This window comes from Nocardia sp. NPDC057455, assembly GCF_042802775.1.
Classification (GTDB): domain Bacteria; phylum Actinomycetota; class Actinomycetes; order Mycobacteriales; family Mycobacteriaceae; genus Nocardia.
In genome coordinates this window covers 1-55,056 of the sequence record NZ_JBHVDM010000039.1, presented here as the reverse complement: position 1 = coordinate 55,056, position 55,056 = coordinate 1, and the positions used below count along the sequence as shown (strand labels likewise).

Genomic DNA, 55,056 nt, shown 5'->3' with positions numbered 1-55,056 from the left:
AAAGCCGTTCCAGCAAGAACACACCACCGGGCGAACACCACCGACGACCTCCCCTGGAATCGACCGCAGATGCAAAGCATTTCGCGCCGATCGACCACCCCGGCAGTGGCATCGTAGCGAAACTCTCCACGCGCGAGCGCCGCAACGGGAGATCGGCGGAACTCAGTTCGGCGCGGCGATTTTGATGATGGCGGCTTTGCCGTCGGTAGTCGCCACGGTGACGAATTGGCGATAGGTGCGATTGGCGGAATCGGGGCGCAGCTCGGTGATGACCACGTCGTAGCGACCGTCGAGCATGGGGGTGATCATGACGCAGTGCTGTGTTCCGGTGGGCACGGAGGCGATGCCCGCGTCGATCACGGCGACCGGCGGCACCGCGGCGTCCGGCACTGTCAGCGATCGTGCGACCGCTCCCGAACGGGTCACGTAATAGGCGTGCTGGAATGCCAGGATCACGTCCGGTCCGGATGCGAACGAGCCGGTGCCGTTGCCGCGCACCAACTGTCCGCCGCGAGTCGGCTCACAGCCGGGGCCGCCACCCAGCACCGGGTCCGCAACCGTGGCCGATTGCCGTGGCGCGGAGGCCGCGTCGGTGTAGACCAAGACCAGCGCGGCGGCGGCGAGCGAGCCTGCCAGCCCGACACCGCCGACCAGCCAAGCGCGGCGTGGGCCGCGACGAGCGCGGCGCCGATCGCGCGACGCCCGATGCCGGTCCCTGCGGGGCGGCGGCTCCTGGCCGGAGATCATCCCCGGCCACGTGGGGACGCGTCCGGTCCGGATCCGGCCTGGGCGGGCGCGTCGGCCGCCGGGCTCGGACGTGTTCGACGACATGATCTCGCCGCACCCCCTTTTACCGGTGCCTACTCGGCCACCGTGGGTTCCCTCTCAATGCCGTTGCGCAATAACAACATTGCATATATCTCCAGATTCTGTCGGTCGAATGCTCAACAGAAAAGCCCGAATTCCGGCGTGGCGGTCCCGGAAGCGCGATTTACCGGCTGATCAGGACCGGGCGGTCGGTGCGGTTCCGGACCGGCGCGCACACCTCGGCCCGGCGGGATTCGCCGCCGCCCGTAGCATCCCGCACATGAGCCAGCCGCCGCAGCCGTACCCGCAATATCCCGCGCACCAGCAGCCACCCCAGCCGTATCCACCGCCCCCGCCGCCCGGACCGCAGTTCCCGATCCTGGTCTCCACCATGAACGACGTGCCCGGCCAGGAGGTCATCCGGGTGTTCGGCGAGGTCGCCGGACTCACCGTGCGCAGCCGCAGCTTCGGCTCGAACTTCAGCGCCGGTTTCCGTTCGCTGGGCGGCGGCGAGATCCCCGAGTACACCCAACTGCTCTACCAGTCCCGGCACGAGGCGATCATGCGGATGTGCCAGCACGCGATGTCGTTCGGCGCGAACGCGGTCATCGCGATGCGCTTCGACTGCAACGAGATCGCGGGCACCATGAGCGAGGTAGCGGCCTACGGCACCGCCGTGCTGATCAAACCCGTGGCGTGACCGCGGTCATCCCCAGGTGAGCGGATCCAGGTGGAGGAAGAACCGCTGCCGTTCGGCATCCAGATCGATGCCGTAGCGATCGGCGAAGGCACGGTCGGCGTTTCCGGCGCGCTGCTCGTCCTGCCATGACTCCCTGGCGTTGGCCAGTAGCAGAGCGATATCGGCGTACGGATCGGCGATGCCGAGACGCCCGAGGTCGACGAATCCGGCGACCGTGTGCGTTTCCGGATCGAGGATGATGTTCGGCAGGCACAGATCCCCGTGGCAGACCACCGCTTCGGCGGACTCCTGCGTCATCCTCGGCTCCAACTGGGTGGCCAGCCTGGTGAGCAGGACCGTAGGCGGAGTGTCCTGCTGCTCCTCCGGCAGGAATTCGGGGTGCACCGCACCCCGGACCACCACGTCCTGGGCGATCGCGAACATGCGGGCCAGGCCGCGGTCGAACGGGCACTCCTCGGTGGGCACTTCGTGCAGGCGACGCACCGCGTCCGCGATGGAATCCCAGGCGAGCGCGAGGTTCTGCGGAGAAACGGCGTTCGCGGGCACACCGGGCACGGCGCCGGTGACCAAGCAGGCGCCCCCGTCATCGGTCCGCCAGTCCAGCACCGGCGGGCCGGGTATATCGTGGCCGTCGAGCCAGGTGAGCTTGTCCCGCTCCAGCGCGAGGGCGGCGGCCTCGCCCGGTTCGACGCACTTGGCGTAGCGGGAACCATCGGCGGACCGGAACACCTGGGCGCCGGACTCCCCGCCGTCGACCGGCTCCCATCGGCAATCGGACGGCAGGGCGGCGCGGAAGCGAACAAGCGACTCGGACACGCCATCGACGGTAGCAACGCCGCCGGCGCGCGACCCACCGCGCAGACCTCTGGCAACCCAGATGTATAGTTGCCTAAAGCAACTAGTTGTGGTGGCTAATCAAATCTGCTGGTGGGGAACATCGAGGTGGTGTCATGTCCGCAACCGCTCGCGAGCGCCGGGTCACGCCGGACGAACTCGCGGCCGCCGACGAACTCGGTCAGCGACTGGTCCGGTTCATGCGCGCGGTCAACCGGGCGAAGTGGCTGCCCGCGCGGCCCGGTCCGGATGGGTTGGAACGACTCGCCTACTCCGTGCTCTTCTGCCTGGTGCACGAGGGACCACAGCGCGCGGGCAGGCTCGCCGAATTGCTGCACGCCGAAGCATCCACCATCAGCAGACAGAGCAGATCGCTCGTGGCGCACGGTCTGGTGGAGCGCCGAGCCGACCCGGTCGACGGCCGCGCGTGCGTGCTGGCGGCTACCACCGAAGGCGTGCGCGTCTTCGAGGAGAACCGCGCGCTGCGCAACCGGTGGCTGGCCGACATCCTGGCCGACTGGCCCGCACCGGACCGCGACACCTTGACCGCACTGCTCGACCGGCTCACCGCAGGAATAGAGACCACTCCCCGACACCAAGCCGATCCGAAATAGGGCTCATAAATGACGAAATCCACCACCCGGGCTCCGCGGAACCTGGACGCAGGCGCGGACACGTCACTGTCGCACCGGCAGATCCTGACCATCCTGTCCGGCCTGCTGCTCGGCATGTTCCTGGCCGCTCTCGACCAGAACATCGTCAGCGTCGCGATCGTCAAGATCGCCAACGACCTGCACGGTTTCGATCAGCAGGCGTGGGCGACCACCGCTTACCTGATCACCGCGACGATCACCACGCCGCTGTACGGCAAATTGGCCGACATCTACGGCCGTAAACCGTTCTATCTCACGGCGATCGGCCTGTTCGTCATCGGCTCGGTGGCGTGCACCTTCGCCGGCTCGATGTACCAACTCGCCGCGTTCCGCGCGTTCCAGGGCCTGGGCGCGGGTGGACTGATGTCACTGGCTTTCACCATCATCGGCGATATCGTCCCGGTGCGGGAAAGGGTGCGCTACCAGGGTTATTTCATGATGGTCTTCGGCACTGCGACGGTGCTCGGCCCGGTGCTCGGCGGCTTCTTCTCCGACTACGAAGAACTCGGCGGCATCGAAGGATGGCGGTGGGTGTTCCTGGTGAACGTCCCGGTCGGCCTGCTCGCCCTGCTGGTGGTGGCCAAGGTGCTCAACGTGCCGCACCAGCGCCAGCACCACCGGATCGACTGGTTGGGCGCGCTGACGCTGACCATCGGCGTGGTGCCGCTGCTGGTCGTCGCCGAACAGGGGCGTCACTGGGGATGGTCGTCGGAGAAGTCGCTGCTCTGCTACGGCATCGGGGCGGCAGGGCTGGCGCTGTTCGTCCTGGTGGAGTTCCTGATGAAGGACTCGGCGCTGATCCCCTTGCGGCTGTTCGAGAACTCGACCTTCAGCGTCACCATCGCCGGTGGGTTCATCGTCGGTGTGGCGATGTTCGGCGCGATCACCATGGTTCCGCAGTACTTCCAGGTCGTGCGCGGCTACTCGCCGACCAAGGCAGGCCTGCTCATGCTGCCGCTGGTGCTCGGCATCACCGTCGGCTCGCAGGTGGCGGGGCGGATCACCAAGCAGACGGGGCGCTACAAGATCCTGCCGGTGGCGGGCACGTTCATCGTCGCGGTCGGCGCGGCCCTGTACGCGCAGGTGCAGTACGACAGCCCGCTGTGGCAGCCGCTGGCGATCGGCGCGGTGATCGGGCTCGGGCTCGGCTGCTGCATGCAGACGCTGATCATCGCCGCGCAGAACGCCGGACCGCGTTCGGACATGGGTGTTTCCACCGCGTCGGCCACATTCTTCCGGCAGATGGGCGGCACGCTCGGCGTCGCGGTGTTCCTGACCATCCTGTTCAACCTGCTGCCGAACCGGATCATCGACGCGTTCGGCGGCGCGCTGCCGCCCGGGTTCGGCGCCGAGCAGCTCAGCGGCATGCAGTCCAACACCAGCGGCATCGCGGCGCTGCCCGACGCGCTGAAGGTGCCGATCCTCACCGGCTTCACCGACTCCATGCACGGCGTGTTCTACGCCGCGGCCGGGGTCGCGCTGCTGGCCTGCGTGGTGCTGATGTTCATGAAAGAGATTCCGCTGCAAGACTCTCCGGCGCCCACCGCGCAGACGCCGATCGAGGAGGCGGACGCCGCCGAGTCGCACTGGGACGCGGATCAGGTCTGGGAGGGCGCCGCGCAGGCGCTGTCGGAGCCGGAACCGGTGCTCGCCGCGGCCGCGGGCGGCTACGCCGCGGGCGATCTCGCCGGCAACGGCGCATACCGGCGCGAACCGCGGGCGAGCTTCGACGGCGCGGAGTACGAAGGCCGTTCAGTCGGCGGCTACGTCCATCGCGAGGACGGCCGCCCGGTGCCCGCCGCCGCGCTCACCTTGATCGACCAGCACGGGCGGCAGGCCGCGCGCACGGGCGGCGGCGCCGACGGCAGTTACCTCCTCGGCGCGCCCGACACGGGCAGTTACGTGCTGATCGTGTCGGCCCCAGGGCATCAACCCGCCGCGGTGAACGTCACCGTCGGTGACCGTCCGCAACAACTCGACGTCACTCTGCTCGGCTCCGGCGAGCTGTCCGGAGTGGTCCGGTCCGGCACGCACCACGAGCCGCTGCCCGGCGCGACCATCACGCTGACCGACCTGGACGGCGAGGTGGTCGGATCGGCGACCGCGGCGGCCGACGGCGCTTACCTGTGCCATGGCGTGGTACCCGGCACGTACACGCTGGTCGCGGTCGCCGAACACATGCGTCCCAGCGCGACCGCGCTGACCGTGCCGGACAGTGGGCTGCTGCACCACGACATCGATCTCACGCCGATGGCGGTGCTGGCAGGCGCGGCATGGTCCGACCGCGAACGGGCGGTCTCGGACGTGCAGATCAGCGTGCTCGACGCGGCGGGCGTGCTGACCGCGACGACGCGTACCGACGAGAACGGCCGTTATATCGTCACGGATCTCGCCGAAGGCGACTACACGGTCGTTGCGCGCGGCTATCCGCCGGTGACCAGCCAGGTCACGGTGAGCGGCGGCGAAGTCGCGCACGATGTGCGGCTCGGCTACGACAACGAGGACGCGGCGACCGGAAACGTTCCGCCCGCCCGCTGACGATCCGGCGGAGCATGCGAAAGGGGCGGTGGCGATGCGGCCACCGCCCCTTGCCGTTTCCCGCTCGCGCGGATCGAGGGGCGTCGCAGCTCGCACTCGATCCGCGATCTGGATTCGATGCCGGTTTCGCTCCTGCGCGGACCCGATGCGTCGGCCGCTGGCCGGATTCCCGCACGGCTCGACAGTGGTTCACTCCCGCGCCCGGGGCCACTTGTGATCGCCGAACGGCTCGTCGCGTTCCCGGACCGCCTCGCGGAAACCCGCTGTGGCGGCACGTGCCTGAAAGGCGTAACCCTCGCTGGTGTGCCGGGAGATGCCGTCGAAGACGGTGCTGATCATGCCGGAGTTGGCCACCCCCTGCGCGTACAGCGCCGAGTTGAGCGCCAGTTTGGCCATCATCAGCTGGTTGACCGGCATGCGCGCGATCCGGGCGACGAATTCCTCGGTGCGCGCGTCGAGTTCGTCGGCGGGCCAGGATTCGATCGCCAGGCCCCATTCCACCGCCCGCTTCCCGGTGAGGCAGTCGCCGGTGAACAGCAGGCGCTTGGCGCGCTGGTCACCGAGGCGATGCGCCCACATGCCCGCCGCGGGCACCCCCCAGACCCGGGTGGGCGGATAGCCGATCTTCGTATCGTCGGCGCAGATGATCTGGTCGGCGAACAGGGCGATGTCGCTGCCGCCCGCCACGGCGAAGCCGTGCAGTTTGGCCACCGTCGGCTTGTTCGCCTGCATCAGGCTCGCGAAACCGCGGTTGAACCGGCTCATCATCGCGTAGTCGATCATCGGATCCCAGGTCCGCGCCGGATCGTGATTGCGGCCCTGCACCACCGGATCGACGACCGTCCCCGCCACCTCATCGGGCCCGCTCGCCACCGCGAAACCCTGCTCGGCGAACATGCTCAGGTCGTAGCCACCGCAGAATCCCTTGCCGCGCCCGGACAACAGGATCACGTGCACCCTCGGGTCCAGATCCGCGCGTTCGACCGCGTGCGCCAGATCGTGCGGGGTGTCGGGTGTGATCGCGTTGCCCTTCTCCGGCCGGTCGAAGGTGATGCGGGCGATGCGGCCGTCCCGCTCGTAGGTCAGCGTGCGGTACTCGCGGGCGTCGTCCGGGTCGGGGCGTCCGGCCCACGGAGCGTCCGGGGTCTCGGTCCAATTGCGATACCACGCCCCCGCCCCGCTGTCGGCCTGGATGTCACTGTCGGTCATCGCTTTCCCTTCGACGCTGGCGCGAACCGGTCTCCGCAGTCTGGCGCACCCCCAGTTGACAGTCAACCTTGACTGTGAAAATGTCGCGGCGACAGGAGGAGCGGACATGGCCGGACTACGCGAGGAACAGAAGCGAGCGACCCGCGTCCGCATTCTCGACGCGGCTGCCGACTTGCTGGCCGAGCAGGGCTACCGGGCGCTGTCCACCTTGTCCGTGCAGCGGGCCGCGGGCGTCAGCCGCGGGGCGCTGCTGCATCACTTCCCGACCCTGGGCGCGTTGATCGGTGAACTGGTCGGGCATTTGGTGGCGCGCAATGAGTCGGCCGTGCGAGAGGTCGCGGCCCGGTCGGGGCCGGGGACCGATCCGCTGCGGCGGGCATTGACCGCCCTGTACGAGTCGATGGCACGCCCGGCGGCGCAAGCCGAGTTCGAACTGTGGGCGGCCGCGCGGACCGACCCGGCGCTTGCCGAGGCGTTGCGCGCGGCCGAACGACAAGCCGGTCGCGACTTGCGGCGCGTGGTCGACGCGCTGTTCGGCCCGGACATGGTCGCCCATCCGCGCTATCCGGCCGTCCGCGACCTCACGATCGCGATACTGCGCGGCACCGCGATGTCCCGGCCGCTGCGCACCTCCGAGCGCGCCGCCACGGCAACCATCGATCGATGGGCGGAGGCCATGACAGTTCTTCTCGCGCAAAGCTCCTAGCAATCCACGGGCGTCGACGTGGCCGAATCGGCTGTGATACGCGTCACTTCCGCCTGCGATTGTGCACTCTCCCACACTCTCGCTATCCTGGCTGCACTTTGAGACCATCGAGTCTCAATGCAGCCTTCGACGGGGCCGGGTTCGACCACCGCACGGCGCCGGCGGAGGCCGATTCCTGCCGGGGAGCGCCTGCGGCGCCTGTACTACCAGGAGCAAACGCCATGCGATCGAAGTTGATCTCGGCGGCCATCGGTTTCGCGATGATGGCGCTGTCGTGTGTGGGACCGGGCAGCGGACCCGCCGTCGCGGCACCGGATTGCCCCAGCCTGTACGTAGTGGCGATCCCGGGAACATGGGAGACCACCGCGGACGGCGAGCGCCCAGGGCCCGGAATGCTGGCCGGGGTCACCCGCGGCCTGCCGCCCTCGACGCGAGTGGACTACGTGAGCTACGCCGCGACCGCGTTCCCTTGGGAGAGCGAGGTATACGGCGCCTCCAAACGCGAGGCCGTCGACAACGCGCGTGGCATGATCGCGGCGATGGGCCGGGCGTGCGGCGCGACCAGGATCGCGCTGCTCGGCTACAGCCAGGGCGCGGACGCCGCCGGTGATCTCGCCGCCGAGATCGGCACCGGGCTCAGCGTCGTACCGCCGCACCGGATCGCCGCGGTCGGGCTCATTTCCGACCCGCGCCGCTCTCCCACCGACGCGCTGGTCGGTCCACCGGTCGGCGGCGCGGGCGCGGGCGGCCCCCGCATCGGCGGGTTCGGTCTCGTCACACCGCAGACCCGCACCATCTGCGCGATCGGCGATCTGTACTGCACCACGGCTTCGGACGATTTCGTGACCCGCTTCGCGGGCTTCTTGGCCCAGACTTCCCATCCCGATCCGGCCAACCTCTGGCGCTACCAGCTCGAGATGGGCGCCATCGTCGGCGACCTGATGTCCAACGGCGGAATCCCCTTGCTGCAGAGCCAACTCTCGGAGTCGGCCAACCAGGAACGGGCTCGGCTGCTGGACGAGTTCTACCGCTCCGAAGCGCACACCGCCTACGGCAGCTATCCCGTCGGGGGCGGAGTGACCGCGCTGTCGTGGATGCACGACTGGCTGGCGTCGCTGGCCTGAGTCAGGGAGCGAGCCGCCGCGCGACTTCGTCCAGGCTCTCCGCGAGCGCGCCTTGCTGGGCGTCGGTGAGCACGTCGACGAGGACGCGGCGGACGGTCGCGACATGGCCCGGCGCCACCTCGGCCAGCCTGTCCCGGCCCGCCTCGGTGAGCACGGCGATGACACCGCGCACGTCGGTCGGGCAGGCCTCGCGTACCAGCAGCCCGGCCTTCTCCAACTGCGTCACCTGGTAGGTCAGACCGCTTTTGGAGGTGTAGAGCGCGTCGGCGAGTTCGGTCATCCGCAGGCGGCCCTCCGGCGCGTCCGCGAGCCGCACGAGCACCTCGTACTGGGTGTGGGACAATCCTTCCCGCTTGAGCTGCCGTTCCACCTCGCGACCCACCAGCGCACCGGCCGCCAGGAAGCTCTGCCACACCGCCATCTCGCGGGAGTTCAGCCACGTGGTCTCCACGGCTCCACCCTAACCCCATTGTTCAAATTTGAATAACAATGCTAGAGTTGATTCGAATTTGAACTACTGGCAGGCTGCCGCCGAACGCGGCGTCCGCGTCCGACCACCGGACGCCGGCGATCCAGCCGCAAGGAGCGCTATGACCGTGGCCGATCGAATGCCGGTGCTGTATCTCTCGCATGGTGCTCCGCCGCTGGCCGATCACGAGTACTGGCCCGCCGAACTGGCGGCGTGGTCGCGCGCGTTGCCGCGCCCGCGCGCAGTCCTGATCATCTCCGCGCACTGGGAGGCCGCGCCGATCGCGCTCGGCGCTACCGAGACGGTGCCGCTGGTCTACGACTTCTGGGGCTTTCCCGAGCGGTACTACCAGGTGCGTTATGCCGCGCCGGGCGCGCCCGAGTTGGCCGGCAAAGTGCGGAACCTGTTGCGCGGACCCGGTGCCGCCGTGGCGGACGTCCCGGATCGCGGGCTCGATCACGGCGCCTACGTGCCGTTGCGGGAGATGTATCCGGACGCGGGCGTCCCGGTGTTGCAGCTGTCCATGCCGACGCTGGACCCGCAGGACTTGCTCGGCATCGGCCAGAAGCTGGCGCCGCTGCGCGACGAAGGCGTGCTGATCATCGGCAGCGGATTCTTCACCCACAACTTGCGCGCGATGACCGCCGACGACGAGCACGTGCACTCCTTCACGGCGGAATTCGACGCGTGGGGCCGCGAGGCGCTGGCCGCCCGCGACCTGGACGCACTGCTCGACTTCGAGCACGCAGCGCCCGCGGCTCGCCTGGCCCACCCCCGCGCCGATCACTTCGCACCGCTGTTTGTCGCACTCGGCGCGGGCGAGGAGGACTTCGGCACGCTGCGCACCGTCATCGACGGCTACTGGTTCGGCATGGCACGCCGATCCATTCAGCTCGGCTGAGCGCCGTTGCCACCGTCGGTGCGGCCCCGCCGCCACATCCGGCCTCCGCCGATGCCCCGAGTGATCGTGAATCCGGCCCGGCCTGCATCGCAAAACGCAACCACGGGCAGCGCTGCGCCGGAGTCGACCGCTCGCTCGGCGCCGACCCGCGCGCCGCGGTCACCGGCGGCTGAAGCCTTCGGAGTCGCGGTCGCCCACCGGCATCTCGCCCTGCGCCGGACCCGCGGCCGGATGGCAGCAGCAGAATCGTGATGGTCCCCGGCAGGACGGTGAACGGTCCGCGAGGCGGCGGCACTTCCACCACGACCGAGGTCGCGAGCCCCCTGACGCCGACCGCTCATCGGATGCGCAGCGCCGTCAGCCGCCAGCCCGCCGAACGGGTGCGAACGACACGTGCCGCCAAGGCGAAATGCCGACCGCTCCTGGCGTACGCGGCGAACACCTCGGCGGTCTTGGCGTCTACCAAGACCACGCTCACCCGCGTCGGCACCGCGACGCCGAGGTCGCGTCCCGGCACGAGACCGGCGCCGATCAACGTGCGCACCGCGGCGACAACCGTAGCGTCGGCGACCACGGCCAATTGCGGCACGGGTCGCCTGCGGTCGAGCACCTCGAGGACGACCCGCACCGCCGACTCGGCGAACCGGCGTGCCGCCGACCGCGTCTCGTCCTCGGACGGCGGCGTGGACGCATGGCTCCGACGCACCGCGCTGCGTATCCCGGCACTCGAGCGACTCGCGGCCGCATGCGGCCGCGGCCGGCACGGTAGCGCACGAGCGGATGCCGGATCACGCACCATCCGCTCCGCCTCGCCGCGGCGGCGACTGTCCAAAGGCGGCTCCGGATTCGGAGCAGGCGCCAACCAATCCTGATAACCAGCCATGCATATCCCTTCGAAACTCGATGGCCGAAACCTCGTGGGGACCGATTCTGCGGACGAGGCAACGGAAGTCGCGCGTAGTCGGCTACCCGAATCCGCCCCGGCCTGCCACCACCGGAAACCGGCCGCCACGAAGACCGACCTATGTTGGAGCCGGCAAGCCCCGACCCGGAACCGGAGATCTGGAATGACCGACGAGCGAGGAGCGGACGTGACCGTGCCCGGAAAGTCCGCGACCCCGCGTCGCCTGGTCCGCATCGGTCTGCTCACGCTCGCCGGAGCACTCGCCGGGTATCTCGCGCTCGCTCAACTGCTCGCGGTACTGCCGGTTTCCTGGGTGATGCCGTTGCTGCGCAACGCGGTCGTGCAGTCGGCCGTGCTCTTGCTCGGCGCGGTCCGGGACGCACTGGGCTCGTGGAACGTGGTGCTGGCGGTGGTCGCGACGGCCCTCGCGACGGCGGTGTTTCGCTCGGGCGGGCGCGGGCGGCGCCTCGCGGGCACGGTGACCGGCGTGGCCGCCGTCGGCTTGGCACTGTCCGTGGTGACCAGCGCGACGCTGGTCTTCGCGGCGCGCGACGCGGCGGGCGTCTGGATTCCGTTCGCCCCGGCCGTGCCGTTGCGCACCGTCGGCGACGCGCCCGACGAGACCGTCACCTACGCGACCGTCGACGGACAGCCGATCCAGGCGGACCTGTACCTGCCCGCTGCGGGGCCGCGACCTGCCCCGCTGGTGGTGAGCATCCACGGCGGGGCATTCGTCACGGGCAGCCGTGGCACCGACGCCTACACCAACTGGCTGGCCGACAACGGATACGCCGTCCTCGACGTGGACTACCGCCTGTCCGACGAGAGCGATCACCGCTGGGATACCGGGGACGCCGACGTCGCCTGCGCGCTGACCTGGGCTGCGGCGAACGCGCAGCGGTACAACTGGGACATGCGACGGGTCGCCGCGTTCGGCGAATCGGCGGGCGGCAATCTGGCCGTCAACGTCGCGAACAAGATCAACGCGGGCACCCTGCGCCCCAGCTGCGGCAGCGCCGCCGATCTGCCGAAGGTGCGCGCGGCGGTGGCGCTGTACCCGGTGGTCGACCTCGCCGCTTCGGGCACCGAGACAGCGCTGGGCGTCGACGCGGCCCGGCAGTACCTCGGCGGATCGCCCGAGCAGTACCCCGACCGCTACACCGCGACCGGCTCCGCCGCGCATATCACCGGCGACTCCCCGCCCACGCTGCTGATCCAGGGCGCCAACGATCACCTCGTGCTCGCCGAACACACCGCCGCCTACGCCACCGCACTCGAGACCGCGCACGTCCCGCACCGCTATGTCGAGCTCCCGTTCCTCGACCACGCTTTCGGCACCACCGAACTCGATGCGGGCGCGCAGGTCACCCGCGAACTCACCCGCACCTGGCTGGCGGAATACCTGCCGTAACCGACGCCACACGACCAGGACGGGAATACCAACGCACCCCGCCCCGTTCCTTTGGTTGCCATATCCACCAAATTGGGTAAGACTGAGAACGAAGGAGGCGTCGTGCAGTTCGGAATTTTCACGGTCGGTGATGTGACGACCGATCCCACGACCGGCCGGACGCCGAGTGAACACGAGCGCATCACGGCCATGGTGACGATCGCGCGCAAGGCCGAAGAGGTCGGACTGGACGTGTTCGCCACCGGCGAGCACCACAACCGGCCGTTCGTGCCGTCGTCGCCGACCACCATGCTCGGCTACATCGCGGCGCGGACCGAGCGGCTCCAGCTCTCCACCGCGACGACGCTGATCACCACGAACGACCCGGTGAAGATCGCCGAGGACTTCGCCATGTTGCAGCACCTGGCCGCAGGGCGGGTGGACCTGATGCTCGGTCGCGGCAACACCGGGCCGGTCTACCCCTGGTTCGGCAAGGACATCCGCGACGGCATCCCGCTGGCGATCGAGAACTACCACCTGCTGCACCGGCTCTGGCGCGAAGACGTGGTCGACTGGGAGGGCAAGTTCCGCACGCCGCTACAGTCGTTCACCTCGACGCCGCGCCCGCTCGACGACGTACCGCCGTTCGTCTGGCACGGCTCGATCCGCAGCCCCGAGATCGCCGAGCAGGCGGCCTACTACGGCGACGGATTCTTCGCCAACAACATCTTCTGGCCGAAGGAGCACTTCCAGCGGCTGATCGCGCTGTACCGGCAGCGCTACGAGCACTACGGCCACGGCTCCGCCGACCAGGCGATCGTCGGCCTGGGCGGACAGGTGTTCATGCGCAAGAATTCCCAGGACGCGGTGCGCGAGTTCCGGCCCTACTTCGACAACGCGCCGGTCTACGGGCACGGCCCGTCGCTGGAAGAGTTCACCGAGCAGACCCCGCTCACCGTGGGCAGCCCGCAGGAGGTCATCGACAAGACGCTCACCTTCCGCGAGACGTTCGGCGACTACCAGCGCCAGCTGTTCTTGATGGATCACGCGGGCCTTCCGCTGCAGACCGTGCTGGAGCAACTCGACCTGCTCGGCGAAGAAGTGGTCCCGGTGCTGCGCAAGGAATTCGCGGCCCTGCGCCCGGCGCACGTGCCGGACGCGCCGACGCACGCGAGCCTGGTCGCCGCCCGCGACGCCGCACTGGAGGCGACACGATGACCCGCATCGCCGTCGTCTCCGCGGGCCTGTCGCAGCCCTCGTCGACCCGGCTGCTCGCCGATCGGCTCGCCGCCGCCACCGGCGCGGCGGCGACCGCGTCCGGTGCGGACGTGACCTTCGACGTAATCGAGGTACGCGAGCACGCCCGCGATCTGGCCGATAACCTGCTGACCGGATTCGCGCCAAGCAGGCTGCGCGCGACCATCGATACCGTGACCGGCGCCGACGGCTTGATCGCCGTCACGCCGATCTTCAACGCCTCCTACAGCGGACTGTTCAAGACGTTCTTCGACGTCCTGGAACCGGATTCGCTGGCCGGGATGCCGGTGCTGCTGGGCGCGACCGGCGGCTCGGCGCGTCATTCGCTGGCGTTGGAGCACGCACTGCGGCCGATGTTCAGCTACCTGCGCGCGGTGGTCGCGCCCACCGCCGTCTACGCCGCCTCCGAGGACTGGGCGTCCGCGGCGGCAAACGGATTGAGCGGCAGGATCGACCGCGCGGCAACGGAATTCGCCGCGATGCCGGCCGCCACACCGCGCGAGCGCGCCGCCGATCCGTACGACGACCCGGTACCTTTCGCACAGCTGCTCGGCACCCACTGATCCTTCCTCCAACCGACCCTGTCCGATCCACGCCCAACTAGTTCAATCCTCAATCACCAAGGAGAACGTCATGTCGACCGGAACCACCAACGCTCTGACCGCGGGCACCTGGGCCATCGACCCCGCCCACTCCACCCTCGGCTTCTCGGTGCGCCACCTGATGGTCAGCAAGGTGCGCGGCCGCTTCACCGACTTCTCGGGCAAGCTCGTCATCGGCGAGGACGGCAGTGCCTCGGCCGAGGCCGAGATCCGGGTCGACTCGGTCACCACCGACAACCCGCAGCGCGACGCGCACCTGCGCACCGCGGACTTCTTCCAGGCCGAACAGTTCCCGGTGGCCACGTTCAAGTCCACCGGTTTCCGGGTGAACGGCGACGACTTCGTAGTGGACGGCGAATTCACCATCCGCGGCGTCACCAAGCCGGTCTCGCTGGACGTGGAGTTCCTCGGCGTCAACCCCGGCATGGGCCAGGGGCCGGTCGCAGGCTTCGAGGCCGAGACCGTGATCAACCGCCGCGACTTCGGCATCACCATCGACATGCCACTGCCCGACGGCGGCGCGGTGATCGGCGACAAGATCACGCTCACCCTCGAGGTCGAGGCCGGTCTGCGGTCCTGAGCGCTTCCACCGGTCCCGCAGGAGTTCGATAGCTCCTGCGGGACCGTCCTCTTCCGTCAGAAAAGGGTCATCGGCTCGGCCTGCGTGGGCTCGGGCAACGGGTCGAGCTCGGGCAGCAGGGCGCGGACCTCGGCATGGAAGCGGCGGGCCAGCTCGAGCGAGCCGGCGTTGTCCGGCGTGTGCAGGAACACCGTCGGCGACCGGCCTTCCCGCAACCACTCGGCGACCGTGCCGACCCACGGCTGCCAGCCCTCGACGGTCCGCTCGACATCGTCGCGGCCGTGGTACCGCACGATCGGATACTCGGTGAGGGCGCGCATTCTGCGCCGCACCCGAGGCTTCTTCGACGCCGCCTCCTGTTCCGCCGCGCTGGTGGGTGGACCGTCGAAAAGCACGGTGGTGTCGAACGGAACCCATTCGGCGCCCACCCTGGACAGGACGTACTCGAGCCCGCGCGCCGCCTGCTCGTCGGCGAAGAACGCGGGATGCCGCACCTCGACGGCGGCCCGATAGGTGTTCGGCAATTGCCGCAGGAATCCGGCCAGCGCACCGAGATCGGTGGGGCCGAACGAGCCGGGCAGCTGTACCCACAGCGCGTGAATGCGTTCCCCGAGCGGCCGCATCGCTGCGAGGAACGAGCGCAGATCCTCCTCGACGCCGGTCAGCCTGCGTTCGTGGGTGATCGGCTTGGGTAGCTTGAGCACGAACCGGAAGCCGGGATCACATTGACTCGCCCAGGATTCCACCGTGCGCCGCGACGGCGTCGCGTAGAACGTCGTATTGCCTTCGACCGCGTTGCACCACGTGGCGTACCAGCGCAGCCGCTCCCCCGGCGCGAGCTGCCTCTCCTGCCAAGCCGCGTGCGTCCACATCGCACATCCCACGTACAGCCGCATGCTTCCGACGCTAACCCACCGTCCCGACACGCTCGTCCCGGTGGCACGCGACCACGACCGTGACTCACCGTCGCGCCCGCTTCGGCGACCGGACCCAGCCGAAGGTCAGCTCCACGGCGCGCTTCCAGTTGTCGTACTCATCCGCTCGCAGCTCGGGGTCCATCCGTGGAATCCATTGCGCGGCAAGGCGCCAATTGTTCCGCAATCCTTCCAGATCCGGCCAGTAACCGACGGCCAAGCCCGCGGCGTACGCGGCGCCGAGCGAGACCGTCTCGGCGACGAACGGACGCGACACCGGAACGTCCAGGACATCGGCCACGATCTGCATGAGCAGGTTGTTCGAGGTCATGCCGCCGTCCACGCGCAAGGCCGCGGCTTGCAGGCCGGAATCGGCGTTCATCGCCTCCACTACGTCGCGGGTCTGCCAAGCGGTGGCCTCGAGCACGGCGCGGGCGATGTGGCCCTTGGTGATGTAGGAGGTCAATCCGGCGATGAGACCGCGTGCGTCGCTGCGCCAATGCGGCGCGTACAGGCCGGAGAAGGCGGGCACGACGTAGCAGCCGCCGTTGTCTTCGACGGTGCGCGCCAGGGTTTCGATCTCCGGCGCGCTGGTGACGAGCCCGACGCTGTCACGCACCCACTGCACCAGCGAGCCGGTGACCGCGATCGGGCCCTCCAGCGCGTAGACCGGCTCCGGGCCGATCTGGTAACCGATCGTGGTGAGCAGGCCGTGCCCGGAGCGCACCAGTTCCCGTCCGGTGTTCATCATGAGGAAGCCGCCGGTGCCGTAGGTGCACTTGGTCTCCCCACGCAAGAAACAGGTTTGGCCGAACAACGCGGCGTGCTGGTCGCCGAGCGCGGCGGCGATCGGGATGCCCGGCACCACCCGGCGCGTGCTGCCGTAGGACGCGGTGGACGCTTGGATGCGCGGCAGCATGCGGGCGGGGATGCCGAAGAACTCCAGCAGCTCGTCGTCCCAGGTGAGGGTCCGCAAGTTCATCAGGAGGGTGCGGCTGGCATTGGTGACGTCGGTGAAATGCAGGCCGCCGTCGGGACCTCCGGTGAGGTTCCAGATCAACCAGGTCTCCATGGTGCCGAACAGCACCTCACCCCGCTCCGCCCGCTCCCGCAGACCGGGCACCGAATCCAGCATCCAGCGCAGCCTCGGCGCGGCGAAATAGCTGGCCAGCGGTAGGCCACACAGCTCACGGATGCGGTCGGCGCCGGGCTTGCCCTCCAATTCCCGGACCAGTTCTTCGGTCCGCACGTCCTGCCAGACGATCGCCCGGCCGATCGGCGTTCCGGTGCGGCGGTCCCACACCACGGTGGTCTCGCGCTGGTTGGCGATGCCGAGCGCGGCGATCCGGTCGGCGGCCACGCCGGAATCGCGCATTGCCTGGGGCACGATCCGCTCGACATTGCGCCAGATCTCCAGCGCGTCCTGCTCGGCCCATCCCGGCCGCGGATAGTGCTGCCGGTGCGGCCGCTGGGCGACGCCGACGAGCCGGGCACGCTGGTCGAACAGGATGCACCGCGTGGAGGTGGTGCCCTGATCGATGGCCAGCACGTATCGCTGCTTCATGCTCGGCTGCTCCTGGTCGACGTCGGCTGGTCACCGGTCGGACGAGAGTCGATGTCCGGCGCCGAGGTCGCGCGATACCGCCCGTGCCGCGTCGAGCACCTGGCCGACCAGCGCGGGCCGGTGCCGCAACTGGGCGTCACAGAGCCGGTCCACGGCGCCGGTGATGCCGATGGCGCCGACCACGAGCCCACCGGGCGCCCGGATCGGCGCCGCGATACCCGCCTCGCCCGTCCGGACTTCCTCGATGTCACCCGCCCATCCGGCCTGCCGGACGCCGCCCAGCGCCCTGGCGAGCGCGGAGCGGTCGACGAGGGTGCGGTGGGTGAGCGGGGCGAGCTCGGTGCGGCGCATCGCGGCGGCCAGGTCGGCGTCGTAGGCGAGCAGGACCTTGCCCAGCGCGGTGGCGTGCGGCGGCAGTAGTTCGCCGAGTTCGAGTGCCTGCTGGGTGTTGTCCGGCCGGAACACGTGATGCACCACGACGACCGCACCGTCCATCGGCGTGCCGATCCGCACCGACTCGCCCGTGCGAGCAGCCAGCGCGTCGGCCCAGTTGATCGCGCGGGAGCGCAACTCGTTCGCGTCGAGGTAGCTCGTGCCCAGATGCAGCAGTGCCGCACCCAGCTGGTACTTGCCGGTGCCCGGGTCCTGTTCGACGAAGCCGACCCCTTGCAGCGTGCGCAGGATGCCGTGCGCGGTCGGTTTGGGCAGGTCGAGCGCGCCCGCGATGTCGCCGACGCCGAGCCGGCCGGAACCACGGGCCAGCAACCGCAAAACGGCCGCCGCCCGCTCGATCGACTGGATCGCACCCGGCATGTCGGAGAACCTACCCGTGTCGTGATTCGACATTGTCGAACGGTTGGTAATACCTGGGCTACATCATTGAAACCCAGTGTGAGCTGCGCCATACATCCTCCTCGCGAGTCGGACGGTAGTGGCGTCGGCTTCCGGCAACCAGTCGAACCGTTCGACATTGTCGAACGACGGCTGTATCCGGGTTGCGCGTCCCGCCGTAACTTCCGTTTCACGCAGGGTCGCGTCCGCGACCTGCGGGGCGAACGGAGGCTCAACGATGAACTTCGGCTCGATCTTCCTCAGCGAAGCACTCGGCACAGGCGTGCTGGTGCTGCTCGGGGTCGGTGTGGTCGCGAACGTATTGCTGGCGAAGTCCAAAGGGCTGGACGGGGGCTGGCTGCTGATCAATGTCGGATGGGGGTTCGCCGTCCTGGCAGGCGTTTACGTCGCCTACAAGACCGGCGGCCATCTGAATCCCGCGGTCACCGTCGGCATCCTGTTCAGTGGCGCCGACGAGTTCGCCCCCGGCATCGCCATCTCCGGCTCGGCGACGCTCGCGTATCTGAGCGGCCAATTCGCCGGCGCGTTCTTCGGCGCGACCGCCGCCTACATGGCCTACAAGCGCCACTTCGACGCCGAGACCGACGAGGAGAAGAAGCTGGCGGTGTTCGCCACCGGCCCCGCGATTCGCGCGCTGCGCTGGAACTTCGTCACCGAAGTGATCGGCACTTTCACCCTCGTCCTGGTGATTCTCACCTTCGGCCACACACCGAGCGGGCTCGGCCCGGCCGCCGCCGCGCTGCTGGTCGTCGGCATCGGCGCCTCGCTGGGCGGGCCTACCGGCTACGCCATCAACCCCGCTCGTGATCTCGGCCCGCGCATCGCGCACGCCCTGTTGCCGGTGCGCAAGTCCGCCCCCGCCGACGCGGTGCTGGCCCCGGTGGGCGCGGGCGCACCCGTACCGGCCGGATCGCCCGACGCCGACGCCGCACCGCACGGCAAGGACTCCGACTGGGGTTACGCCTGGGTGCCGGTACTCGGTCCGCTGCTCGGCGGCGCGCTGGCCGGACTCGCCGCGCAGTTCCTGTTCTGAATCCTTCTTCCTTGCAATCGAAGTTTCCCGAAAGGACCGCGATGAGCCAGTACGTCGGCGCCATCGACCAGGGCACCACGAGCACCCGTTTCATGGTGTTCGACCACGGCGGCAACGAGGTGGCCCGCCACCAGCTCGAGCACGAGCAGATCCTGCCGCGCCCGGGGTGGGTGGAGCACAATCCGACCGAGATCTGGGAACGCACCCGCGCGGTCGTCCAGACCACGCTGACCAAGGCCGATCTCGTCGCGAGCGACCTCGCCGCGGTCGGCGTCACCAATCAGCGGGAAACCACGGTGGTGTGGAACCGCAAGACCGGACGGCCGTACTGCAACGCGATCGTCTGGCAGGACACCCGCACCGATCGCATCGCCGCCGAACTGGAGCGGGCTGGGCACGGCGATACCATCCGGCGTAAGGCGGGCCTGCCGCCTGCCACCTATTTCTCCGGCGGCAAACTGCGCTGGATCCTCGACAACGTCCCCGGGGTAGCCGAGGACGCCGAGCGCGGCGACGCGCTGTTCGGCACCACCGACACGTGGCTGCTGTGGCAGCTGACCGGCGGAGTCGACGGCGGTGTGCACGTGACGGACCCGACCAACGCCAGTCGCACCATGCTGATGAACTTGGAGACGCTGGACTGGGACGACGAACTGCTGGCGCTGTTCGGGGTCCCGCGCGCGATGCTGCCCAGGATCGCGCCCTCGGCGAACGCGGAACTTTTCGGCACCACCCGCCCCGACGGACCGTTCGGCGGCGTAGTCCCGCTCTCCGGCGTGCTCGGCGACCAGCAGGCCGCCACCGTGGGGCAGGTCTGCTTCCGTCCGGGTGAGGCGAAGAACACCTACGGCACCGGAAACTTCCTGCTGCTCAACACCGGTACCGAGATCGTGCGTTCGCAGCACGGACTGCTCACCACGGTGGCCTACCAGTTCGGCTCGGAGAAGCCGGTGTACGCGCTGGAAGGTTCGATCGCGGTGACGGGCTCGGCGGTGCAGTGGCTGCGCGACCAGCTGGGCATCATCTCCGGTGCGGCACAGAGCGAATCGCTGGCCCGGCAGGCCGAGGACAACGGCGGGGTGTATTTCGTCCCCGCGTTCTCCGGGCTGTTCGCACCGTATTGGCGCTCGGACGCGCGGGGCGCGATCGTCGGCTTGTCCCGCTACAGCACCAACGCCCATCTCGCGCGGGCGACGCTGGAATCGATCTGCTACCAGACCCGTGACGTCGTCGAGGCGATGCAGGCCGACTCCGGCGTGCGGCTGGACGTGTTGCGAGTGGACGGCGGCGTCACCGCCAACGAGCTGTGCATGCAGTTGCAGGCCGACTTCCTCGGGGTGCCGGTGTCGCGTCCGGTGGTCGCGGAGACCACCGCGCTCGGCGCCGCCTACGCGGCGGGGCTGGCGGTCGGGTTCTGGAGCGGCACCGACGAGCTGGAACAGAACTGGAACGAAGCGAAGCGCTGGAGCCCGACCTGGTCGGCCGAGCAGCGCGAGCGCGGTTACGCGCGCTGGCAGAAGGCCGTCGCCCGCACCCTCGATTGGATCGACGTCGACGAATGAGGGGCGACGCCGACCTATCCGAATAACACCGAAACAAGGAGAGATACCGCTGTGTCCGCACGATTGGACGCCCAGTACCGCGCTCGCGCGGTGAACGCACTCGGCGACACCGAGATCGACGTACTCGTCATCGGCGGCGGCGTCGTCGGCGCGGGCGCCGCGCTCGACGCCGCCTCCCGCGGCCTGACCGTGACCCTGGTGGAGGCCAGGGACTTCGCGGCGGGCACCTCCAGCCGCTCCAGCAAACTCATCCACGGTGGGCTGCGCTATCTGGAGCAGCTGGACTTCTGGCTGGTGCGGGAGGCGCTGAAGGAACGCGGCCTGCTGCTGCACCGGCTGGCACCGCACCTGGTACGGCCCGTGTCATTCCTGCTGCCGTTGCGGCATCGGGTGTGGGAGCGCGCCTACATCGGCGCGGGTGTCGCCCTGTACGACACCCTCGGCGGCGCCCGTGCGCTGCCGATGCACCGGCATCTGTCGCGCACAGGCGCGCTGGAACTCGCGCCCGCGCTGCGCGAGGACGCGCTGACCGGGGCCATCCGGTACTTCGACGGCCAGGTCGACGATGCCCGGCACACGATGATGATCGCGCGCACGGCGGCCCGGCACGGCGCGACCGTGCTGACCCGCACCAAGGTGACGGCCCTGCTGCGCGACGGAGAACGCGTCGTCGGCGCGGAGGTCACCGACCTGGAGACCGGCCGCGTGCACGCGATCCGCGCGCGCCGGGTGGTCAGCGCCACCGGCGTGTGGACCGACGAGATGAACCGGATGACCGGCGTCGAGTTCCCGTTCCACGTCCGGATGTCCAAGGGCGTGCACATCCTGGTGCCACGCCATCGTCTGCACCTGGACACCGGCCTGATCATGCGCACCGAGAAGAGCGTGCTGTTCGTGATCCCGTGGCACGGGCACTGGATCATCGGCACCACCGACACGGACTGGTCGCTGGACAAGGACCACCCGGCTGCCAGCGACGCCGACGTGCGGTACCTGCTCGATCACGTCAATCGGGTGTTGCGCGAGCCGCTCACCCGCGACGACATCGTCGGGACCTACGCGGGTCTGCGCCCGCTGCTGTCCGGCGCGTCGGCCGACACCGCGACGCTGTCCCGGGAGCACGCGGTCGCCGAACCCGCTCCCGGCCTGTTCGTGATCGCGGGTGGCAAGTACACCACCTACCGGGTGATGGCCGCCGACGTCGTGGACGCGGCGGTGGCCGGACTCGGCCGCGCGGTGGCCCCGTCGGTGACCGAGCACCTGCCGATCCTCGGCGCGGTGGGTTATCAGGAACTCGCCGCCGACCTCGACAGCCTGGCGCAGCGCTCGGGTCTGCCGCGGGCGACGGTGGAGCGTCTGCTCGGCCGTTACGGCTCGATGATCACCGATCTGTTCGACCTGATCGCCCGCGAGCCCGCGTTGGGCGAACCGCTGACCGGCGCACCCGGGTACCTGCGCGCGGAGGTGGTGTACGCGGTGACGCATGAGGGCGCACTGCACCTGGACGACGTGCTCACCCGCCGCATCCGCGTATCGATCGAAACGGCCGACCGCGGCCTGGCCGCCGCTCCCGAGGTGGCCTGGCTGATCGGCGCGCAGCTCGGCTGGGACGCCGCCGCCACCGAGCGGGAGATCACCCGCTATCGCGACCGGGTGCACGCCGAACTGGCCGCCAACCAGGCGGCCGACGACCGATCCGCCAACGCGGCCAGGCTGATCGCCGTTGCCTGAGCACGTGGCACGGTTCCCACGCGGAACCGTGCCCGGCTCACTGATCCATGCCGCTGTGCCCGCTCGGCGTCGACTCGTCGGTCTCGAGTTCGGCGCCGGCCGGGTGTTCGTCGGCGTGCGTCGGCTTGGTGTGCTCGTCGGCGAAATCCGCGTCCTGCTGCATCGACTCCGCCGTCGTCGGATCGATATTCGGTGTGCTCATAACCCGCGCGTACCCAGTCGTGCGGCCCTGACGCACACCTTCGACCGCTGCGAAAAGGCAGGCTCGGTACCTCGGCGAGTGTGGCGGGTTGACCTCGAGCGCGGTTGAGGATGAAGCATGGTGGCATGACTCGTCCAGCTGATTTCTGGAACACCGTCTACGACAACGACACCGCGCCCTGGGTGATCGGCGAGCCGCAACCGGCCATCGTCGCGCTCGAGCGGGAGGGCGGCATCACCGGACGCGTGCTCGACCCGGGCTGCGGCGCCGGTGAGCACACGATCCTGCTGACCAGGCTCGGGTACGACGTGCGCGGCATAGACATGTCGCCGAGCGCGGTGGCATACGCGCGCGCCAACGCGACCGAACAGGGTGTGCCGTCGGCCGCCTTCGAGGTGGCCGACGCGCTCGCGCTCGGCGACCGGCCGGACCTCGCCGGTGACCCGCCCGGCTCCGCGCCCGCGTTCGACACCATCGTCGACAGCGCGTTGTTCCACGTCTTCGGAACCGAGGACGAGCCGCGCGCCGCCTATGTCCGCAGCCTGCACGCGATCTGCAAACCGGGCGGCACGGTTCATGTTCTCGCGCTCTCCGATGTCGAGCCGGGGTTCGGCCCCCGGATCAGCGACACCCTGATCCGGGAGTCGTTCGGCGACGGCTGGGCGGTGGAAGACTTGCGGCCGACGCGGTACCGAGGGCGCGTCACCGACCCGGTCGCCCAGGACGCGGCGAACCTGGAGGTATCCGCGTCCGGCCACGTCGATCTCGCCGCGTGGCTGGCCCGGATCCGCCGCCTCTGAGCCGCCGCGTCACACGCCCTTCGGCGCCTTGCTTCCCATGAAGCCGAACAGGTAGCCCGCGACCCGCCGCATCTGGATCTCCTCGGCGCCCTCGGTGATCCGGTAGCGGCGGTGGTGGCGGTAGATGTGCTCGAACGGCTTGTGCCGGGAGTAGCCGAGGCCGCCGTGCACCTGCATGGCGCGGTCGGCGGCCTCGCAGCACAACCGGTTGGCCCAGTAGTTGCACATCGAGACCTGCTCGGAGACGGCGAACGTGCCGTAGGTATCCATCGACCACGCGGTCTTGTGGATGAGGGCGCGCAACATCTCGCACTGGGTGTGCAGCTCCACCAGAGGGAACTGGATCGCCTGGTTGGCGGCCAGCGGCTTGCCGAAGGGCTTGCGCTGTTTGGCGTAGGCCACCGACTCGTCGATGCAGTATTGCGCCGCCCCCAGACTGGACGCGGCCTGGCGGATCCGGTTCTCGTTGAAGAAGTGCTGCACCACCGCGAGGCCGCGACCTTCACCGCCGAAGACGGCGCTGTCCGGCACCCGGACGCCGTTCAGCGAGACACGAGCGTGGTCGGTGGGCATGTTGAAGGTCCAGAGGTACTCCTCGACGACGAATCCCGGCGCGTCGGTGGGCACCAGGAAGGCGGTGATGCCCGCCGCGTCGCCGGGACCGCCCGAGGTGCGCGCGAAGATCAGGTCGGCGTCGGCGATGTGCACGCCGGTGTTCCAGGTCTTCTGCCCGGTGATCACCCAGCCGTCGCCGTCGCGGACCGCCGCGGTCTCCATGTGGGTGGCGTCGGAGCCGTGCTCGGGCTCGGTGATGCCGAAGGCGAAGAACCTCGTCCCCGAGGCCAGCCCGTCCACCCACTCCGCCTGCTGCGCGGGTGTGCCGTGCTCGAGCATGAGCAGCAAGCCGACGTTGTTGGCCACGATGGCGTGCTCGTTCTGCAGATCGCAGTGCAAACCGAGGCCGCGCCGGGCCAGGTGCTCGCGGATCACGGCCATGCCCAGATTGGTGCCGTCCCGGCCGCCGTACTGCGCGGGGAACGCGTACCGCAGGTGCCCGGCGGCGTCGGCGCGCCTGCGCACCTCGGCCAGCAGCTCCTCCCATCGCGCGTTCGGCAGGCCGCCGCGATCCCAGTCGGTGCGGGCGTCCTCACGGCGGTGGTCGAAGAAGCGGATGTTGTCGTCGGCCTGCTCGAGCGGCGAGATCTCCCGCTCGATGAACGCGTCGAGTTCGGCCAGGTAGTCGACCAGTTCCGCAGGTAGCTCGAAATCCATGAGGCGATCAGCCTTTCGCAGTGGGTCGGATCTGCATCAGCAGGTCCCATTCGATTTCCGACACGCGGCGCCCGCTGGCCGCCATCACGATGTCGCGCACGCTGCCGTCCGAATGGGCCGCGGCCTGCCCGGCCAGTCCGACGCCCCAGGCGAGCGTGCACATCACCTTCCACCAGCGGAACCGGTCTTCGTCGAAACTGCCGCCTGCGCGCTGGTACCCGCGCACGAAAGCGGCGCGGCCCGCGAGCCCGCCGAACTCCCGGTCGTCCGCGCGGAAACGCCACATGCGCAGCGCGGGCCAGGCCACATCGCGCATCGGATCGCCGTGGCGCTGCGCGCCTTCCCAGTCGAGCACGGCCCGCAGGCCCTCGGGCCCGACCACGATGTTGCCGTTGCGCATGTCGGTGTGCAGTAGCGCCGTACGGGGCGGCGCGGACGGGCAGTGGCGTTCCAGCCAGCGCAGCGCGAGGGCGAACACCGGCCGATCCGGCAAGAGCGCGCGCACGTGCTCGCCGGCCTCGGTCAGCTGACGTTCCGGATCGGCGGCCGCTTCGGGCAGGCGAGCGGGTGCGGTCGCCGGGTCGATGGCATGCAGACGGCCCATGGCCGCACCGAGTTGTTCGGCGACTCGTTCGCCGAGACCTGCCGCCTCCGCCAGCCGTAACACCTTGCGCGGCACGGTTTCCCCGTCCACCCGTTCGGAGACTACGAACGGCCCGCCGACATAGGCGCCATCGGCGCAGATCGCCACCACGGGGGGCACCGGCACACCGTGCGTCCGCGCCAGCTCCCGGACGGCGGCCTCCACGTCGACCGGGACCAGCTCGATCGCGCTCGGCACGATGGTCGCGACCAGCCGTCGCGTCCCGCCGCCCAGGTCGGCCTCGAAGGCGACGTTACGGCGGCGGGCGCCCGCGGAGAGGTATTCGACGTTCGACACCGTCACCGCGCGGCCGCTCCCCGACTCGAGGAACCGGGCCAAACCGCGTGCCAGCTCGGCGCTCACTCGCCGGCCCAGGTGTCGTACCCCGGTTTGGCGATCGCCAGATCGGCCCGCACGACTGCAACCAGCGCTTCCCAGAGTCGCTCGTCATCCTCGGCTACCGCATCGAGCAACTCGCGCTCCCGCTCGGCCGCGGCGGGGCCCGCTTCGATCTCCCTGCGCACGATCCTGGCGAGATTGGCGCCCACCCGCGCCTTGTGCTGCAACCCCGCGGGCAGGGCGGGCAGCAGCGTCTGCTCCAGCAATTCGGCGAGCGATTCCAGCAGCTCCGCTGCCGATGGGCGATTCTGCATTCGTTCCCCTCGGTCGGTTCGGCCCTCAGCATGGCACGCACCGACACCCTCCCGATCGGTACTTTCGGCCGTCACCCCTGGCCGCGCAACCGCAGCACCCCAGTGGTTCCCGGCCGGTCGTTCCTGTGCGGTGGCTGGGAATTTGCCGTGGGTCCTGCTTCGCGCGGGGTCGTGCAGGAGGACGGTCGGTAAAATCCGGGGTAGTAGGCGCGGATGCGCCATTCTTGCGCTGGGCGAAACACAGGAGAATGAATTGGGGACCAGACGCGTCCGATCCGGAGTCGTCGCCGGGATCATCCTGGTCATGGCGGTGATCGTGGCGGCGTGCTCGTCCTCGTCCGGGCCGGGTGGAGCGCCGGGTGCGGTCGGCCCGACGCCCGCGCCGATCGCCATCACCCCCGCGTCGGGCGCGGGCAACGTCGATCCGCTCGCACCGATCCAGGTGAGCGCCACCGAGGGGCAGCTCACCTCGGTCACCATGACCAACGAGCAGGGCAACACGGTCGACGGGATCATGACGCCGGACCAGACGGCATGGAAGCCCACCGAGCCGCTCGGCTACGGCCGCACCTACACGGTGACCGCGCAAGGGTTGACCGTCACCGGCAGGACCGGCCCGACCACCTCGACCTTCTCCACGCTGACCCCGAACAATCAGACGAAGGTGTCGCTGACCACCACGGGCGGCACACCGCTGTCCGACGGCGGCACGTTCGGGGTGGGCACCGTCGTGGTGGCCCACTTCGACGAGGACGTCCCCGATCGCGCCACCGCCGAGAAGCACTTGTCGGTCACCACCGATCCGCCGGTGGAGGGTGCCTGGTACTGGCTGGACGATCGCAACGCGCATTGGCGCCCACGGGAGTACTACGCGCCGGGCACCAAGGTCAGGGTGGCGGCGAACATCTACGGCCAGGAGCTCGGCCGCGGGCTCTACGGCCAAGAGGACACCGAGACCACGTTCACCATCGGCGCGTCGCACGTCTCGATCGCCGACGACGACACCAAGCAGATCCAGGTCTTCGAGAACGGCAAGCTGATCCGCACCATGCCGACCTCGATGGGCAGGGGAGGCAGCGAGGTCGTCGGCGGCAAGACGATCACCTTCTGGACCCAGCCCGGGATCTATACGGTCATGGACAAGGCCAATCCGGTGATCATGGACTCCTCCACCTACGGCCTGCCGATCAACTCCCGCCTCGGCTACAAGGAGGCCATCGGCTGGGCGACCCGGATCAGCTCCGACGGAATCTACTTACATCAACTCGACTCCACCGTGTGGGCCCAGGGCAACACCGACGTCTCCCACGGCTGCCTCAACCTGAGCGGCGAGAACGCCCAGTGGTTCTTCAACTTCGCCGTCCCCGGTGACGTCGTGGAGATCCGTAACACCGGAGGCGCCCCGCTGGAGGTCTGGCAGAACGGCGACTGGGGTCTGCCATGGGATCAGTGGGTGCAGGGCAGCGCGCTTCGATAGCGTCCGCCCTCCGGCCGACACGCTGGCTGCCCTTGCCGATGCCGGGAAGCTGCACTACATTCCTGCACTCGCGAGACCACTCGGTCTCCAATCCCTGCGCGGCGGACCCGCGACGGCACCGCGCGGGACCGCGTTGACGATCGGAGCCGGCTCGATGGCGATGCTGCTGTACTACCTACTCCTACCGCTCTATCTCGCCGAGGCATTCGTCAAGCTGCTGGACTGAGCGCCGCTCGGCCGCGACGCACTTCGGGCCGGCCGCGCCCGCGACATCCGCGATCGACGTGGCGCCGAGCTCGGCCTTTCCGCTCCCATACGGCTCGGAACACGTGACGCCCACCGTGAGCTCGGCGCGACGTCGGCGCCGATGCCGGAGCACCCGTTCAGCGGATACTCGGCCCGAGCGATTCCCTCAACCGGCTTGTTCGGTGCCCGGTGGCTGATGGAAGCCCGGACCTGCCTTGGGTTCGACCTCGCGCGGGTCGATCGGCTCGCGGCAGTGGTCGCAGACCAGCATGGGTTCGGTCTCCTGCCCGCAGGCGCGGTGTTCCAGGACGATCGGCCTGCCCTCCGGCCCGACCAGGTGGTGATCGCCCCAGACCATCATCGCCGTGACGATCGGGTACAGCTCGCGGCCCGCGGCGGTGAGGTGGTAGTCGACGCGCCCACCGCCGTGGTCGGTGCGGGTGAAGATGCCCGCGTCGATCAGCATGCGCAGGCGGCTGGTGAGCAGGTTGCGGTTGGTGATGCCGATATTGCGGGCGAAGTCGCTGAAGCGATGCACTCCGAAGAACGCCTCGGCGATGAGCAGGATGGTCCACCGGTCGCCGAGCAGTTCGACGACGCGGGTGACCGAATCGTCGACCGGGCGCCGCAATGTCATGGCGCTATCTTCGCATCCCGACTCGGTATTGCATTCCTACCATCGGTATCGGAATAATACCGAAGATACCGGTGCCCGTTCCGGGCCGGACAGCTGGGAGTGTCGATGACGACCACGAACCACCCGACCGACGACTACGTGCGTCTGCTCGACCCCGCGGTGCGGCCGGATCCGTATCCCCTCTTCGCGCGGCTACGTGACTCCCGCGCGTTCCGGATCGGCACGGCGCCGGTGGTCGTGCTGACGCGCTACGCCGACTGCGCCGCGGTGCTGCGCGATCCGCGGGCGAGCGTCGACCGGTCACTTTCCCGGTTGCAGCTCGGCTCGATGCCGATCTACGACGGGACACGCGAAGACGGTGCGGCACAGGCACAACCCTCGTTCTTGTTTCTGGACCCGCCCGATCACACTCGCCTGCGCCGCCTGGTGGCCAAGGCGTTCACTCCGCGCGTCGTGGGGCGACTGGAGCCTCGGATCACCGAGATCGTCGACGACTTGCTCGACCAGCGCGCCCGCGAGGGACGTTTCGACGCCGTCGACCACCTGGCCTATCCGCTGCCGGTGACTGTCATCTGCGAACTGCTCGGCGTCCCGCTCGCGGACGAGGCGCGGCTGAGCGCCTGGTCGGCGCTGCTGTCCCGCACGCTCGACCCGACATCCCGCGCGGCCGCCCAGTTCCGCGCCGACCCGGCGGAGCTCCGGCGCGCCGGGACCGAATTGCATGCCTACTTCGAAGAACTCGTCGATCGCCGCCGCCGCGCACCGGGCCCGGATCTGCTGTCCGAACTCATCGCCGCCGAAGACGCCGGTGACGCGCTCACCCATGCGGAACTGATCTCGACCTGTGCGCTGCTGCTGGTCGCCGGGCACGAGACCACCGTCAACCTGATCGCCAACGCGACCCTCGCCCTGCTGCGCAGGCCCGTGGAACTCGCCGCCCTCCGGGCGGATCCCGACCGGGCGGCGGGCGTGGTCGAGGAGACGCTGCGCTTCGACCCACCGGTTCAGCTGATCCCGCGCATCGCCGCCGACGACATGGACATCGGCGGCATGGACATCCAGCGCGGCGACCTGGTGGTGCTGCTCGTCGCCGCCGCGCACCGCGATCCGTCGGTGTTCGGCGACCCCGACCGATTCGATCCGGCACGCGAGAACCGCCACCTCGCCTTCGGTCTGGGGGCGCATTTCTGCCTCGGCGCTCCCCTGGCGCGCTTGCAGGCACGCGTGGCGTTGACCCGGTTCGCGCAACGAGTCGAATCCCCCTCGCTGCCGGTGGACCCGCCGCCGTACCGGGAACATGTGAACCTGCGCGGGCCCGCGCACCTGCCCATCGAGTTCGCGGCGATCCGGCCCAGGTAGTCAGCCGTCGTAGGCGACGTGCGGCGTCCATCCCTCGGCCGGGCGGGTGGCCGCCGCGTGCAACGCCGCGGCGACCCGGTCCCGCGTGCACGCTCCTTCGCCCAGCACACCGTTGACCTGCACCGCGACGGCCCGGATACCGGCGGGCGCGAGGGTGGCGTCCAAGCTGGTGACCAGATTGCGCACCGCCGCCTTCTGGACGCCGAGCGAGGCGGCCCGGTGCCACGGCTTGTCCGCGGCCGCACTGCCGGTGACCAGCACGCGGGCGCCATCGGCCAGGAAAGGACGTGCTGCCTGGACGGCAGGCAGCAATGCCGCGGCGCCGACAGTGAAGTCCTCGATCAAATCGGCGACCGAGAGCTGCAACGGATCGGCTTCGCGGAAGATGCTGGGATTGAAGTGCAACACGTCGATGCGGCCATGGCGCTCGCCCACCTCCGCCACGAGCCGGCCCACGTGGGCGGGATCGCGCAGATCCACACCGGCGCCCTCGGCGGGAAAACCCTGCTCACGCAGGTGCTCCGCCAACGGTTCGGCCTCCTCGGGTAACCGGCAGGCCAGCACCGCGGTGTAGCCGTCGGCCCCGAACAGGCGGGCGACCGACAGCCCGACACCGGGACCGGCGCCGAGCACGAGCAGCACGGGAGCGGTCGCGGTTTTCGGGCGGCTGTCGGCCGGGATCATTCGACGACGGCCTTGATCCGGTTCAGCGTCTCGCGCATTCCCTCGACGTTGGTCTTGCCGCGCGTCCACCCGGCGAGCAACCAGTACAGCCGCAGCACGGGGTTGCTGTGCAGCTGAAACGACTCGGTGACATCGGTGCCGCCGTCGACCGGTTCGAAGACGTAGCGCCACGTGTTGATCGGCATGCCCTTCGGCCCGAGCACGGTGAACGCGAACTCGCGACCGGGCTCGCAGGCGACGATGCGGCACACGGTCGCGTACTTCAGCCCCCAGCCGTTCCGGTTGACATGGCCGCGGAACTTCACGCCGACCGCGGGCTCGGTGGCGCCACCGAGCCACTCCGCGGCGAACGTCTCCGGACTGAACCGCCCGGTGTTCTCGATGTCACTGACCAGTTCCCAGATCTTGTCGGCGGGGGCGGCCATCCGAACGGTCACGCTGTCATGCATGCGCCGAACGCTAGCAGGCGGTTGTGCCGGCGCTTGCGGGTCGAACCGCGCCGTCGCGAGGCGGGCCGCCCAGCCGTCCACGCCGGACAGCCGCTGTCCGGGCTGCAGCACCCAGCAGGCGGCGAGCAGATCGTGACCGAAGTGTGCGAGAGCCGCATGCTCCGGCCAGTACTCGCGGGTCCACTCGGGGTCGTCGGTCGCCGAGTCGATGCCGCTGCGGACCACGCCGACCAGCTCGAATTGCAGACGCTGGACCAGCACCCATGCTTCGGCGTCCATCGGCTTGCGGCGCAGGTGGTCGAGCAGGGCGCGGGCGGCGGTGCGCACCCGGTGTTCCATCCAGCGGAAGGTGCGCCGGTGCCCGCGAGGCGCGACACCGTGCAGCGCCAGCACGGCGACGGCGACCCCGATCATGGTCTCCCACAGCCGATCGCGGATCACCGGCCCGATCGGGCCGCCCGTGGTGGCGACCCCGCCCGCGATCAGCGCGACCGGCGTGATGAAGACGACGGCCAGTGCGTAATTACGCGGCACGAACAGTTCGATGCAGAACTGCAGCGCGGCGACCAGTGCGATCAGCGCGTACCCCGTCGGCCCGAGCTGGTAGATGAGCGCGAACAGCCCGAGGCCCGCGATCGTTCCGACGAACCGGTGAATGGCCCGCACTTGCCCCCGCACCCGGTCGGGCCCGGCTTGCAAGACGATGAGGGCACTGAGCACCGCCCAGTGCGGCCGGTCCAGACCGAGCAGCGCGCTCAGCGCACCCGCGCCCACACAGCCTCCGGCGACGCGCATTGCGCTGATCGCCGCGTGGGAGGCGAACGACAGGGAACGACGCAGCCGGAAGCCGACGCCCGGCCGGGCGAACGAGATCAGCGGATCGACCAGCAGATCGTCGGTGTCGTCGTCGGGAGCGTGCCCGGCGAGACTGCGCCGCGCGCCCTGCAGGGTGGCCAGCAGTTCGGCTTCCCCTGGGTCGGAGGGCGGGCCCGCGTCGTAGACCGCGGCCCACGCGTCCGCCATCGCCGCGCCCGCCCGGTGGCGCAAGTCGATGGCGGGCGTCCCCGCCTCCCTTGCCACGACGTAGGCGTCGACCGCGCGGACCGCCGCGTCGACCGCGATCCGTTCGGGCTTGCGGCGATCGCGCAGCACCCCCGCCATCGAGACGACGACCGACGCGACCACACCGCAGGCCGCACAGAGCAACAACGTCACCACCGCGGTCCCGGCCTCGACGGCTTTCATCGCGCCCGCGCAGACCAGCGCGAAGAACAGCGCACCCGGCGGACCGAGCCGCAGCGCGTCGATGACGAACACGGCCACGACCGCGATCGCCGACACCACGATCACCATGAGCAGCGACGAACCGAACCCGGTGTCCAGTACCGCGCCGATCAGCGCGCCGACGCCACAGGCGGCGAGCAGCGCCGATCCGGCCGCGAGTACGACCCGGCCGCGTACCCGGAACGGTCGCCCCTCGCCGTAGAGCACCGCGAAGGCGCCGAACATGACGAAGACCGCGGCGTCCGGATGTCCGAGACCGGTGACGATCGCGGCGGGGGCGGCGAACGCCAGCGCGGCACGCAATGCCACGCTCCACCGCCTGCCCGCGGGCGGCAGGGCGAACAACAGCGAGCCGACCCGCCCCTTCGGCGGCACCGGATCCGGATATGTCGCCGCCACCTGCTGTCCTTTCCGGTCTGGACGAACTGTCTGGTGCACAGATTAGATTCGAGACATGACCGCCGACGCTCATATTCCGCTACCCACGCGCGTCCACGCCTTCGCCGACGACGCGCTCGGGGATCACGACGCCGTCGCCCTGGCCGCTCTGGTGCGCGACGGGGCTCTCTCGCCACATGAACTCGCCGCCGCCGCGGCGGCGCGCGCGAAGCAGGTGGAAGAGCTGGCGGCCGTCGCCTACCCGAGCTATGCGGAACCGCTGCTGCCCGCCGAGCGGACCGGCGCCTTCTATGGCGTGCCCAGTTTCGTGAAGGACAACACCGACGTGGCCGGCATGCCGACGAATCAGGGCACGGCCGCGTTCCGCGCACGGCCCGCCCGCGCGCACAGCGGCTACACCCGGCAGTTCCTCAGCACCGGCCTCACCGTTCTCGGCAAGAGCGCCATGCCCGAATTCGGCTTCAACGCCAGCAGTGAAACGCCGCACGTCGCGCCCACCCGCAACCCGTGGCACACCGGCTACTCGGTGGGCGGGTCGTCGGGCGGGGCCGCCGCACTGGTGGCGGCGGGTGTCGTCCCGATCGCGCACGGCAACGACGGGGGCGGATCGATCCGGATCCCCGCGGCGTGCGCCGGACTGGTCGGCCTGAAGCCGACCCGGGGACGGCATGTGGTGTCCGGGCTTGCGCGCACGTTGCCGGTCGACATCGTCAGCGAAGGAGTCCTGACCAGGACGGTGCGCGACACGGCGGCGTACACCGCGGCGGCCGAACGCTACTGGCGCAATCCGGCGCTGCCACCGATCGGCCGCGTCGAGGGCCCTCCGACCCGGCGCATGCGCATAGCACTCGTGCTCGACAACCTGGCGGGGCCGCTGTCCGCCGGTCCGACCCGGGAGGCCGTCGAAAATGTCGCGCGTGTCCTCGAAGCAGGCGGCCATTCGGTCGAGCCGGTTCCGCTGCCGTTCGACGCCACGATCGAGAGCGCCTTCCTCCACTACTGGGGCCTGCTCGCGGCCGCGATCACCACGACGGGACGGTTCCTCGACCGCCGATTCGACGTGCGCCGGGTGGACGACCTCACCGTCGGCCTCCGTGCCCTCTTCCTCCGCCGGGCCTTGCACGCGCCGCTCACGCTCTACCGGTTGCGCGCGGCGGCGGCCACCTACGAACAGACCCTCGGCCCCTACGACGCGATGCTGCTCCCCACTCTCGGCCACACCACGCCGGAGCTCGGCTACCTCAGTCCGACCGTACCGTTCGACGAACTCATCGACCGGTTGCGTGCCTACGTGTGCTTCACTCCGATCAACAACATCACCGGGACGCCGGCCATCACCGTTCCCGCGGGGCTGACCGACACGGGGTTGCCCGTCGGGGTGCAGTTCGCCGCCACCCGCGGCAACGAACACACCCTCCTGGAGCTGGCCTATCTGATCGAGGCCGAACGGCCGTTCCCCCGCCTGGATCGCTGACCCATTCCGGCTCGAATCAGGTTGCGATCAGCGCGCTGGATACGGCCTGGCTGGACGAGGTCGACGCCGAACGCGGTGTCTTCGTCACGGCGCAAGGTTTTTTCATGTACTTCGCACCCGACGAGGTGCGCCGGCTGTGCGCCACGATCTTCGACCGATTGCCCGGCGTGGAGCTGATGTTCGACATCATCCCGCCCTGGTTCTCGCGCAAGACCATGACGGGATTCCCCAAGACACCGCACTACACCGCGCCGCCGATGCCGTGGGGCGTCAAACGTAGCGACGCGGCGCGACGGCTGCGCGAATGGAGCCCGCGGGTGGCGGAGGTGACGAGGTCGTCGTTCAGCCCTTCCCGCGGTCCGCTCGCGGTGAGTCTCCCATTGTTCGAGCGCCTTCCGGTGCTGCGGGACACCCCGCCCGCGATCGTCCACGCGCGTGGAGCCGTATAGGTCAGGGCGCGGCGTTCGCGGCGGACGGGGGGCGGTCGCGGTGCACCGGGCCGTGGGCGTCGTCGCAGTGGTCTTCCAGCACCGGCAGCAGGCGCTGCGCCTGCGCCCCCGCGGAGGAGGCGACGGCGTGGGTGTGGTCGACCTGCAACGTGGTGTGGGTGATGCCGTAGTCGTGGTCGAGCAGATGCTCGATCCGCTGACGCAGTCCGTGACAGTCCGCACCCGCGCGGACCAGCACATGCGCCGACAGGGCGATGTCACCGGAGGTGATCTGCCAGACGTGCAGGTCGTGGACCTCGTCGACACCCTCGATGTCGACCAGCCCGCGCCCGAGCGCGTCCGGGTCGACACCAGCGGGCGCCGCCTCCAAGAAGATCCGGCCGGATTCGCGCACCAGCCCGAGACCCGCCTTGATCATCAGCGCGACGACGATCAGCGTGGCGATCGCGTCCGCCCTGGCGAAGCCGGTGGTCAGCACGACCAAGCCGGCCACGGCGGTGGCGATGAATCCGTAGAGGTCGTTGAGCACATGCTGGAAGGCGCCCTCCACGTTGAGACTGGAGCGATTGGCCTTGCTGATCGCCCAGGTGGCCGCGATGTTGACGACCACACCGGCCAGCGCGGTCGCCAGCACGAGGCCGCCGGTCACCTCGGGCGGCTCCAGCAGACGGCGCACGGCCTCGTAGGTGAGCCAGCCCGCCAGCACGAGGAGCGTGACCCCGTTGGCTTGCGCCGAGAGGATCTCGGCGCGCTTGTAGCCGTAGGTGTACTTGCCGTTCGCCGGCCGGGCCGCGAGCCGGATCGCGATGAGCGCGAGGACGATGGACGCGGCGTCGGTGAGCATGTGCGCCGCGTCCGACAGCAGGGCCAGCGAGTTGGCCAGCACGCCGATCACAACCTCGACCGACATGAAGCCGACGATGAGGGCCAACGCGATGGTCAGCCACCTACGATCGGCCGCACCCGACAGACCGTGCCCATGCGCGTGTGCGTGACCATGTTCGTGTCCCATCGACCCAACCCCTTCCAGCACTTATGTATGCGCATGTTTGCATCTGTCATGTGAGCTTAACCGACCTCGTGCGGCGCGCGATAGCGCAGCGGAGTGAGCTGGATCACGTCGCATACGTGCTCGGCGGAGCACGTCAGCCGACCAGGGCGTGCACGGCCGCATAAGTCGACACTGTGGCGATCAGCCCTGCGCAGACACTGACCACCACGTTCATCGCCGCGAAGAAATAGGCGCCGCGCTCGGCCAGGCGCACGGTTTCGTAAGCGAAGGTGCTGTAGGTGGTGAGCGCTCCGCAGAAGCCGGTGCCGAGCAAAACGAACAGCGGCGAGGCCAGCGCCGTCCCCGCTCCACTGAGCGCGCCGAGCACGAGGCAGCCCATCAGGTTCACCAGGAAGGTGCCCCAGGGGAACAGGCTGTCGCGACGATCCTGCACCGTACGGTCGATGAGATATCGCAACGGCGCGCCGATCGCGCCCCCCACGAGGACCAGCAACACGGTCATGGCGCTCTCCTCCATCCATGGCGCAGGCGCTCGTACCCGGCCCTGGTAAGCCACATGGCGGTGAGGGTGGCCAGGAGCGCGCAGATCAGGGTGCCCGCGAGATAGCCGGCCGCGACGACGATCGTGCCCGGCCGCAGCAGACCGCGGACCTCGTTGGCGTACGTCGAGAAGGTTGTGAACCCGCCCAGGACGCCCACGCCGAGGAAGGGACGCAGCAACCGGTGAGCAGACCAGATTTCGGTCACCGCGACCATGAGCACGCCGATCGCGAAGCAGCCCGCGACATTGGTCACGAAGGTGGCAAGGGGGAAATGTCCGGGGCGGCTTGGCAACCCTTGGGCGAGACCGTAGCGCGCGAGCGCCCCGAGCGCCCCGCCGAGCGCGACGACCGCCGCGGCCGAACCGTGCGTACGCCAGAAATCCCGCCGTCGGGCGTGGCCCCGCGCGCGATCGGCGATGTCTGCCGGTTCCTCGGTCAGTTCATCGGTCACACAGAACTCTTACCCGAATCCTCCGCGGCGGCGCCGGCACCCGCAGCGACGCCGCACTCATCGGAGCCCGGCCTTCTCGTCGCCGTCGTGCGCGACGAGCACCGAACAGCCGACGTGCCGCGCGGCCTTCTCCGCGGTGCTGCCCATGAAACGCCCCCAGATGCCCGAGTGCCCGCTGCGTCCCACTACCAGCAGGTCGGCATCGTGATCGGCGGCAGCCGTGGCCAGTTCCCGCGCCGCCTGACCCGCGCGGAGTTCGGCCCGCACCGCGATGCCGCGCTGTTCGGCGGTCTCGGCGGCGGTGGCGAGCCATCGACGGCAGGTCTGCTCCCCGATCGAGCGTTCGTCCTCGATCTCGCCGACCACCGGGCCGTAGTGCGGCAGATACTCTTCGACCGCGACGACCGTGAGCGCGGCGTGGTGCACCGTCGCCAGGTCGAGCGCCATCGTCAAGGCGGCCCTGGCGCCGGGCGAGTCGTCGTAACCCACCACGATCCGCTGGAACACCTCTCCATTGTGAGCCCTCACCCGAGCCGGAGCCAGCCTTCCGGCAACCTCGCGGCAATCACACGATGGTGGCGGCGCGATCGGCCGCGAGCACTTCGGCGGCCGCGCGCTCGCCCGAGCGGATCGCACCCTCGATGTAGCCCGACCACTCCGTGGCGGTTTCGCTTCCGGCCCAGTGGATCGCACCGACCGGGTGGCGCAGCGCCGAGCCATGGGTGGTCAGGACGCCCGGCGGGAAGAAGGAGTTGTAGCCGCCGCGGGTGTATGGATCGTCGGCCCAGACCTTTTCGTGCCACTCGATCGGCTCGCGGGCAACGTGCCCGAAGGCACGGACGAGCGAACCGATGATCATGGCGCGTCGCTCGCTCGCGGGAAGAGCCGCGAGCCGTTGCGCGGCCCGGCCGGGCACCAGCGCGCCGAGCACACCCGGACCGCCGGGGCGGGTGGCGTCGAAGGTGACCGGCACCGGATCGTGCAGGTTCAGCGACTGCCCGGTGAGAGAGTCGTCGCGCCAGAACGGCCGCTGGTAGACCGCGAACGATTTGAGGACCGAGCCCATCGGCATGCGCTGGGTCAGTTGGTCCCGCGCGGCAGGCAGCGGTGGGTCGTAGGCGATGCGTCCGGCCAAAGTGGGCGGCACCGCCACGATCACGTGCTCGGCGTCCACGTCACCGGAATCCGCGCTCACCCGCACACCGTTCACGCCCTGCCGGATACTCGTGACCGGCGCGCCGAGCCGCACCGCGTCGCCCAGTTCCGCGGCGACGGCCAGCGCGGGCCCGTCGGCGCCGTCGACGAACAGGCGGGTCACCGTCTCGGCGGTGATGCCTGCCTCGACGCCGCCCGCCGAACGGATCGTGGTCAGCAAACCGAGCATCGAGATGCTGCCGACGTCGACGCACAGTTCCTCGCCGATCATCACCTCGGCCAGGTTCCGCGCGCGCCGCTCCGGCACGTTCCGGCGCAACCAGGTCGCCGCGGTCATCGCGTCCAGCCGGTCCGCGCCCGGCGAAGTCCACGGGCGCGCGAGATCGATCCGGGCGGCCATCCGTTCCAGCCGCCACATGGCCTGGGCGAGCACGAGCAGGACGAAAGTCGGAAGCGGCGGGCGGGCTCCGGTGAACGGCCGCCGGACCACTCCTTCGACCAGCAGGTCGACCCCTTCGGGCGGCGCGTAGGTCGCGGCGCCGTACTCCTCGGCCAGCGCGGCGAATCGCGTGTGCGCGCCCGAAATCCACTGTCCGCCCAGATCGACGGCCCATCCGTCCCCGACCCGCGCGGTCAGGGTGCGACCGCCGACCCGATCGCAAGCCTCCAGGACGACGACCTCCCGGCCGGCCGCTCGCAACGCCCGCGCCGCGCACAGCCCGGCATATCCCGCCCCGACGACTACCACGTCCGCACGGTCCATGGTGGCCTCCCGTCGCCGCACCGTAACTCGACAACCACTGTCGATCACCCGTGGCCGATCCGCAACCGGCGGGGAGATCCGCGCGAGGAACGGCGACCGTCGCTGCCGCGCACGGGGGTGAACAGCCGTCCATGATGTGCCGACCCGTTCGCGCACCGGCGCGAAGTCACCGCGCGCCACGCTCGGCGTGGACCCTCGTCCGGTCGGCCGCGCTTTCGACCTCGCAGGCGGCGATCACGTCGGTCGACTGTTCGTTCACGTCTCGGGCTTGTGGTGATCGGCGCTGGACCACAGCTGTCGAAATGACCAGGGGAAGCGCAGATCCCTCGCACCGACGCCAGCACACCGCGACGGTCCGGCTTTCCGGCACGCGCAACACGCAGACGCGGACCCGACCGCGGCTAACGCCCCAGCGTGGCGAGGGCGGCGACGGCCGCCTCCTGCAAGGTCGCGGTCAGCGAGCGCGGCGGCGTCGAGACGCGTCCGCGCACCCATTGCCTGCAATACTCCTGCGCCGGTCCGACACAGATCGCATGGGCCACCGGATATCCGTCACCGCCCACGTCCGCGGTGCCGAGCAGCTCCCGGTACCGACGCTCCAGCGCCGCGAAGAAGGCCCGGTTGCGCTGTGCCAGTTCGGGCTCCGCGGCGCGCGCCACCTCGTCCGGCAGGGTGGCGAACAGGAAGCGGGCGAGGTCGCGATGATCCTGCACCCAGCCGAGATGGGCCGCGAGCATCGCGCGGATCGCCTGCTCGGGGCCGTTGTCCGGCGCGTCGAGATGGTCCAGCACCGTCCGCTGATAGTCGAGCATGCCGGAGACGTAGACCGCGGCGGCCAATTCTGCTTTCGACCCGAACGCGTGGAACATGCTGCCACTGGACAAGCCGAGCCGATCGCGCACACCGGCCATCGTGAACGACGGATACCCCTTGGCCAGGAGTTGTTCCGTCGCTTCGGCCAGGATCCGCTCGCGGGTGCGCACGGCCCGCTACGCGCCGAACTCGGCGTCGATGCCGGAACGAACCGCGGCGAGCACCTGCGCGCGCACCCGCAGTTTCGTCCCGGTGTGCGCCGCGAAGTCGATTCCGGTCAATCGGTGTGCCTCGGCCGTCGCGCGCGTGCGAAGGTCGTCCGCGTCGGCGGTGAGGACGTCGAGAAAGCCCATTTGCCTGGCCTCTTCGGGCCCGACCAGGATTCCGGTGTTCGCCGCCCGGTCGAATCCGGGCGCGGTGAGCCGGTGTCGCGCCGCCTCCACGCCGTAGTGCGGAATGGTCAGCCCGATGGCGACCTCGTTGAGGCCCAGCTTGAAATCCCCCGTGACGCCGAATCGCACGTCCGTGGCCAGCAATGTGAACGCGCCTTGGGCGATCGCGTGCCCCGGGCAGGCCGCCACGACGGGATACGGGAACCCGAGCAACCGGTGGACCAGGTTGCCACCCGCCCGCAGGGTGCGGCGGATGTCGTCGACGGAACGGGAGAACGTCGCCAGGTCGTAGCCGGCCGAGAACATCCGGGGGCGCCCGGTCAACAGGACGACCGCCCGGTCGGTCTCGGCCCGGTCGAGGGCAGCGGCGATGGCCCCGATCATGTTCTCGGACATGACATTCGCTTTGCCGTCGTCCAGCGTGATCGTGGCGACCCCGCCGACGAGGCGGTAGGTGACGAGTTCGGTCATGACAACCCTCTCTGGAGTAGGGCTCTAGAGTATCACTCTAGGAGCTGGCACAGCTAACCCCGGGCTCGGGCCGGAGGCCGCGTCCGGGGCCAGATGTCGTTGCGGCAACGGCGAAACAGCTGCCGCGGATCTCCCGATACAGCAAACAGACGATGCTGCCGAAAAAGCCTGGTGCGTCCGGGCTTCGGACTAGCCTCGGGACAGGCTCAGGTGAAGGAAGCGACATGACCGCAGCAACCGTCATCCGCCCGCTGGCGCCGAGCGAGGCGATCTTCGCCAACAGCGAAGTGCTCGTCGGCTATTCGCTTCGGGTCGCGGGGCGGTTGGATCTCGCCGCCCTGGCGGCGGCGTTCGAAGCCGTGGTTCGCTCCCGCCCGATCCTCGGCGCCCACCTGGAACCGGACGGGCGCGGCGGACATCTCCTGCTCGAATCACCGGAAGCCGCCGCGGAGCTGACGGTCGCCGAGGGCGATCCCGAGCGGTTGCTCACCGGTGCCCGTCTCGACCAGCGCAGAGCGCTCGCCTCGCTGGGCGTCGTCCGCGACGGCGCCACCGCGGGGGTCACCTTGGTGACCCATCACAGCGTCGCGGATGCCTGTCATTCGCTGGCCGTGTTCGCCGAGCTGTGGTCCTGCTACACCGACCTCGTCCGGCGCAGGCCGGGCGAGCTGCCGCAACACGGCTTTCCGCGATCGGTGGAAGATTTGCTGCACGAGCGCGGCGTGCGGAAGATCGGAGCCCCGGCCATGCCGCACCGCCCCATGGGAGCCGCTCGGAGCTGCCCCGACCCGGAGGATCCGGGCTACCTCCTGCCGCGCACCGCACGCTGCAGGCTGACCAGGAAGCAGACCGCGGCATTGGTCGAGCTCGGGCACCGGGAGAACACCACGATCAACGGCCTCGCCTCCGCCGCGATCCTGCTCACCGAGGCCGAACTGCGCGGGCTGCCGCTGACCGACCTGGCCTACAGCTACTCGGTCGACCTGCGCACCCGGGTGACACCACCGATCGGGATGACCGAAGGCACCAACGTGCTCGGCTTCGCGAACTTCGTCCCGACCCGGCGCAACGGCGCGACGCTCGTCGAGCTCGCCCGTGGTATCAGCGACGCGCTGCGCGCCGGACTCGGCACGGGCATGGTGCAGCAGACCCCGCTGCACATCCCCGAGATCACCGCGGGCCCTCCGCCGCGCGCACCGGGAATCGTGCTGACCACCAACTGGGGACGCGTGCGCAGACCTCGGGTGCCGGAGGAGCTACGGATCACCGACTTCCGCTCGATCATGCTGGGCAAGCCGGACAAGACCGGGCACCGGCTCCAGCAGCCGAGCGGCACCATCATCATCAGCACCTTCGACGACCGGCTGAGCATCGAGATCCACCACCCCGAGGAAACCACCGAGGAACAGCGGGTGCGTGTACGACTGCTCGCCCGCCACCTGTCGGAGTTCAGCGCGGCAGGCGCGCCGCGTAGATCCGGTGCCGGATCGCCATCGTTGAAAGTCCGGCGACAGCACGCGGCGATTCGAAGCGAGACCGAACCTTGCCGAGGCGCAGCGGAGTGACGATGCCGTCGAGGTAGAACGGCGAGACGGAACTTCAACGGTCGAACCGCGCCGCCGCGCGTAGACCGTGACGCGCAGCACTCGCCGACGGGATCGTCAAGCGCGAGCGGTGGACATGCGCGTCAGCGTCTGCAACGGATCGGTGAGCACGTCGGTGAAGGCCAGTTCCGCGGCTCCGATCAGGGTCGCGTCGCCGCCGAGCGCGCTGGTGCGCAACCGAACCCGCTCGCGGAGGGCCTGCAGGCCGTTCACCGCCACCCGGCTGCGCACCTGCGCCGCCGAGGCCAGATAGATCTCCCGCAGCACGCCGCCGAACACCACCACCGACGGATTGAAGACGTTCACCAGATTGGCGACGCCGTAGCCGAGCCAGTCGCCGACCTGGCGAAGCGCGTCCCGTGCCGTCGTATCGCCGCGGGCGGCTGCCTCGACGATCGCGTCGACCGCCGCCTGCCCGGGGGGATCGCTCCGTCCCGCCGCCGCGATCAACCCGAGTTCGCCCGCTTCGGCCTCCAGACAGCCGCGCGATCCGCAGGCACAGGCCCGCCCACCCGGATTCACGATCATGTGCCCGACTTCCCCGCCGTACCCGCCTTCCCCACCGAGCAATTCGCCGTTGACGATGATGCCGCCACCGATGCCGACATCGCCGTGCAGATAGATCGAGTTCGCCAAGCCGACGCCGACACCGCGTTCGCGTTCGGCCAGCGCGCCGAGGTTGGCGTTGTTGCCGACCGCGACACGCAGGCCGAGATCGAGTTCCCGGGTCAGCTCGGCGCCCAACGCGACGTCCACCCAACCGAGGTTCGGCCCGTACCGAACCACCCCGTCCTCCTCGCGGACCATGCCGCAGAACGCGACCCCGACGCCCACGCACCGAGCGTCCGGCGCGGCCGCGGCGATCATCGCCCGCGCCATCGCCGCCAGCGCGGCGATCACGTCGTCCGGATCGAACGCGCCGCCGGGACGGGCGGTCTCGGTGCGATCGAGCACCGACCCGCCCAGCCCGACCCGCGCGGCGGCGAGGCGGTCGGCGCCGACGTCCAGCGCGACGACGTAGACCCGGTCGGCCTGCGGTCGCACCACCAGCGACGGTCTGCCCGCCCGTCCGGTCTGGCCCGGCAATTCCTCGCTCACCAGGCCCGCCGCCGCCAGGTCGGTGGTGAGCGCGAGAATCGTGCTGCGATTCAGCCCCATTCGCTCGGCGAGCGTGGCGCGCGACACCGCGCCGTCACGGTGGACGTGCCGCAGCAACGCGGCGAGATTGCGCGTGCGGATCTCCTCGGGCGAAGGTGCTGCTCGCATTCACCGGGCTTTCGTCACGGGGCTGGGTCTCATCGATGCAGGAGCGCACGCTTACGGGACAGCGCGTCCACTCCGGCCGCCAAGAGCAGCACAAATCCTGTCACAACGAATTTCGTGCCCGCGCTGTAGCCCATCAGCCCCATCCCGTTGTTGATCACCGCGACCACCGCCGCGCCGAGCACCGCGTCCAGCATCCGCCCGCGGCCGCCGAACAGGCTGGTGCCGCCGATCACCGCCGCGCCGACCGCCGTGAGCAGCACATCGCTGCCGCCGGTATTCGGATCGACGGAGTTCGCGCGCGACGCCGCGATGAGTCCGCCGACCGCCGCCATGGTCGAACACAGCACGAACGCGGTGATCTTCACCCGATCCACCGCGATGCCCGCGCGCCGGGCGGCCTCGGCATTGCCGCCGACGGCGTAGATGTGCCTGCCGAACGCGGTGCGGTCCAGCACGAATGTCCACAGCAGCAACAGCGCCACGATCAGCGGCACGACGATGGGCATCCCCGCCAGCGAGTGCAACGCGGGATTGCGGCTGCGCTCCCCGTTGAGCACCAGCACCGCCGCGCCCGCCACGATCGCCAGCAACACGACGCGCACCACGACCACCCGCGCCGTCGTGCCGGTGAGCCCGAGTTTCGTGCGGGCCCGCAGTTTCCGGTACTGCACGAGCGCGAATCCGGCGACCAGCACCACGTACAACGCCCAGCCGATCGCCGGCGGCACGTTCTTGTTCGCGATCGCGACGATCGTCTCGTCACGGATGGAGATGTTGCGGCCGTTGTCCATGATCTTCAGCGCCACGCCCTGCAGCGCGAGGAACGCCGCCAGCGTCACCACGAACGACGGGATCCCGATCTTCACCACCACCGTGCCGATCACGAGCCCGATCACCACGCCGGTGAGCAGCGAGACCAGCACCGCCGAATACCACGGCCACCCTTTGTCGGTGAGTAGCACGGCGAGCACGGCGGCGCAGACGCCGCTGGTGAACCCGGCCGACAGGTCGATCTCGCCGAGCAGCAACACGAAGATCAGCCCCATCGCGATCACCGCGATGGCCGCGCCCTGCGTGAACAGATTGGCGAAATTGGCCTCGGACATGAAGACCGGGCGCGCCGCCCAGAAGACGGCCGAGAGGACGACGAGCGCGATCACCGAGGGCATCGCCCCCATGTCGCCGCCGCGTACCCGGCCGACATAGCCGCTCATCAGGTCGGTCACCGGCGCCGCCGGTCGCCGCTCGGTGGTCACCGCGGTCATCGGGTCGCTCCGCTCGCCTCGAGGCCGAGCGCACCGCTGCGGCCCGCCGTGATCAATTCGACGACCTGCGCGTGCGTCACGTCGGAGGTCCGTACCTGGGCGGCCATCCGGCCGAGGTAGAGCGCGGCGATCCGGTCGGACACCGCGAAGACGTCGTTCATGTTGTGTGAGATCAGCACCACCGCCAGGCCTTGGTCGGCGAGCCTGCGCACCAGCTCCAGCACCTGCTGGGTCTGCGCGACGCCCAGCGCGGCCGTCGGCTCGTCGAGGATCACCACCTTGCTGTTCCACAGCACGGCTTTCGCGATGGCCACCGTCTGGCGCTGTCCGCCGGACAGGCTGGATACCTGCTGCCGGACCGACTTGACGGTGCGCACCGACAGGCTCGCCAGCGTCTTTCCGGCGAGTTCCTCCATCTCGTATTCGTCGAGCACGAGGCCCCGCCTGCGTTCGCGGCCGAGGAACATGTTCTGGACGATGTCCAGGTTGTCGCAGAGCGCGAGATCCTGGTAGACGATCTCGATGCCGAGCGCCGCCGCGTCGCGCGGGCTGTGCACCTGCACCGGCGCGCCCTCGAAGAGGAATTCGCCCGCGTCGATCGGATGGGTGCCTCCGATGCATTTGACCAGCGTGGACTTACCCGCGCCGTTGTCGCCGACGAGGGCGGTCACCTCGCCGGGATAGGCGCTGAAGGCGACCTCGTGCAGAACATGGACGGGGCCGAAACTTTTTTCTACTCCGCGTAATTCGATTACCGGCAGTTCGGACATGGGGTAGCTCCTCCGAAGGATGGAGCCCCTTCCGCAATCCCCTCATCGAACCGCGGAAGGGGCGTGCGATATCAGATCCCGTTGTCCGCGCAGAGTTTCGCGAACTCACCGGTGCACAACTCGGCCTTGGTGACATAACCGTCGGCCACCACGTCCTTGACGTTGCGCGGGTAGATCGGCTTGGGCTCCAGCAGCACCGACGGCACGTCGACGTTCGACTCCGGGTCGCGCACCGCGCCGTTGGTCGTGCCCGGCTCCCCCTTGACCAGCGCTACCGCGAGTTTCGCGGTCGCCTCGGCCTCCTTCTGGATCGCCTTGTAGACGGTCATGCACTGGTCGCCCACCAGAACGTTCTGCAGGCCCTGCACCGTGGCGTCCTGCCCGCTGACCGGCACCTGCCCGTTGAGCTTCTGCTTCTTCAGCACCGCGATCGCGGCATTGGCCAATCCGTCGTTGGCCGCGACGACGCCCCCGAGGTCCGGCCGGCCGGTGAGCATCTGCTCGAAGATGGTGCCCGCCTTCGTGTTGTCCCACTCCGGGACGGCCTGATCGGGCCCCTTGACGTACTGGCCCGTGTCGAACCGGGGCTTCAGCACCCCGTCGTAGCCGGTCTTCAGCAGCGTGGCGTTGTTGTCGGTCGGTCCGCCGTTGAGGTACGCGACCACCGGGCGCACCGCGTCGCGATCGGTCAGGCATTGCGCGATGCCCTCGCCGAGCAAGCTGCCGACCTTCACATTGTCGAAGGAGACGTAGTACTGGGCGCCGCCGCCCAGGGTGAGCCGGTCGTAGTCGATCACGGTGACGCCCTGCGATTTCGCCTTCTGGATCACCGCTTTGCCGGTGCCACTGTCCAGGTTGGTCATCACCAGGACCGTGGCGCCGTTGGTGATCATCTGGTCGGCGATGGTCTGGAAGGCGTTCTTGTCGCCCTGGGCGTTCTGGATATCGGCCTCGACGCCTGCGGCGTCGAATGCCTGCTGTAAGTACTTGCGGTCCGCTGTCTCCCAACGGGCGGAGGTTTTGCTGTCCGGGAGGATCACGCCGATCTGCGTTCTGCCGCCGGAGTCCGCGGAATCGTCGCCGCACGCGGTGAGCGTGCCGGTCAAGAGCGCGAACGACAACGCGGCAGCGCTGAACATGCCCTTTCGCATGAGTGGGCCTTTCATCACCGGACCGGGACGATGCCCGGCCGGTCGGAGTGGAACGAATGTTGTTCAGTGCAACATATTGGACTGTGACCGAGCGCACAACAGGTAATTTGTTGTTCCGAATAACAATCTCGACACGCGCATGTTCGCTCAGGTGGACGCCGGTGCGGCCGGCCGGGCGATGAACTGACGAGGGGTCGTGAACAGGGACGTCGGCCGGCGCCCGGGACCAGTCCCGTGGACGCGGCGGGATCGCGCTCGGGCCGCGCCGCGCATCGAACACGCGGAAGGGTGGCAGGAACGCGGAACAGACCACCGAGGATCGGGCGCATGACAGCCCTCCGGCACAGTACCCTTGGCGGTGAATCATGGCGCGGTAGCGACAGACTGGGATCCGGGAGGGGAACAGTGGACACGCTCAAGCTCGACCCGGCGGCGATGGCCGCCTACACCGCGATTGCGGACGCGGTGTCGAAACAATTGGCGTCGGCGGCCACGGTCGCCTCCGGCGCGGTGGATCCCGACCGGCTGGCGGCCGATCTCGGCCTCGTGGGCGCGGAATTCGCGGCGCGCTTCTCGGCGGCCGTCGCCGAACACGCGGAAGCGCTGTCGACCGCCGGCCAGCTGGTCGGCGCCTACGGCCAGGTCCTGCGCGGTTATAGCGACGACGCGCAGAATGTCGACGCCGAAACGGCGGGCGCGATCACGCGATCGGGGGAGGCACTGGCATGAGAAGTCTGATGGGACTGCGGAAACGGGCGCATCAGACCCAGCCCGCCGCCGAGCACACCCGGCCGCCGAGCACCGCACCGGGAGCCGATCCGCCGATCATCGCCGCGCTGGTCCGCCCGCTGCTGACGTTGCGCTCCTCGCTCGGCACCGGCGTCGGCGTACCGAGCGCGGCCGCCACCGGAGCACTCTCGGCCGCCTCCACGCAGGTGGCGGACACCGAGGGCCCGCACCGCGAAGGCCTGCACGCACTGGAGTCCACCTGGGCCTCCCGCGCCGCCGACAGCGCGGTGCCCGCGATGCGCACGACGCAGACCCAGATCGGTGATATCTCCGATCGGGGGCCCGCCTACCTGTCCGTCCTCGCCGACGCGCACGCCACCTCGGGGCGGGCGGCGCGGCAGGTCGACCAGATCATCGCCGACTTCCGGCGTGACGCACGGGAGATCCTGGACAACGCGACCTCGGCGCCGGAGACCGACGCGGTCATCGCACGCGCCACCCTGGCGCTGCGCGACGCACTCACCACCGTGACGGCCGCGCGCACCGAAATGGACGACCACACCAGGAAACTCGACGATATGGGACCGCTCACGGTCACCACACCGTCCGGCGTCTCCCAAGGGCAGGCCGTCCACCCCGGGAACTCGGGGCAGGTCGTACCCGGCACCACGACGCCCGGCACCACGACGCCCGCCACCACGCAGCCCATGGACCCGGCCATGGCCGCACAACTCCAGTTGCAGCAGCAACTGATCTCCGCGGGTGTGGATCTGGGCACCACGGCCATCAACGCGGGCGTCGACATCGGCACGCACATCATCGACAAGATCGCCGAGGTCGGCATCCACACCATCGACACCGTCGCGGCGGCCGCGGACAAAGCGATCCCGGAACTGATCAACCCGGGCTCCACCACCAACTCCGGCACGAGCGGCGACGATTCGAAGAATTCCTCGAAGCTGTTCGACTTCGGCGGATCGCCGGACAACAAGCCGTCGTCCACCGGCCCAGGTTCGGTGATCCCGCCCGGCAACTCCGCGCCCGCCGCGCGGGCGGACGTACCGAGGCCGGAGAGCAAGCCGGCGCCCGCGGTAGCACCGCCCGCCGTCGACTCCGCGCCGCCGACGCCTGCGGGCAGCCCGGACCGCCCTGTACATCCCGGCCCGACCGGCGGCATGATGCTGCCGCCCGCTCCGCCGCCGGGCGGCGAGGACCACGAGCACAAGCCGCGCGACGGACAGCTCGGCGTGACCATCCCATCCGCTGTGACAGCGGTCGTACCGGTGCTGGGCGAATTCGACGATGACACCCCCTGACCGGGAACATCCCAGTCAGGACGCGGCTCAGAGCAATCCGTTCGATACGGGTCTGCCGATGCTGCGCATTCCCGCCGGCAAGCCGTCGAAGCGACGGCGTTCACCCGGTCGTCGCAAGCAGATTCGTCGTCGCGAGCCGGTGCACGAGACCGCGGAGCCGCCGCGCCCGCCGGTACAGCCGAGTGCCCGGCCGCGCCTCGGCGAGTGGGAGCAATGGCTCGAACCCGCGTCACCGGCTGCGCGCGTGCCGCAACCGATGGCCGCGCAGCAGCGCCCCGCGCCCGCCGAGCCGGAGCCGGTCGAGTCCGAGGACAGTCCCGTCACGGCTCCCGCCATCGTCAATCGCTCCGGTCGCCATCCCGGCACCCCGGTGCGCCATCCGCGGCGCACCGATCAACGGCGCGGCAACCGCTCACTGACCGTCTTGATCGTGCTCGGCATCGTGGTCGCCACCGTCTCCATCGGTTTGGCCATGATCTACGGTTCCGAGGCGAACTCGCGCAAAACGGCGGCGACGACGCCACCGCGTGCGGCCGGTCCCGCACCGACCACCTCGATATCCACCTCACGCGTCAAGCCCCCATGGGCCATCGCGACACCGGGATGCGAGCAGAAGCGCACCGCCGACGTCGTATCCGGCACCGATCCGGGCGGCACCGGCAACGGTCCGGACGCGATCTTCGCCTTCGAGTACGCGTATTACGCCGAACGGTCCGGGTACCGGGCCCGCGCGGTGGTCGCCCCGGACGCGGCGGTCTCGCCCGCCGATCAGATCCAGCGCGGCATCAACCAAGTGCCCGCAGGCACCCGCTACTGCGTGGAGATCTCCCGTGCCGGAGACGGCCCGGACGGTCAAGCGCGGTGGCAAGTCCGGTTGACGCAGCAGTTCCCCGACGAAGATCCGAACACCTTCACCCAGTTCATCACCACCCGTACCGGTACCGATCAAACGCTGATCACCGGGATCACGGCAGGCTGACCTCTCCGCGCGACCTGAATTCGCGCGCCGCAGCGCACCGCTGACGCGGGATGCAGTGGAATCCGCCGCGTACGAACAGAACTACCGCTTCGTGGATCGCCTGCGACAACTCGGGGCGCAGGTGGACGAACGCTGCGTCCCCGCCCAAGGCCACAACTGGGATGCGAGCCGGTGCGGACGGAACCGCGCGAAGAGCCGAGGTGACGGCACTCGGCCGCGCACCCCGGCGCGGCGCGCGGCCCGGGTCGGCTCAGCGTGGCGTCAGCTTGACGACCGGAATCACCCGGTCGGTCTTCTCCTGGTACTCGGCGAAGCCGGGCATCACCTCGACCATCGCGGCGTAGAGGCGATCGCGCTCCGGCCCTTCGGTGACCGGAGTCGCCGTCGCCTCGAGGGTTTCGGTGCCGATCTCGAGGGTGACCGTCGGATTGGCGCGTACGTTGTGAAACCAGTCGGGATTGGTCGGAGCGCCCGCTTTGGAGGCGATGACCACGATGTCGTCGCCGTCGCGGACGAACGCGAGCGGATTGGTGCGCGGAAGACCGGATTTGGCGCCGATGCTGGTGAGCAGCAGCAGCTCGCGGCCTTCGAAGGGTCCGCCGACCTTGCCCTGGTTGGCGCGGAATTCTTCGATGATCTGGGTGTTCCAGTCGCCTGCCATGACTTGTCTCTCCTGCGGAGTCGGGTGCGCCGGGTCGTGCGCGAGCCTACCCAGATTCGCGGGCCGGGACCGAACCAACGTCCGCCCAACAGCGGCAGTAGGCACGACGGCGGGGTGCGGGTGCTTGTTGGCGGGGACGAGCCATTGCCGGCCGACGCGATCGCCCACGGGCTGCGCCGACATGCCATGGCGGTCGACGTGGTGTAGACGGCGCTGGAGCGTACCGGCGTCGTGCGGTACACGATCATGAAGGTGCGGCGGAAGCCGGAGGCGGTCACCGGAACCAGCGGTGCGCTCGCGGCGAGCAGACCGCCGAGAGCGAGGGTGACTCGAACGATCCTCGTCATGTCGGATAGCCCTTTCGGTTGGACATTCGGGTCGCCACGACGCGACCCGGCGTTCAATCCGCCGGGGAGGGTGTTCGGACGGTGCCAGGCGATGCCGCCCCTGCGCGCCCACCGCCGGGTTACCGTGGGTGGCGCTGTTTTGTTCCGACCGGATGATCACCGCTGCTGGAGGCGTCTTGCGCACCATCGCTCGTGTACTGCTCGTCCTCGCGGCCCTCGTCTGTGCCGTGGTGTCGACGCCGCCCGCGCTCGGCACGCCGGAAGGCGTGCACCTCGACGATTTCACCGCGCGCAGGCTCGACGAACTGCTGTCGTTGCGTGCCCAGGCGCCCGCTTCGGCGAGCAAGGCGCAACTGATCGAGCTGCTGTCACGGCCGTTCCTCGGCACGCCCTACGGCGCGAACATGCTGGTCGGGTCGGCGACCCAGCCCGAACAGCTGGTCATCGACTTCCGCCGGGTGGACTGCTTCACCTATCTCGACTACGTCGAGGCGCTCAGCCGGTCCGCCGACCGTGATCAGTTCACCAGGAACCTGATCGAGACGCGTTACACCGACGGCCGGGTCGATTTCCGGCAGCGCAAACACTTCTTCACCGACTGGTCGCACACCACCGCGGGCGCGGCCACCGACGTCACGGCGACGGTCAGCACCGCGGCGGTGACCGTCACCAAGCACCTGAACGCGAAAGCCGACGGCGACAACTACCTTCCCGGGCTGCCCGTGGTCGATCGCGCCATCACCTACATTCCCAGCGCCGCCGTCGACCAGGACGTCGTCGGCGGGCTGCGCACCGGCGACTACATCGGCGCCTACGCCGACCAACCCGGCCTGGACGTCACCCACGTCGGCATCTTCGTCATGACCGACGCGGGCCCGGTCTTCCGCAACGCGTCCTCGCTCGCGGGCAACGACAAGGTGGTGGACTCGCCCTTCACCGAGTACGTCCGGTCCACCCCGGGCATCGTGGTCCTCCGCGCGCGGTAGGTCGCCTCCGCCGAGCTAGGAAACGGGCACCGGCGACCGGACCGCCGATCTCGGCGTGCCGGTGAGCGTCTTGTCCAAGTCCGTGCGCAGGGTGGTGGCCGAGTCGAGCAGGTAGTTCTGGCGCACCTTCCACGGATGACGGTCGCCTTGACGGGGGAAGTCTCCGATGGAGCGCTGGATGTAGCCGGAGGCCAGATCGAGCAGCGGGTGCTCCCCGAGCTCGCCCTGCGGCTCGGGCACCACGGCGGCGTAGCCCTTGCGATCCATGTGATTGAGCACCTTGCAGATCAACCGCGAGGTGAGATCGGCGCGCAGCGTCCACGACGCGTTGGTGTACCCGATGCAGACGGCGAAGTTGGGGACGCCGGTGAGCATGGTCCCCTGCCAGACGAACTGGTCGGACAACTCGACCCGCGCGCCGTCGACGCTGGGCGCGATACCGCCGAAGGCGAGCAGTTGCAGCCCGGTAGCGGTGATCACGACGTCCGCCTCGAGCACCCGGCCGGACTTCAGCCGGATGCCCTCCGGCACGAACGTGTCGATGTGGTCGGTGACGACCTCGGCCTTGCCCTTCCTCATCGCCTTGAAGAAGTCCGCGTCGGGGACCGCGCACAAACGCTGGTCCCAGGGGTTGTAACTGGGCGTGAAGTGCTCGGCGACGGCCTGATCGTCCTGGAGGATGCGCGCGGTGAGACCGGTGAGCAGCTTGCGAGCGGCTTCCGGACGGCGCCGGCAGTACTGGTAGAAGCCGATGCCGAACAGGATGTTCTTGGTACGGATCAGGCGATGCGCCGGCCGCGGGGGCAGCAGCTCGCGAATCTTGTCGGCCACTTTGTCCCGGCCTGGAACGGCACTGATCCACGTCGGCGACCGTTGCAGCATCGTCACCAGCTGCGCTTGCTCCGCCATGGCAGGCACCAGGGTGACCGCGGTGGCGCCGCTGCCGATCACCACGACGCGCTTGCCGCGATAGTCGAAGTGTTCGGGCCAGAACTGCGGGTGCACCATTTCCCCCGCGAACGACGAGCTGCCGGGGAATTCCGGCGCGTACGGCCGGTCGTAGTCGTAGTACCCGGCGCAGGCGTAGAGGAAGCCACAAGTGAGTGTGCGCGTCTCGGTGGCGCCCGACTCGGCGCGCTGCTCGAGCGTCAGCGTCCAGCGCGCGGTGCCGCTGTCCCAGTCGGCGGCGATCACCTTGGTGCGATAGCGGATGTGCCGGTCGATGCCGTGCTCGCTCGCGGTCTCGGTGATGTAGCGCAGGATCGACGGACCGTCGGCGATCGACTTGGCGTCCCGCCACGGCTTGAACGGGTAGCCGAGCGTGAACATGTCCGAGTCGGATCGGATCCCTGGGTATTTGAACAGGTCCCAAGTGCCGCCCAGCGTGTCGCGGGCTTCCAGGATGGCGTAGGTCTTGCCCCGGCACTCGGTCTGTAGCCGGTAGGCCGCGCCGATACCGGATAGTCCGGCGCCGACGATCACGACATCGAGGTGTTCCGGTGCTGCGGCGGCGGTCTCGGTCATGTCTCCAGTGTGCGAGTCGAGCCGGGCCGCTTACTTGACTTTGCGCGACAACTATTTGATTCTCGACGACATGTCGGTGATTCGCTCGGCGGGGCTGCGCGGTTTCCGCGCGACCGTCGCCGAACTGGGCGGGGATGCCGAGGCGCTGGCCACGGCATGCGGCCTGCCCGTGGCCGCCCTGGACACCGATGACCTGCTCGTCCCCGACGAGCGCGTCGCGGCGGTGCTGGAATTGGCCGCGCATCGGCTGCGCTGCCCCGACCTGGGTTTGCGGATCTCCCAGCGGCAGGACCTGGACATGCTCGGCCCGCTGGCGCTGGCCATCCGGAATTCGCCGTCGCTGGCCGACGTGCTCGAGTGCTCGGCGCGGTATTTGTTCCTGCACGCGCGGTCGCTCAGCTTGACACTGGAGCCGGACCCCTACGGCGATCGCGGCGTGATCGCGCTGCGCTACGGCGTGCGGCCGGGGCTCCCGACACCCGTACAAGGCACCGACCTCGGGCTGGCATTCGTGCATCGCACCATTCAGCGCTTGGTGGACGACCGCTACGGGTTGCGCTCGGTCGAGCTGCCCTATCGGCCGGAGGCGGCGGTCGCCGGTTACGAGAAGTTCTTCGGCGCGCCGGTGCGGGTCGAGCGGCCGTTCGCGGCGCTGCGGGTGCCGAGCAGCCTGGCGAGCCTGCCACTCACCGGCGGTGACGAGAACCTGCACCGGCTGGCCATGGCGTTCCTCGCCGAACAGTCCGGCGACGCGGCGGCGGCGGTCGCGCCGCAGGTGCGCGCCGCCGTGCGGCAGTTGCTCGGCACGGCCGCACCCGAGATCGGCGCGGTGGCAAGGCTTCTCACGGTGCACCCGCGCACCCTGCAACGACGTCTCGCCGCCGAGCAGACCTCGTTCGCCGCGATCCTGGACGAGGTCCGCCGGGACGCCGCGCGGCGGTATCTGACCACGACGGACATGCCGATGAGTCAGGTGGCCTCGCTGATCGGGCTGTCCGAGCAGGCGACGTTCACCCGATGCGCCCGAAGATGGTGGGGCACGACGCCCAGCGCCCTGCGCCGAACCGGCGCGGGAAGGACATAGCCGTACAACACCTCGAACGAGTTCGGCGATTTCGACGACGCGTCCGGCGTGCTGTCCAAGTACATGGGCGGCGCGACTCCCCCACCGGAACCCGAGGCACAGCGGCTGATCGTGCGGATCACGCCGGAGCACGTCTACCTCTTCCCGCCCGCCTGAATCGTCACTGGGAAGGCGCGATTCGGCCGCTAGACTTTCCGATCGACTGGGAAGGGGGCCGCATGGACGCGGTTATCAAGGAGGTCGCCGAGGAGGGCAAGCGGCTGATCGACCGGGCCTGGCTCGGCGAACTCAGCCGCGACCAGGCGGTGCACATGTTCGTCCAGGTCGGCGATGGCATGGTGCGCTACGAGACGGCGCTGACCATCATCGACGACGGGGTGCAGCGGCTGAGCGCCAACGCCAGGCGGCTGCGGATCCTGCGCTGGTGCGCGGCGCTGGAGCTTCCCGTGTTCGGCGCGTTCGCCGTACTCGCCGTGCTGGTGGGGGATTTCACCACCGCCGGGCTTTCGGTGCTGTTCCTGCTGATCCTGCAAATCATCCACCGCACGATGCTCCCGCACCCGCTCGCGCTTCCCCGTCCGCCGCGCGCTTAGCCGCGCCCGGGTCGTGGTTCCCGCCCGCGCGTCGCGTGGTGATTAGGGTGCGTCTTCATGGACCGCACGACCGGCGCCTCCGGCGCACACCCGCACGAACCGCACGGTGACGGCTTCGCAGCCAAGCTCAACTGGCTGCGCGCGGGGGTCCTCGGCGCGAACGACGGCATCGTGTCCACGGCGGGGTTGGTCGTCGGCGTCGCGGCGGCGACGACCGACACGCAGGCGTTGTTCACCGCGGGCATCGCGGGCCTCTCGGCCGGAGCGATCTCGATGGCGGTGGGCGAGTACGTCTCGGTCAGCACCCAGCGCGATTCGGAGCGGGCCCTGCTGGCGAAAGAACGCAGAGAGTTGCGCGACGAGCCGGACTACGAGCTGGCCGAACTGACCGGGATCTACCGAGCCAAGGGCCTGACGCCCGAAACGGCGCGCAAAGTCGCCGAAGAACTCACCGCGCACGACGCGTTCACCGCGCACGCGGAGGCCGAACTGGGCCTGAATCCCGCCGAGCTGACCAACCCGTGGCAGGCGGCGTTCTCCTCGGCGGTGGCCTTCACGCTCGGCGCGCTGCTGCCGTTGCTGGCGATCCTGCTGCCACCGGTCACCGCGCGCATTCCGGTGACCTTCGGGGCCGTGCTCGCCGCGCTCGCGCTCACCGGGTCGGTCAGCGCCCGGCTGGGCGGAAGCTCACGTCGCCGGGCGGTGATTCGGGTGGTGCTCGGCGGCGCGCTGGCCATGGCCGTCACCTATGGCATCGGACAGCTCGCCGACGTCGTCGGCATCTGATCCGAACGCGAAGGCCCTCGTTCGGACACGCCGGTGCC

Annotated in this window: 54 protein-coding genes and 1 pseudogene; 26 read left to right on the top strand and 29 right to left on the bottom strand. The window is 69.6% G+C overall.

Annotation, left to right across the window (positions count from 1 at the left end; all coding sequences use genetic code 11):
• Positions 1-162: 162 nt before the first annotated feature.
• Positions 163-831, bottom strand: coding sequence for a hypothetical protein (locus tag ACFU5M_RS17860; RefSeq protein WP_379050198.1), 669 nt, complete (start codon positions 829-831; stop codon positions 163-165).
• A gap of 352 nt (positions 832-1,183) precedes the next feature.
• On the opposite strand from ACFU5M_RS17860, the gene ACFU5M_RS17855 reads away from it, so the two are divergent.
• The gene (locus ACFU5M_RS17855) at positions 1,184-1,507 is read left to right on the top strand and encodes a YbjQ family protein (protein WP_379050216.1); all 324 of its coding nucleotides are present in this window, start codon (positions 1,184-1,186) and stop codon (positions 1,505-1,507) included.
• Between the two features lie 6 nt (positions 1,508-1,513).
• On the opposite strand, the gene ACFU5M_RS17850 is transcribed toward ACFU5M_RS17855, so the two are convergent.
• A complete protein-coding gene (locus ACFU5M_RS17850; protein ID WP_379050196.1) occupies positions 1,514-2,323 on the bottom strand; it encodes an APH(3'') family aminoglycoside O-phosphotransferase in 810 nt (269 codons plus the stop codon).
• Positions 2,324-2,457: 134 nt separating this feature from the next.
• On the opposite strand from ACFU5M_RS17850, the gene ACFU5M_RS17845 reads away from it, so the two are divergent.
• A complete protein-coding gene (locus ACFU5M_RS17845; protein ID WP_379050193.1) occupies positions 2,458-2,955 on the top strand; it encodes a MarR family winged helix-turn-helix transcriptional regulator in 498 nt (165 codons plus the stop codon).
• Between the two features lie 9 nt (positions 2,956-2,964).
• Positions 2,965-5,532 (top strand): MFS transporter, encoded by a 2,568-nt coding sequence (locus tag ACFU5M_RS17840; RefSeq protein WP_379050192.1) that lies wholly within the window; start codon positions 2,965-2,967, stop codon positions 5,530-5,532.
• A 189-nt stretch (positions 5,533-5,721) separates the two neighbouring features.
• Here the strand turns inward: ACFU5M_RS17840 and ACFU5M_RS17835 are convergent, their stop codons facing one another.
• Positions 5,722-6,741 (bottom strand): crotonase/enoyl-CoA hydratase family protein, encoded by a 1,020-nt coding sequence (locus ACFU5M_RS17835; protein WP_379050189.1) that lies wholly within the window; start codon positions 6,739-6,741, stop codon positions 5,722-5,724.
• A gap of 106 nt (positions 6,742-6,847) precedes the next feature.
• Here ACFU5M_RS17835 and ACFU5M_RS17830 point away from each other — a divergent pair, with 106 nt between their 5' ends.
• Together ACFU5M_RS17830 and ACFU5M_RS17825 are read left to right on the top strand one after the other, a co-directional pair.
• Positions 6,848-7,447, top strand: a complete 600-nt coding sequence (locus tag ACFU5M_RS17830; RefSeq protein WP_379050185.1) for a TetR/AcrR family transcriptional regulator — start codon at positions 6,848-6,850, stop codon at positions 7,445-7,447.
• Between the two features lie 221 nt (positions 7,448-7,668).
• Positions 7,669-8,571 (top strand): cutinase family protein, encoded by a 903-nt coding sequence (locus tag ACFU5M_RS17825; RefSeq protein ID WP_379050183.1) that lies wholly within the window; start codon positions 7,669-7,671, stop codon positions 8,569-8,571.
• 1 nt (position 8,572) lies between these two features.
• Here the strand turns inward: ACFU5M_RS17825 and ACFU5M_RS17820 are convergent, their stop codons facing one another.
• Entirely contained in the window at positions 8,573-9,022 is a 450-nt protein-coding gene (locus ACFU5M_RS17820) for a MarR family winged helix-turn-helix transcriptional regulator (protein WP_379050181.1), read from the bottom strand.
• Positions 9,023-9,161: 139 nt separating this feature from the next.
• On the opposite strand from ACFU5M_RS17820, the gene ACFU5M_RS17815 reads away from it, so the two are divergent.
• Positions 9,162-9,941, top strand: coding sequence for a DODA-type extradiol aromatic ring-opening family dioxygenase (locus ACFU5M_RS17815; RefSeq protein WP_379050179.1), 780 nt, complete (start codon positions 9,162-9,164; stop codon positions 9,939-9,941).
• A gap of 337 nt (positions 9,942-10,278) precedes the next feature.
• Here ACFU5M_RS17815 and ACFU5M_RS17810 read toward each other — a convergent pair whose 3' ends face one another.
• A complete protein-coding gene (locus ACFU5M_RS17810; protein WP_379050176.1) occupies positions 10,279-10,647 on the bottom strand; it encodes an Rv3235 family protein in 369 nt (122 codons plus the stop codon).
• 385 nt (positions 10,648-11,032) lie between these two features.
• Between ACFU5M_RS17810 and ACFU5M_RS17805 the strand changes: the two genes are divergently transcribed.
• From ACFU5M_RS17805 to ACFU5M_RS17790, 4 genes are all read left to right on the top strand, one after another.
• The gene (locus tag ACFU5M_RS17805) at positions 11,033-12,256 is read left to right on the top strand and encodes an alpha/beta hydrolase (RefSeq protein ID WP_379050174.1); all 1,224 of its coding nucleotides are present in this window, start codon (positions 11,033-11,035) and stop codon (positions 12,254-12,256) included.
• Positions 12,257-12,358: 102 nt separating this feature from the next.
• A complete protein-coding gene (locus ACFU5M_RS17800; RefSeq protein WP_379050172.1) occupies positions 12,359-13,453 on the top strand; it encodes an LLM class flavin-dependent oxidoreductase in 1,095 nt (364 codons plus the stop codon).
• A complete protein-coding gene (locus ACFU5M_RS17795) occupies positions 13,450-14,055 on the top strand; it encodes an FMN reductase (protein WP_379050170.1) in 606 nt (201 codons plus the stop codon). Before ACFU5M_RS17800 ends, ACFU5M_RS17795 begins: the two co-directional genes overlap by 4 nt.
• 70 nt (positions 14,056-14,125) lie before the next feature.
• A complete protein-coding gene (locus ACFU5M_RS17790) occupies positions 14,126-14,674 on the top strand; it encodes a YceI family protein (RefSeq protein WP_379050168.1) in 549 nt (182 codons plus the stop codon).
• Positions 14,675-14,730: 56 nt separating this feature from the next.
• Here the strand turns inward: ACFU5M_RS17790 and ACFU5M_RS17785 are convergent, their stop codons facing one another.
• The 3 genes from ACFU5M_RS17785 to ACFU5M_RS17775 all read right to left on the bottom strand — a co-directional run bounded on the left by ACFU5M_RS17785 (position 14,731) and on the right by ACFU5M_RS17775 (position 17,965).
• Complete coding sequence (locus ACFU5M_RS17785; RefSeq protein ID WP_379050165.1) at positions 14,731-15,570, bottom strand: DUF72 domain-containing protein; 840 nt, start codon at positions 15,568-15,570, stop codon at positions 14,731-14,733.
• A gap of 64 nt (positions 15,571-15,634) precedes the next feature.
• Positions 15,635-17,152 carry a glycerol kinase GlpK gene (gene glpK, locus ACFU5M_RS17780; protein ID WP_379050162.1) on the bottom strand — a complete coding sequence of 506 codons (1,518 nt, stop codon included), beginning with the start codon at positions 17,150-17,152 and terminating at the stop codon, positions 15,635-15,637.
• A gap of 30 nt (positions 17,153-17,182) precedes the next feature.
• Positions 17,183-17,965: an IclR family transcriptional regulator gene (locus tag ACFU5M_RS17775; RefSeq protein WP_379050160.1), complete on the bottom strand. Its 783-nt coding sequence runs from the start codon at positions 17,963-17,965 to the stop codon at positions 17,183-17,185.
• A 256-nt stretch (positions 17,966-18,221) separates the two neighbouring features.
• Here ACFU5M_RS17775 and ACFU5M_RS17770 point away from each other — a divergent pair, with 256 nt between their 5' ends.
• From ACFU5M_RS17770 to glpD, 3 genes are read left to right on the top strand one after another with little or no spacing between them, the layout of a single operon-like run.
• Entirely contained in the window at positions 18,222-19,037 is an 816-nt protein-coding gene (locus ACFU5M_RS17770) for an MIP/aquaporin family protein (protein ID WP_379050158.1), read from the top strand.
• Positions 19,038-19,078: 41 nt separating this feature from the next.
• Entirely contained in the window at positions 19,079-20,599 is a 1,521-nt protein-coding gene (glpK, locus tag ACFU5M_RS17765; protein ID WP_379050156.1) for a glycerol kinase GlpK, read from the top strand.
• 51 nt (positions 20,600-20,650) lie between these two features.
• Entirely contained in the window at positions 20,651-22,330 is a 1,680-nt protein-coding gene (gene glpD / locus ACFU5M_RS17760) for a glycerol-3-phosphate dehydrogenase (RefSeq protein ID WP_379050154.1), read from the top strand.
• A gap of 37 nt (positions 22,331-22,367) precedes the next feature.
• Here the strand turns inward: glpD and ACFU5M_RS17755 are convergent, their stop codons facing one another.
• A complete protein-coding gene (locus tag ACFU5M_RS17755; protein WP_357042974.1) occupies positions 22,368-22,532 on the bottom strand; it encodes a hypothetical protein in 165 nt (54 codons plus the stop codon).
• 125 nt (positions 22,533-22,657) lie between these two features.
• Between ACFU5M_RS17755 and ACFU5M_RS17750 the strand changes: the two genes are divergently transcribed.
• Entirely contained in the window at positions 22,658-23,332 is a 675-nt protein-coding gene (locus ACFU5M_RS17750; RefSeq protein ID WP_379050151.1) for a class I SAM-dependent methyltransferase, read from the top strand.
• A gap of 9 nt (positions 23,333-23,341) precedes the next feature.
• Here ACFU5M_RS17750 and ACFU5M_RS17745 read toward each other — a convergent pair whose 3' ends face one another.
• From ACFU5M_RS17745 to ACFU5M_RS17735, 3 genes are read right to left on the bottom strand one after another with little or no spacing between them, the layout of a single operon-like run.
• Positions 23,342-24,604, bottom strand: a complete 1,263-nt coding sequence (locus tag ACFU5M_RS17745; RefSeq protein WP_379050150.1) for an acyl-CoA dehydrogenase family protein — start codon at positions 24,602-24,604, stop codon at positions 23,342-23,344.
• Positions 24,605-24,611: 7 nt separating this feature from the next.
• Positions 24,612-25,610, bottom strand: coding sequence for a phosphotransferase family protein (locus ACFU5M_RS17740; protein ID WP_379050148.1), 999 nt, complete (start codon positions 25,608-25,610; stop codon positions 24,612-24,614).
• The gene (locus ACFU5M_RS17735; RefSeq protein WP_379050146.1) at positions 25,607-25,900 is read right to left on the bottom strand and encodes a DUF6285 domain-containing protein; all 294 of its coding nucleotides are present in this window, start codon (positions 25,898-25,900) and stop codon (positions 25,607-25,609) included. Before ACFU5M_RS17735 ends, ACFU5M_RS17740 begins: the two co-directional genes overlap by 4 nt.
• A gap of 304 nt (positions 25,901-26,204) precedes the next feature.
• On the opposite strand from ACFU5M_RS17735, the gene ACFU5M_RS17730 reads away from it, so the two are divergent.
• Positions 26,205-27,377, top strand: coding sequence for an Ig-like domain-containing protein (locus ACFU5M_RS17730; RefSeq protein WP_379050214.1), 1,173 nt, complete (start codon positions 26,205-26,207; stop codon positions 27,375-27,377).
• 412 nt (positions 27,378-27,789) lie between these two features.
• On the opposite strand, the gene ACFU5M_RS17725 is transcribed toward ACFU5M_RS17730, so the two are convergent.
• Positions 27,790-28,260, bottom strand: coding sequence for a winged helix-turn-helix transcriptional regulator (locus ACFU5M_RS17725; protein WP_379050145.1), 471 nt, complete (start codon positions 28,258-28,260; stop codon positions 27,790-27,792).
• 105 nt (positions 28,261-28,365) lie between these two features.
• Here ACFU5M_RS17725 and ACFU5M_RS17720 point away from each other — a divergent pair, with 105 nt between their 5' ends.
• The gene (locus ACFU5M_RS17720) at positions 28,366-29,619 is read left to right on the top strand and encodes a cytochrome P450 (RefSeq protein ID WP_379050143.1); all 1,254 of its coding nucleotides are present in this window, start codon (positions 28,366-28,368) and stop codon (positions 29,617-29,619) included.
• Here the strand turns inward: ACFU5M_RS17720 and ACFU5M_RS17715 are convergent, their stop codons facing one another.
• The 3 genes and pseudogenes from ACFU5M_RS17715 to ACFU5M_RS17705 form a co-directional block, all read right to left on the bottom strand.
• Positions 29,620-30,303, bottom strand: a complete 684-nt coding sequence (locus ACFU5M_RS17715) for an SDR family NAD(P)-dependent oxidoreductase (protein WP_379050140.1) — start codon at positions 30,301-30,303, stop codon at positions 29,620-29,622. It abuts the gene before it with no gap.
• Entirely contained in the window at positions 30,300-30,752 is a 453-nt protein-coding gene (locus ACFU5M_RS17710) for an SRPBCC family protein (RefSeq protein WP_379050213.1), read from the bottom strand. Before ACFU5M_RS17710 ends, ACFU5M_RS17715 begins: the two co-directional genes overlap by 4 nt.
• 399 nt (positions 30,753-31,151) lie before the next feature.
• Positions 31,152-31,547, bottom strand: a pseudogene (locus ACFU5M_RS17705) (FUSC family protein); the annotation flags it as partial.
• A 943-nt stretch (positions 31,548-32,490) separates the two neighbouring features.
• Between ACFU5M_RS17705 and ACFU5M_RS17700 the strand changes: the two are divergent.
• Together ACFU5M_RS17700 and ACFU5M_RS17695 are read left to right on the top strand one after the other, a co-directional pair.
• Positions 32,491-33,909 carry an amidase gene (locus ACFU5M_RS17700; protein ID WP_379050138.1) on the top strand — a complete coding sequence of 473 codons (1,419 nt, stop codon included), beginning with the start codon at positions 32,491-32,493 and terminating at the stop codon, positions 33,907-33,909.
• Positions 33,910-34,013: 104 nt separating this feature from the next.
• The gene (locus ACFU5M_RS17695; protein ID WP_379050136.1) at positions 34,014-34,358 is read left to right on the top strand and encodes a hypothetical protein; all 345 of its coding nucleotides are present in this window, start codon (positions 34,014-34,016) and stop codon (positions 34,356-34,358) included.
• Position 34,359: 1 nt separating this feature from the next.
• Here ACFU5M_RS17695 and ACFU5M_RS17690 read toward each other — a convergent pair whose 3' ends face one another.
• The 7 genes from ACFU5M_RS17690 to ACFU5M_RS17660 form a co-directional block, all read right to left on the bottom strand.
• Positions 34,360-35,370, bottom strand: a complete 1,011-nt coding sequence (locus tag ACFU5M_RS17690) for a cation diffusion facilitator family transporter (protein ID WP_379050134.1) — start codon at positions 35,368-35,370, stop codon at positions 34,360-34,362.
• Positions 35,371-35,503: 133 nt separating this feature from the next.
• Positions 35,504-35,872 (bottom strand): fluoride efflux transporter CrcB, encoded by a 369-nt coding sequence (gene crcB, locus ACFU5M_RS17685; RefSeq protein WP_379050131.1) that lies wholly within the window; start codon positions 35,870-35,872, stop codon positions 35,504-35,506.
• Positions 35,869-36,363 (bottom strand): fluoride efflux transporter FluC, encoded by a 495-nt coding sequence (locus ACFU5M_RS17680; RefSeq protein WP_379050128.1) that lies wholly within the window; start codon positions 36,361-36,363, stop codon positions 35,869-35,871. Before ACFU5M_RS17680 ends, crcB begins: the two co-directional genes overlap by 4 nt.
• 57 nt (positions 36,364-36,420) lie before the next feature.
• On the bottom strand, positions 36,421-36,870 hold the full coding sequence (locus tag ACFU5M_RS17675; protein ID WP_379050125.1) for a universal stress protein: 450 nt from the start codon (positions 36,868-36,870) through the stop codon (positions 36,421-36,423).
• A gap of 58 nt (positions 36,871-36,928) precedes the next feature.
• Positions 36,929-38,281, bottom strand: coding sequence for a flavin monoamine oxidase family protein (locus ACFU5M_RS17670; RefSeq protein ID WP_379050122.1), 1,353 nt, complete (start codon positions 38,279-38,281; stop codon positions 36,929-36,931).
• 401 nt (positions 38,282-38,682) lie between these two features.
• Positions 38,683-39,264, bottom strand: a complete 582-nt coding sequence (locus tag ACFU5M_RS17665) for a TetR/AcrR family transcriptional regulator (RefSeq protein WP_379050121.1) — start codon at positions 39,262-39,264, stop codon at positions 38,683-38,685.
• Between the two features lie 6 nt (positions 39,265-39,270).
• On the bottom strand, positions 39,271-39,957 hold the full coding sequence (locus ACFU5M_RS17660) for a crotonase/enoyl-CoA hydratase family protein (RefSeq protein ID WP_379050120.1): 687 nt from the start codon (positions 39,955-39,957) through the stop codon (positions 39,271-39,273).
• A 224-nt stretch (positions 39,958-40,181) separates the two neighbouring features.
• On the opposite strand from ACFU5M_RS17660, the gene ACFU5M_RS17655 reads away from it, so the two are divergent.
• Positions 40,182-41,522 carry a hypothetical protein gene (locus ACFU5M_RS17655; RefSeq protein ID WP_379050118.1) on the top strand — a complete coding sequence of 447 codons (1,341 nt, stop codon included), beginning with the start codon at positions 40,182-40,184 and terminating at the stop codon, positions 41,520-41,522.
• 96 nt (positions 41,523-41,618) lie between these two features.
• On the opposite strand, the gene ACFU5M_RS17650 is transcribed toward ACFU5M_RS17655, so the two are convergent.
• From ACFU5M_RS17650 to ACFU5M_RS17635, 4 genes are all read right to left on the bottom strand, one after another.
• Positions 41,619-42,827, bottom strand: coding sequence for an ROK family protein (locus ACFU5M_RS17650; protein WP_379050117.1), 1,209 nt, complete (start codon positions 42,825-42,827; stop codon positions 41,619-41,621).
• Positions 42,828-42,856: 29 nt separating this feature from the next.
• Positions 42,857-44,092, bottom strand: coding sequence for a sugar ABC transporter permease (locus ACFU5M_RS17645; protein WP_379050114.1), 1,236 nt, complete (start codon positions 44,090-44,092; stop codon positions 42,857-42,859).
• Entirely contained in the window at positions 44,089-44,862 is a 774-nt protein-coding gene (locus ACFU5M_RS17640) for an ATP-binding cassette domain-containing protein (protein ID WP_379050111.1), read from the bottom strand. The genes ACFU5M_RS17645 and ACFU5M_RS17640 overlap by 4 nt, the downstream gene beginning before the upstream one ends.
• 71 nt (positions 44,863-44,933) lie before the next feature.
• Positions 44,934-46,013, bottom strand: a complete 1,080-nt coding sequence (locus ACFU5M_RS17635; RefSeq protein WP_379050108.1) for a sugar ABC transporter substrate-binding protein — start codon at positions 46,011-46,013, stop codon at positions 44,934-44,936.
• A 405-nt stretch (positions 46,014-46,418) separates the two neighbouring features.
• Here ACFU5M_RS17635 and ACFU5M_RS17630 point away from each other — a divergent pair, with 405 nt between their 5' ends.
• From ACFU5M_RS17630 to ACFU5M_RS17620, 3 genes are read left to right on the top strand one after another with little or no spacing between them, the layout of a single operon-like run.
• Entirely contained in the window at positions 46,419-46,742 is a 324-nt protein-coding gene (locus ACFU5M_RS17630) for a hypothetical protein (RefSeq protein WP_379050106.1), read from the top strand.
• Positions 46,739-48,058, top strand: coding sequence for a hypothetical protein (locus ACFU5M_RS17625; RefSeq protein ID WP_379050103.1), 1,320 nt, complete (start codon positions 46,739-46,741; stop codon positions 48,056-48,058). The genes ACFU5M_RS17630 and ACFU5M_RS17625 overlap by 4 nt, the downstream gene beginning before the upstream one ends.
• The gene (locus ACFU5M_RS17620) at positions 48,045-49,037 is read left to right on the top strand and encodes a hypothetical protein (RefSeq protein ID WP_379050100.1); all 993 of its coding nucleotides are present in this window, start codon (positions 48,045-48,047) and stop codon (positions 49,035-49,037) included. The genes ACFU5M_RS17625 and ACFU5M_RS17620 overlap by 14 nt, the downstream gene beginning before the upstream one ends.
• 250 nt (positions 49,038-49,287) lie before the next feature.
• On the opposite strand, the gene ACFU5M_RS17615 is transcribed toward ACFU5M_RS17620, so the two are convergent.
• Positions 49,288-49,698 carry a nitroreductase family deazaflavin-dependent oxidoreductase gene (locus ACFU5M_RS17615; protein WP_379050098.1) on the bottom strand — a complete coding sequence of 137 codons (411 nt, stop codon included), beginning with the start codon at positions 49,696-49,698 and terminating at the stop codon, positions 49,288-49,290.
• A 523-nt stretch (positions 49,699-50,221) separates the two neighbouring features.
• Here ACFU5M_RS17615 and ACFU5M_RS17610 point away from each other — a divergent pair.
• Positions 50,222-51,031, top strand: coding sequence for a DUF1460 domain-containing protein (locus ACFU5M_RS17610; protein WP_379050095.1), 810 nt, complete (start codon positions 50,222-50,224; stop codon positions 51,029-51,031).
• 15 nt (positions 51,032-51,046) lie between these two features.
• Here the strand turns inward: ACFU5M_RS17610 and ACFU5M_RS17605 are convergent, their stop codons facing one another.
• Positions 51,047-52,555, bottom strand: coding sequence for a flavin-containing monooxygenase (locus ACFU5M_RS17605; protein WP_379050093.1), 1,509 nt, complete (start codon positions 52,553-52,555; stop codon positions 51,047-51,049).
• A 70-nt stretch (positions 52,556-52,625) separates the two neighbouring features.
• Here ACFU5M_RS17605 and ACFU5M_RS17600 point away from each other — a divergent pair, with 70 nt between their 5' ends.
• The 3 genes from ACFU5M_RS17600 to ACFU5M_RS17590 all read left to right on the top strand — a co-directional run bounded on the left by ACFU5M_RS17600 (position 52,626) and on the right by ACFU5M_RS17590 (position 55,018).
• Positions 52,626-53,639 carry an AraC family transcriptional regulator gene (locus ACFU5M_RS17600; RefSeq protein WP_379050090.1) on the top strand — a complete coding sequence of 338 codons (1,014 nt, stop codon included), beginning with the start codon at positions 52,626-52,628 and terminating at the stop codon, positions 53,637-53,639.
• 218 nt (positions 53,640-53,857) lie between these two features.
• On the top strand, positions 53,858-54,232 hold the full coding sequence (locus tag ACFU5M_RS17595) for a hypothetical protein (protein ID WP_379050089.1): 375 nt from the start codon (positions 53,858-53,860) through the stop codon (positions 54,230-54,232).
• A 57-nt stretch (positions 54,233-54,289) separates the two neighbouring features.
• Complete coding sequence (locus ACFU5M_RS17590; RefSeq protein WP_379050087.1) at positions 54,290-55,018, top strand: VIT family protein; 729 nt, start codon at positions 54,290-54,292, stop codon at positions 55,016-55,018.
• The last annotated feature ends 38 nt before the right edge of the window (positions 55,019-55,056 follow it).

What these genes read in the sequence shown, in the direction of transcription:
- ACFU5M_RS17710 (WP_379050213.1), bottom strand. Translation starts at nt 30,752, where the DNA reads ATGCATGACAGCGTGACCGTTCGGATGGCCGCCCCCGCCGACAAGATC.
- ACFU5M_RS17845 (WP_379050193.1), top strand. Translation starts at nt 2,458, where the DNA reads ATGTCCGCAACCGCTCGCGAGCGCCGGGTCACGCCGGACGAACTCGCG.
- ACFU5M_RS17830 (WP_379050185.1), top strand. Translation starts at nt 6,848, where the DNA reads ATGGCCGGACTACGCGAGGAACAGAAGCGAGCGACCCGCGTCCGCATT.
- ACFU5M_RS17655 (WP_379050118.1), top strand. Translation starts at nt 40,182, where the DNA reads ATGACCGCAGCAACCGTCATCCGCCCGCTGGCGCCGAGCGAGGCGATC.
- ACFU5M_RS17725 (WP_379050145.1), bottom strand. Translation starts at nt 28,260, where the DNA reads ATGACATTGCGGCGCCCGGTCGACGATTCGGTCACCCGCGTCGTCGAA.
- glpK (WP_379050162.1), bottom strand. Translation starts at nt 17,152, where the DNA reads ATGAAGCAGCGATACGTGCTGGCCATCGATCAGGGCACCACCTCCACG.
- ACFU5M_RS17735 (WP_379050146.1), bottom strand. Translation starts at nt 25,900, where the DNA reads ATGCAGAATCGCCCATCGGCAGCGGAGCTGCTGGAATCGCTCGCCGAA.
- ACFU5M_RS17615 (WP_379050098.1), bottom strand. Translation starts at nt 49,698, where the DNA reads ATGGCAGGCGACTGGAACACCCAGATCATCGAAGAATTCCGCGCCAAC.
- ACFU5M_RS17640 (WP_379050111.1), bottom strand. Translation starts at nt 44,862, where the DNA reads ATGTCCGAACTGCCGGTAATCGAATTACGCGGAGTAGAAAAAAGTTTC.
- ACFU5M_RS17720 (WP_379050143.1), top strand. Translation starts at nt 28,366, where the DNA reads ATGACGACCACGAACCACCCGACCGACGACTACGTGCGTCTGCTCGAC.
- ACFU5M_RS17860 (WP_379050198.1), bottom strand. Translation starts at nt 831, where the DNA reads ATGTCGTCGAACACGTCCGAGCCCGGCGGCCGACGCGCCCGCCCAGGC.
- crcB (WP_379050131.1), bottom strand. Translation starts at nt 35,872, where the DNA reads ATGACCGTGTTGCTGGTCCTCGTGGGGGGCGCGATCGGCGCGCCGTTG.
- ACFU5M_RS17775 (WP_379050160.1), bottom strand. Translation starts at nt 17,965, where the DNA reads ATGCCGGGTGCGATCCAGTCGATCGAGCGGGCGGCGGCCGTTTTGCGG.
- ACFU5M_RS17785 (WP_379050165.1), bottom strand. Translation starts at nt 15,570, where the DNA reads ATGCGGCTGTACGTGGGATGTGCGATGTGGACGCACGCGGCTTGGCAG.
- ACFU5M_RS17625 (WP_379050103.1), top strand. Translation starts at nt 46,739, where the DNA reads ATGAGAAGTCTGATGGGACTGCGGAAACGGGCGCATCAGACCCAGCCC.
- ACFU5M_RS17755 (WP_357042974.1), bottom strand. Translation starts at nt 22,532, where the DNA reads ATGAGCACACCGAATATCGATCCGACGACGGCGGAGTCGATGCAGCAG.
- ACFU5M_RS17600 (WP_379050090.1), top strand. Translation starts at nt 52,626, where the DNA reads ATGTCGGTGATTCGCTCGGCGGGGCTGCGCGGTTTCCGCGCGACCGTC.
- ACFU5M_RS17650 (WP_379050117.1), bottom strand. Translation starts at nt 42,827, where the DNA reads ATGCGAGCAGCACCTTCGCCCGAGGAGATCCGCACGCGCAATCTCGCC.
- ACFU5M_RS17660 (WP_379050120.1), bottom strand. Translation starts at nt 39,957, where the DNA reads ATGACCGAACTCGTCACCTACCGCCTCGTCGGCGGGGTCGCCACGATC.
- ACFU5M_RS17635 (WP_379050108.1), bottom strand. Translation starts at nt 46,013, where the DNA reads ATGCGAAAGGGCATGTTCAGCGCTGCCGCGTTGTCGTTCGCGCTCTTG.
- ACFU5M_RS17590 (WP_379050087.1), top strand. Translation starts at nt 54,290, where the DNA reads ATGGACCGCACGACCGGCGCCTCCGGCGCACACCCGCACGAACCGCAC.
- ACFU5M_RS17670 (WP_379050122.1), bottom strand. Translation starts at nt 38,281, where the DNA reads ATGGACCGTGCGGACGTGGTAGTCGTCGGGGCGGGATATGCCGGGCTG.
- ACFU5M_RS17700 (WP_379050138.1), top strand. Translation starts at nt 32,491, where the DNA reads ATGACCGCCGACGCTCATATTCCGCTACCCACGCGCGTCCACGCCTTC.
- ACFU5M_RS17695 (WP_379050136.1), top strand. Translation starts at nt 34,014, where the DNA reads ATGTACTTCGCACCCGACGAGGTGCGCCGGCTGTGCGCCACGATCTTC.
- ACFU5M_RS17620 (WP_379050100.1), top strand. Translation starts at nt 48,045, where the DNA reads ATGACACCCCCTGACCGGGAACATCCCAGTCAGGACGCGGCTCAGAGC.
- ACFU5M_RS17645 (WP_379050114.1), bottom strand. Translation starts at nt 44,092, where the DNA reads ATGACCGCGGTGACCACCGAGCGGCGACCGGCGGCGCCGGTGACCGAC.
- ACFU5M_RS17770 (WP_379050158.1), top strand. Translation starts at nt 18,222, where the DNA reads ATGAACTTCGGCTCGATCTTCCTCAGCGAAGCACTCGGCACAGGCGTG.
- ACFU5M_RS17840 (WP_379050192.1), top strand. Translation starts at nt 2,965, where the DNA reads ATGACGAAATCCACCACCCGGGCTCCGCGGAACCTGGACGCAGGCGCG.
- ACFU5M_RS17825 (WP_379050183.1), top strand. Translation starts at nt 7,669, where the DNA reads ATGCGATCGAAGTTGATCTCGGCGGCCATCGGTTTCGCGATGATGGCG.
- ACFU5M_RS17605 (WP_379050093.1), bottom strand. Translation starts at nt 52,555, where the DNA reads ATGACCGAGACCGCCGCCGCAGCACCGGAACACCTCGATGTCGTGATC.
- ACFU5M_RS17790 (WP_379050168.1), top strand. Translation starts at nt 14,126, where the DNA reads ATGTCGACCGGAACCACCAACGCTCTGACCGCGGGCACCTGGGCCATC.
- ACFU5M_RS17690 (WP_379050134.1), bottom strand. Translation starts at nt 35,370, where the DNA reads ATGGGACACGAACATGGTCACGCACACGCGCATGGGCACGGTCTGTCG.
- ACFU5M_RS17815 (WP_379050179.1), top strand. Translation starts at nt 9,162, where the DNA reads ATGACCGTGGCCGATCGAATGCCGGTGCTGTATCTCTCGCATGGTGCT.
- ACFU5M_RS17730 (WP_379050214.1), top strand. Translation starts at nt 26,205, where the DNA reads ATGGCGGTGATCGTGGCGGCGTGCTCGTCCTCGTCCGGGCCGGGTGGA.
- ACFU5M_RS17745 (WP_379050150.1), bottom strand. Translation starts at nt 24,604, where the DNA reads ATGGATTTCGAGCTACCTGCGGAACTGGTCGACTACCTGGCCGAACTC.
- ACFU5M_RS17595 (WP_379050089.1), top strand. Translation starts at nt 53,858, where the DNA reads ATGGACGCGGTTATCAAGGAGGTCGCCGAGGAGGGCAAGCGGCTGATC.
- glpK (WP_379050156.1), top strand. Translation starts at nt 19,079, where the DNA reads ATGAGCCAGTACGTCGGCGCCATCGACCAGGGCACCACGAGCACCCGT.
- ACFU5M_RS17715 (WP_379050140.1), bottom strand. Translation starts at nt 30,303, where the DNA reads ATGATCCCGGCCGACAGCCGCCCGAAAACCGCGACCGCTCCCGTGCTG.
- ACFU5M_RS17795 (WP_379050170.1), top strand. Translation starts at nt 13,450, where the DNA reads ATGACCCGCATCGCCGTCGTCTCCGCGGGCCTGTCGCAGCCCTCGTCG.
- ACFU5M_RS17750 (WP_379050151.1), top strand. Translation starts at nt 22,658, where the DNA reads ATGACTCGTCCAGCTGATTTCTGGAACACCGTCTACGACAACGACACC.
- ACFU5M_RS17835 (WP_379050189.1), bottom strand. Translation starts at nt 6,741, where the DNA reads ATGACCGACAGTGACATCCAGGCCGACAGCGGGGCGGGGGCGTGGTAT.